Annotated in this window: 50 protein-coding genes and 3 rRNA genes (2 of these 53 running past the window's edge); 33 read left to right on the forward strand and 20 right to left on the reverse strand. The window is 66.3% G+C overall.

Going from position 1 to position 56,494, the window contains the following annotated elements; genetic code table 11:
- The 3 genes from AC3ITW_RS01585 to rrf (AC3ITW_RS01595) form a co-directional block, all read left to right on the forward strand.
- Positions 1–422, forward strand: a 23S ribosomal RNA gene (locus tag AC3ITW_RS01585); it begins 2,458 nt to the left of the window's first position.
- A gap of 125 nt (positions 423–547) precedes the next feature.
- Positions 548–662, forward strand: a 5S ribosomal RNA gene (gene rrf / locus AC3ITW_RS01590).
- Positions 663–794: 132 nt separating this feature from the next.
- Positions 795–909: ribosomal RNA gene (gene rrf, locus AC3ITW_RS01595) — 5S ribosomal RNA — on the forward strand.
- A 499-nt stretch (positions 910–1,408) separates the two neighbouring features.
- On the opposite strand, the gene AC3ITW_RS01600 is transcribed toward rrf (AC3ITW_RS01595), so the two are convergent.
- Positions 1,409–3,124 (reverse strand): M28 family metallopeptidase, encoded by a 1,716-nt coding sequence (locus AC3ITW_RS01600; protein ID WP_489389987.1) that lies wholly within the window; start codon positions 3,122–3,124, stop codon positions 1,409–1,411.
- A gap of 86 nt (positions 3,125–3,210) precedes the next feature.
- Positions 3,211–3,873 (reverse strand): DUF4097 family beta strand repeat-containing protein, encoded by a 663-nt coding sequence (locus tag AC3ITW_RS01605; RefSeq protein WP_489389988.1) that lies wholly within the window; start codon positions 3,871–3,873, stop codon positions 3,211–3,213.
- A 95-nt stretch (positions 3,874–3,968) separates the two neighbouring features.
- Between AC3ITW_RS01605 and AC3ITW_RS01610 the strand changes: the two genes are divergently transcribed.
- Positions 3,969–5,267 (forward strand): murein hydrolase activator EnvC family protein, encoded by a 1,299-nt coding sequence (locus AC3ITW_RS01610; RefSeq protein ID WP_100435690.1) that lies wholly within the window; start codon positions 3,969–3,971, stop codon positions 5,265–5,267.
- Between the two features lie 108 nt (positions 5,268–5,375).
- Positions 5,376–6,860 carry a S41 family peptidase gene (locus AC3ITW_RS01615; protein WP_489389989.1) on the forward strand — a complete coding sequence of 495 codons (1,485 nt, stop codon included), beginning with the start codon at positions 5,376–5,378 and terminating at the stop codon, positions 6,858–6,860.
- 109 nt (positions 6,861–6,969) lie between these two features.
- Here AC3ITW_RS01615 and AC3ITW_RS01620 read toward each other — a convergent pair whose 3' ends face one another.
- Positions 6,970–7,662: a rhomboid family intramembrane serine protease gene (locus AC3ITW_RS01620; RefSeq protein WP_004138280.1), complete on the reverse strand. Its 693-nt coding sequence runs from the start codon at positions 7,660–7,662 to the stop codon at positions 6,970–6,972.
- Positions 7,663–7,888: 226 nt separating this feature from the next.
- On the opposite strand from AC3ITW_RS01620, the gene AC3ITW_RS01625 reads away from it, so the two are divergent.
- Both AC3ITW_RS01625 and pnuC read left to right on the forward strand, forming a co-directional pair.
- The gene (locus AC3ITW_RS01625) at positions 7,889–9,238 is read left to right on the forward strand and encodes an outer membrane protein transport protein (protein ID WP_489389990.1); all 1,350 of its coding nucleotides are present in this window, start codon (positions 7,889–7,891) and stop codon (positions 9,236–9,238) included.
- Between the two features lie 111 nt (positions 9,239–9,349).
- On the forward strand, positions 9,350–9,922 hold the full coding sequence (gene pnuC / locus AC3ITW_RS01630) for a nicotinamide riboside transporter PnuC (RefSeq protein ID WP_489389991.1): 573 nt from the start codon (positions 9,350–9,352) through the stop codon (positions 9,920–9,922).
- Between the two features lie 88 nt (positions 9,923–10,010).
- On the opposite strand, the gene putA is transcribed toward pnuC, so the two are convergent.
- On the reverse strand, positions 10,011–13,229 hold the full coding sequence (putA, locus tag AC3ITW_RS01635; RefSeq protein ID WP_489389992.1) for a bifunctional proline dehydrogenase/L-glutamate gamma-semialdehyde dehydrogenase PutA: 3,219 nt from the start codon (positions 13,227–13,229) through the stop codon (positions 10,011–10,013).
- Positions 13,230–13,503: 274 nt separating this feature from the next.
- Between putA and AC3ITW_RS01640 the strand changes: the two genes are divergently transcribed.
- The 6 genes from AC3ITW_RS01640 to AC3ITW_RS01665 are packed head-to-tail and all read left to right on the forward strand — an operon-like array spanning position 13,504 to position 18,331.
- Positions 13,504–13,980 carry a DUF2244 domain-containing protein gene (locus AC3ITW_RS01640; RefSeq protein WP_012509832.1) on the forward strand — a complete coding sequence of 159 codons (477 nt, stop codon included), beginning with the start codon at positions 13,504–13,506 and terminating at the stop codon, positions 13,978–13,980.
- Between the two features lie 11 nt (positions 13,981–13,991).
- Entirely contained in the window at positions 13,992–14,945 is a 954-nt protein-coding gene (gene coxB, locus AC3ITW_RS01645; protein WP_004138437.1) for a cytochrome c oxidase subunit II, read from the forward strand.
- A gap of 59 nt (positions 14,946–15,004) precedes the next feature.
- On the forward strand, positions 15,005–16,612 hold the full coding sequence (ctaD, locus tag AC3ITW_RS01650) for a cytochrome c oxidase subunit I (RefSeq protein ID WP_012509834.1): 1,608 nt from the start codon (positions 15,005–15,007) through the stop codon (positions 16,610–16,612).
- A gap of 8 nt (positions 16,613–16,620) precedes the next feature.
- A complete protein-coding gene (locus tag AC3ITW_RS01655; RefSeq protein WP_065724850.1) occupies positions 16,621–16,854 on the forward strand; it encodes a hypothetical protein in 234 nt (77 codons plus the stop codon).
- Positions 16,851–17,441, forward strand: a complete 591-nt coding sequence (locus AC3ITW_RS01660; protein ID WP_489389993.1) for a cytochrome c oxidase assembly protein — start codon at positions 16,851–16,853, stop codon at positions 17,439–17,441. The genes AC3ITW_RS01655 and AC3ITW_RS01660 overlap by 4 nt, the downstream gene beginning before the upstream one ends.
- 14 nt (positions 17,442–17,455) lie before the next feature.
- On the forward strand, positions 17,456–18,331 hold the full coding sequence (locus AC3ITW_RS01665; protein ID WP_005412024.1) for a cytochrome c oxidase subunit 3: 876 nt from the start codon (positions 17,456–17,458) through the stop codon (positions 18,329–18,331).
- 20 nt (positions 18,332–18,351) lie between these two features.
- On the opposite strand, the gene AC3ITW_RS01670 is transcribed toward AC3ITW_RS01665, so the two are convergent.
- Positions 18,352–18,570 carry a twin transmembrane helix small protein gene (locus AC3ITW_RS01670; RefSeq protein WP_032968325.1) on the reverse strand — a complete coding sequence of 73 codons (219 nt, stop codon included), beginning with the start codon at positions 18,568–18,570 and terminating at the stop codon, positions 18,352–18,354.
- A 57-nt stretch (positions 18,571–18,627) separates the two neighbouring features.
- On the opposite strand from AC3ITW_RS01670, the gene AC3ITW_RS01675 reads away from it, so the two are divergent.
- The 5 genes from AC3ITW_RS01675 (at position 18,628) to AC3ITW_RS01695 (ending at position 23,135) form a co-directional block, all read left to right on the forward strand.
- Positions 18,628–19,335: an SURF1 family protein gene (locus AC3ITW_RS01675; protein WP_489389994.1), complete on the forward strand. Its 708-nt coding sequence runs from the start codon at positions 18,628–18,630 to the stop codon at positions 19,333–19,335.
- 148 nt (positions 19,336–19,483) lie between these two features.
- Entirely contained in the window at positions 19,484–20,053 is a 570-nt protein-coding gene (locus tag AC3ITW_RS01680; RefSeq protein ID WP_012509837.1) for a hypothetical protein, read from the forward strand.
- 10 nt (positions 20,054–20,063) lie between these two features.
- Positions 20,064–21,227, forward strand: coding sequence for a COX15/CtaA family protein (locus AC3ITW_RS01685; protein ID WP_004138484.1), 1,164 nt, complete (start codon positions 20,064–20,066; stop codon positions 21,225–21,227).
- 4 nt (positions 21,228–21,231) lie between these two features.
- Positions 21,232–22,125 (forward strand): heme o synthase, encoded by an 894-nt coding sequence (gene cyoE / locus AC3ITW_RS01690; protein WP_004138490.1) that lies wholly within the window; start codon positions 21,232–21,234, stop codon positions 22,123–22,125.
- A 188-nt stretch (positions 22,126–22,313) separates the two neighbouring features.
- Positions 22,314–23,135, forward strand: a complete 822-nt coding sequence (locus tag AC3ITW_RS01695; protein WP_489389995.1) for a TraB/GumN family protein — start codon at positions 22,314–22,316, stop codon at positions 23,133–23,135.
- A 119-nt stretch (positions 23,136–23,254) separates the two neighbouring features.
- Here the strand turns inward: AC3ITW_RS01695 and AC3ITW_RS01700 are convergent, their stop codons facing one another.
- The 6 genes from AC3ITW_RS01700 to rpsU form a co-directional block, all read right to left on the reverse strand.
- Positions 23,255–24,226, reverse strand: coding sequence for a bile acid:sodium symporter family protein (locus tag AC3ITW_RS01700; protein WP_004138540.1), 972 nt, complete (start codon positions 24,224–24,226; stop codon positions 23,255–23,257).
- A 28-nt stretch (positions 24,227–24,254) separates the two neighbouring features.
- Positions 24,255–24,755 (reverse strand): protein tyrosine phosphatase family protein, encoded by a 501-nt coding sequence (locus AC3ITW_RS01705; protein ID WP_489389996.1) that lies wholly within the window; start codon positions 24,753–24,755, stop codon positions 24,255–24,257.
- A gap of 28 nt (positions 24,756–24,783) precedes the next feature.
- Positions 24,784–26,523 carry a DNA primase gene (dnaG, locus tag AC3ITW_RS01710; protein WP_004138581.1) on the reverse strand — a complete coding sequence of 580 codons (1,740 nt, stop codon included), beginning with the start codon at positions 26,521–26,523 and terminating at the stop codon, positions 24,784–24,786.
- 60 nt (positions 26,524–26,583) lie between these two features.
- Positions 26,584–27,528 (reverse strand): YihY/virulence factor BrkB family protein, encoded by a 945-nt coding sequence (locus tag AC3ITW_RS01715; RefSeq protein WP_489389997.1) that lies wholly within the window; start codon positions 27,526–27,528, stop codon positions 26,584–26,586.
- A gap of 103 nt (positions 27,529–27,631) precedes the next feature.
- Positions 27,632–28,075, reverse strand: a complete 444-nt coding sequence (locus AC3ITW_RS01720; RefSeq protein WP_004138586.1) for a GatB/YqeY domain-containing protein — start codon at positions 28,073–28,075, stop codon at positions 27,632–27,634.
- A gap of 133 nt (positions 28,076–28,208) precedes the next feature.
- Positions 28,209–28,424 carry a 30S ribosomal protein S21 gene (gene rpsU, locus AC3ITW_RS01725; RefSeq protein WP_002808376.1) on the reverse strand — a complete coding sequence of 72 codons (216 nt, stop codon included), beginning with the start codon at positions 28,422–28,424 and terminating at the stop codon, positions 28,209–28,211.
- A 166-nt stretch (positions 28,425–28,590) separates the two neighbouring features.
- Here rpsU and tsaD point away from each other — a divergent pair, with 166 nt between their 5' ends.
- Complete coding sequence (tsaD, locus tag AC3ITW_RS01730) at positions 28,591–29,616, forward strand: tRNA (adenosine(37)-N6)-threonylcarbamoyltransferase complex transferase subunit TsaD (protein ID WP_004138714.1); 1,026 nt, start codon at positions 28,591–28,593, stop codon at positions 29,614–29,616.
- A 138-nt stretch (positions 29,617–29,754) separates the two neighbouring features.
- On the opposite strand, the gene AC3ITW_RS01735 is transcribed toward tsaD, so the two are convergent.
- A complete protein-coding gene (locus tag AC3ITW_RS01735; protein WP_004138746.1) occupies positions 29,755–30,420 on the reverse strand; it encodes a hypothetical protein in 666 nt (221 codons plus the stop codon).
- A 516-nt stretch (positions 30,421–30,936) separates the two neighbouring features.
- On the opposite strand from AC3ITW_RS01735, the gene folB reads away from it, so the two are divergent.
- The 4 genes from folB to AC3ITW_RS01755 all read left to right on the forward strand — a co-directional run bounded on the left by folB (position 30,937) and on the right by AC3ITW_RS01755 (position 35,570).
- Positions 30,937–31,290: a dihydroneopterin aldolase gene (folB, locus tag AC3ITW_RS01740; protein WP_012509846.1), complete on the forward strand. Its 354-nt coding sequence runs from the start codon at positions 30,937–30,939 to the stop codon at positions 31,288–31,290.
- A 58-nt stretch (positions 31,291–31,348) separates the two neighbouring features.
- The gene (locus tag AC3ITW_RS01745) at positions 31,349–32,620 is read left to right on the forward strand and encodes a mechanosensitive ion channel family protein (protein ID WP_004138781.1); all 1,272 of its coding nucleotides are present in this window, start codon (positions 31,349–31,351) and stop codon (positions 32,618–32,620) included.
- A gap of 128 nt (positions 32,621–32,748) precedes the next feature.
- On the forward strand, positions 32,749–34,923 hold the full coding sequence (locus tag AC3ITW_RS01750) for a glycoside hydrolase family 3 N-terminal domain-containing protein (RefSeq protein WP_100467699.1): 2,175 nt from the start codon (positions 32,749–32,751) through the stop codon (positions 34,921–34,923).
- Positions 34,924–35,054: 131 nt separating this feature from the next.
- Positions 35,055–35,570: a hypothetical protein gene (locus AC3ITW_RS01755; protein ID WP_489389998.1), complete on the forward strand. Its 516-nt coding sequence runs from the start codon at positions 35,055–35,057 to the stop codon at positions 35,568–35,570.
- 117 nt (positions 35,571–35,687) lie between these two features.
- On the opposite strand, the gene AC3ITW_RS01760 is transcribed toward AC3ITW_RS01755, so the two are convergent.
- Positions 35,688–36,851: a PQQ-dependent sugar dehydrogenase gene (locus tag AC3ITW_RS01760; protein WP_100433917.1), complete on the reverse strand. Its 1,164-nt coding sequence runs from the start codon at positions 36,849–36,851 to the stop codon at positions 35,688–35,690.
- 171 nt (positions 36,852–37,022) lie between these two features.
- Here AC3ITW_RS01760 and yiaA point away from each other — a divergent pair, with 171 nt between their 5' ends.
- Entirely contained in the window at positions 37,023–37,475 is a 453-nt protein-coding gene (gene yiaA / locus AC3ITW_RS01765) for an inner membrane protein YiaA (protein ID WP_012509851.1), read from the forward strand.
- 52 nt (positions 37,476–37,527) lie between these two features.
- Here yiaA and AC3ITW_RS01770 read toward each other — a convergent pair whose 3' ends face one another.
- From AC3ITW_RS01770 to AC3ITW_RS01795, 6 genes are all read right to left on the reverse strand, one after another.
- Positions 37,528–37,857, reverse strand: coding sequence for a hypothetical protein (locus AC3ITW_RS01770; RefSeq protein ID WP_012509852.1), 330 nt, complete (start codon positions 37,855–37,857; stop codon positions 37,528–37,530).
- Positions 37,858–37,965: 108 nt separating this feature from the next.
- Positions 37,966–39,267: an APC family permease gene (locus tag AC3ITW_RS01775; RefSeq protein ID WP_012509853.1), complete on the reverse strand. Its 1,302-nt coding sequence runs from the start codon at positions 39,265–39,267 to the stop codon at positions 37,966–37,968.
- Entirely contained in the window at positions 39,264–40,025 is a 762-nt protein-coding gene (locus AC3ITW_RS01780; protein WP_489389999.1) for a L,D-transpeptidase family protein, read from the reverse strand. The genes AC3ITW_RS01775 and AC3ITW_RS01780 overlap by 4 nt, the downstream gene beginning before the upstream one ends.
- 15 nt (positions 40,026–40,040) lie before the next feature.
- Positions 40,041–40,889, reverse strand: a complete 849-nt coding sequence (locus tag AC3ITW_RS01785) for a MurR/RpiR family transcriptional regulator (protein ID WP_100467701.1) — start codon at positions 40,887–40,889, stop codon at positions 40,041–40,043.
- A 517-nt stretch (positions 40,890–41,406) separates the two neighbouring features.
- Complete coding sequence (locus AC3ITW_RS01790) at positions 41,407–42,501, reverse strand: dipeptide epimerase (protein WP_004139139.1); 1,095 nt, start codon at positions 42,499–42,501, stop codon at positions 41,407–41,409.
- Positions 42,498–43,937, reverse strand: a complete 1,440-nt coding sequence (locus tag AC3ITW_RS01795; RefSeq protein ID WP_100467743.1) for a C40 family peptidase — start codon at positions 43,935–43,937, stop codon at positions 42,498–42,500. The genes AC3ITW_RS01790 and AC3ITW_RS01795 overlap by 4 nt, the downstream gene beginning before the upstream one ends.
- A gap of 132 nt (positions 43,938–44,069) precedes the next feature.
- Here AC3ITW_RS01795 and AC3ITW_RS01800 point away from each other — a divergent pair, with 132 nt between their 5' ends.
- The 9 genes from AC3ITW_RS01800 (at position 44,070) to hglS (ending at position 55,429) form a co-directional block, all read left to right on the forward strand.
- Entirely contained in the window at positions 44,070–45,560 is a 1,491-nt protein-coding gene (locus AC3ITW_RS01800; RefSeq protein WP_100467702.1) for a transglutaminase-like domain-containing protein, read from the forward strand.
- A gap of 51 nt (positions 45,561–45,611) precedes the next feature.
- On the forward strand, positions 45,612–48,635 hold the full coding sequence (locus tag AC3ITW_RS01805; RefSeq protein ID WP_012509858.1) for a TonB-dependent receptor: 3,024 nt from the start codon (positions 45,612–45,614) through the stop codon (positions 48,633–48,635).
- Positions 48,636–48,690: 55 nt separating this feature from the next.
- Positions 48,691–50,244 (forward strand): serine hydrolase domain-containing protein, encoded by a 1,554-nt coding sequence (locus AC3ITW_RS01810; RefSeq protein ID WP_489390000.1) that lies wholly within the window; start codon positions 48,691–48,693, stop codon positions 50,242–50,244.
- Positions 50,177–50,890 carry a M15 family metallopeptidase gene (locus tag AC3ITW_RS01815; protein ID WP_100467703.1) on the forward strand — a complete coding sequence of 238 codons (714 nt, stop codon included), beginning with the start codon at positions 50,177–50,179 and terminating at the stop codon, positions 50,888–50,890. Before AC3ITW_RS01810 ends, AC3ITW_RS01815 begins: the two co-directional genes overlap by 68 nt.
- Positions 50,891–51,516: 626 nt before the next feature.
- Entirely contained in the window at positions 51,517–51,888 is a 372-nt protein-coding gene (locus AC3ITW_RS01820) for a hypothetical protein (protein ID WP_032968343.1), read from the forward strand.
- 232 nt (positions 51,889–52,120) lie between these two features.
- Positions 52,121–52,531: an EF-hand domain-containing protein gene (locus AC3ITW_RS01825; RefSeq protein WP_004139214.1), complete on the forward strand. Its 411-nt coding sequence runs from the start codon at positions 52,121–52,123 to the stop codon at positions 52,529–52,531.
- Positions 52,532–52,626: 95 nt separating this feature from the next.
- On the forward strand, positions 52,627–53,379 hold the full coding sequence (locus AC3ITW_RS01830) for an HAD family hydrolase (RefSeq protein WP_004139358.1): 753 nt from the start codon (positions 52,627–52,629) through the stop codon (positions 53,377–53,379).
- 31 nt (positions 53,380–53,410) lie between these two features.
- A complete protein-coding gene (locus AC3ITW_RS01835) occupies positions 53,411–53,899 on the forward strand; it encodes a hypothetical protein (RefSeq protein ID WP_489390001.1) in 489 nt (162 codons plus the stop codon).
- A gap of 165 nt (positions 53,900–54,064) precedes the next feature.
- Positions 54,065–55,429 (forward strand): 2-oxoadipate dioxygenase/decarboxylase HglS, encoded by a 1,365-nt coding sequence (gene hglS, locus AC3ITW_RS01840; protein ID WP_489390002.1) that lies wholly within the window; start codon positions 54,065–54,067, stop codon positions 55,427–55,429.
- A 119-nt stretch (positions 55,430–55,548) separates the two neighbouring features.
- Here the strand turns inward: hglS and scpC are convergent, their stop codons facing one another.
- On the reverse strand, positions 55,549–56,494 hold the 3' portion of the coding sequence (scpC, locus tag AC3ITW_RS01845; RefSeq protein ID WP_099551328.1) for a succinyl-CoA:acetate CoA-transferase ScpC. 569 nt of this gene lie beyond the right edge of the window; only the last 946 of its 1,515 coding nucleotides appear in the window; its start codon lies off the right edge, out of view; its stop codon occupies positions 55,549–55,551.

Genomic DNA, 56,494 nt, shown 5'->3' on the forward strand with positions numbered 1-56,494 from the left:
GACGGCGGTGTTTGGCACCTCGATGTCGGCTCATCACATCCTGGGGCTGTAGTCGGTCCCAAGGGTATGGCTGTTCGCCATTTAAAGTGGTACGCGAGCTGGGTTCAGAACGTCGTGAGACAGTTCGGTCCCTATCTGCCATGGGCGTTGGAGATTTGAGAGGGGCTGCTCCTAGTACGAGAGGACCGGAGTGGACGAACCTCTGGTGTTCCGGTTGTCACGCCAGTGGCATTGCCGGGTAGCTATGTTCGGAAGCGATAACCGCTGAAAGCATCTAAGCGGGAAGCGCGCCTCAAGATGAGATCTCCCGGGGCACAAGCCCCCTGAAGGAACCATATAGACTATGTGGTTGATAGGTCAGGTGTGTAAGTACAGCAATGTATTGAGCTAACTGATACTAATGATCCGTGTGGCTTGACCATATAACCTCAAGTTGCCTTGGCTTTACGACAACGTCGTAAGAGCATCCAAGTGCACGCTACGTCACAAGAACTATGCGAGGCTGGCGCCTTGTCCTCCGGGACGAGTGCGACTCTCCAAAAGCCTCCCTGGTGAAATTAGCGCTATGGAACCACCCGATCCCATCCCGAACTCGGAAGTGAAACGTAGCTGCGCCGATGGTAGTGTGGCCTAAGCCATGCGAGAGTAGGTCATCGCCAGGGTTTATACCCAAAAACCCCGCTGCTCACGCAGCGGGGTTTTTCTTATTAAGTGAAGGCACTGCTTTTTGAGTGGCTTCCGCCCCAAGGGCAAGATCGCAATGCTGGCGCTGCAAGCGCTGCTGCAACCGTCTCCCTGGTGAAATTAGCGCTATGGAACCACCCGATCCCATCCCGAACTCGGAAGTGAAACGTAGCTGCGCCGATGGTAGTGTGGCCTAAGCCATGCGAGAGTAGGTCATCGCCAGGGTTTACACCCAAAACCCCGCTGCTCACGCAGCGGGGTTTTTCTTTGTGTGCCGGAAATACGGGTAGTGCCGGCCGCTGGCCGGCAACCCGATGGCGTTACATCGCCCGGTACATCCGCGCCACGCGTGGATGCCCTCTGCGAGGAGGCATGGCGCCAACCAAGGTTGGCGGCTACCAACAGCAGGCCCACACAGCGATCGCTTGCCGGCCAGCAGCCGGCACTACAAGTAGAACCACGCCACGCGTGGATGCCCTCTGCGAGGAGGCATGGCGCCAACCAAGGTTGGCGGCTACCAACAGCAGGCCCACACAGCGATCGCTTGCCGGCCAGCGGCCGGCACTACAAGTAGAACCACGTCATGCGTGGATGCTCTCTGCACGGAACCACGGCGCCAACCAAGGTTGGCATCTACAACTGCAGGGCGATCACACACAAAAAAAGCGGCGCCCTTGCGGGCGCCGCTTTGACCTCAACGATGCTCAGTCGAGCAAGCTCGACGCTACTTCGCCGCAGCCGGGGCCTTGTCCTTCATCATTGCATCGCGGGCTGCCTTGAACGGGTTGCCTGCATACCAGTTCGGCCAGCGATCGCCGCCGGCCAGTTCCTTGCCGACGCCGTACATCAGCTGCAGGTCTTCGACAGTACCGTCCAGCTTCCAGGTGGCCGCGTCGAACTCATCCTTCGGGCCGTGGTAGCGGTTGGCGCCGTAGTCCGCTGCGGCCTTGCGACCCGCGTCCACGCCACCGTCGCGCAGGTCCTCGCCGCCATCGGCGTACAGAGCCGGCACGCCGGCCTTGGCGAAGTTGAAGTGGTCGGAACGGAAGTAGAAGCCGCTCTGCACCGAGGTCTCACCGTGCAGGGTACGGTCCTGGGCCGCGGCCAGCGGCTTGAGGATGTCTTCCAGCTCCGAGCTGCCGAAGCCGGTGACGGTCACGTCCTTGGCACGGCCAGCCACCGACATCGCATCGATGTTGATCACGCCGGCGATCTTGTCCAGCGGGAAGGTGGGATGCGCGACGTAGTACTTCGAACCCAGCAGGCCGGATTCTTCCAGGGTCACCGCCAGGAACACCACCGAACGCTCCGGCTTCGGCTCCTGGTGGGCCATTGCTTCGGCCACTTCGAGAATGCCGGCCACGCCGGTCGCGTTGTCGACCGCGCCGTTGTAGATGTTGTCGCCGGTCTCGCCCTCGTGCTTGCCCAGGTGATCCCAGTGCGCCATGTACAGCACGGCCTCGTCGGCACGCTTGCTGCCCGGCAGTACGCCCACCACGTTGCGCGATTGCTTCTGCGCGATCTGGCTCTTCAGATCGACCGCAGCGGTGGCCTTCAGCGGCACCGGCTTGAAGCCGCGCTTGCTGGCGTCCTTGTACGCCTGCGCCAGGTCCAGGCCGGCACCGGCGAACAGTGTCTTGGCGGCGTCGGCACTCAGCCAGCCCTGCACCGGGATGCGGGCTTCCGGGTCATCCTTGGCCGGCAGGTCGTACTGCGGGCCCGCCCAGGAGTTCTTCACCACGTCCCAGCCATAGGAGGCGCCGGCGGAGTCGTGCACGATCAGCGCGGCGGCGGCGCCCTTGCGAGCGGCCTCCTCGAACTTGTAGGTCCAGCGGCCGTAGTAGGTCATGCGCTTGCCGTCGAACAGCTTCGCGTCATCGACGTGGAAGCCCGGGTCATTGACGAACATGACGACCGTCTTGCCCTTCCAGTCCTGGCCGGCGTAGTCGTTCCACTTCTGCTCCGGCGCATCTACGCCGTAGCCGACGAACACCAGGTCGCTGGCATCGACCTTCACTTCGGCCTGGCCGGTACGGGTGCCCACCACCATGTCGGTGCCGAACTTCAGCTCGGTGGTCTTGCCGCCCTGGGTGATCTTCAGCACGGTCGATTCGTTGGCCGTGGTCTCGGTCATCGGCACGTCCTGGAACCAGCTGTCGCCGTTGCCGGGCTGCAGGCCGATGCGCTGCATCTGGTCGCGGATGTAGTTGACCGTCAGTTCTTCGCCCTTGCTGCCCGGGGCGCGGCCTTCGAATTCATCCGAGGCCAGGGTCTTGACCATTTCGGCGAAGTCGCCGGCGTTGATTTCCGGCGAGAACGAATGGGCGGCCGGCTTCGCAGCGGCGGTGTCGGTGGCCGGCGCGGGCGCCGGAGTATCTTCGCCTTTGCAGGCACTGAGCGCGGCCGCAGCGGCCAGGCACAGGAGGAGTTTGCGGGGCATCGTCGATTCCTGGAAAACAAAGGGCGGCCACACCTCGTGCGTGGCCGGTAACAGCGAGTATCACCGAACCGAACGGCCCGGTGCGCTCAATCCGCCGGAGCGGTTTCGGCGTCGAACGAGATCGGCTCGGCGCCGGTGACCGGCCCGATACGAGCGGTGCGATGCACGTACAGCACCACCTCGCGTTCGAACTGCAGTGGGCCGCTGACCACGGCGTTCGGGCCAATGATCACGCGCGGCTTGCGGCTGGCGGTGAGCGAGACGCTGAAGTTCGGCTTGCGCACATGCACGCCACCGTTCACCTGCGAACCGATGCCGACGGTGATATCGCCGTTGACGGTCTCCACGTCCTTGCCGACGCGGCTTTCGACCAGGCCGATGCCACCGTTCACGGTTTCGACGCCGCCTTCGATCTGGCTGCCGCGATCGCTGAAGATGCTGCCGTTGACCGTGCTGACGTCGCCACGGGCGATCACCTCGCGGCCCAGGCGCACGCCGCCGTTGACCGTCTCGATCTGGCCGGTGCGTGCGCGGTCGGCGACCTTCACCCCGCCGTTGACGGTGTCGATACTGCCGGTCTCGACACCTTCGCCGACACGGATGCCGCCGTTGACGGTATCCAGTTTGCCGTAGCGCTGGCCGACGTCGGCGCTGATGCTGCCGTTGACCTTGCTGATGTCTTCCTGGGCCGCAACCGGCCCGGTGGCCAGCAGCACGCCGAACAGCAGCGGAATGGAAAGAGTTTTCATGGGGACCTCGATGGATGTGCGGCTGGCAGGCCGCGTGCGGAGATGTCACCATTCCCCGGTACCCCCTGCAACTGCCTGAAGTCACTGGAAAGCCCTTGCGCAACAACGCCTTCCCATCACGCCGACATCACATCGCCGCCATCCGCGGCGGGCGCTGCCTGCTGCTGGGGCTGGCGTTGGCCCTTGCCCTGCCCTTGCCCGGTGCTGCGCAGACCACCCGCGAGACTGAGCGCAAGCTGCAGAAGCTGCGCACCGAACTGAAGGGCGTGGCGCAGGAGCGCCGGCAGATCGAAGGGCAGCGCGGCCAGGCATCACAGCAGCTGCGCGAGGCGGATGAGAAGGTGGCCCGCACCGGTCGAGCGCTTGCGCAGACGGAAACCGCGCTGCGCGAGCAGGGAAGGGCCCTGGCCGAGGCCGAACAACGCCGCAGCACGCTGCAGGCCAACCTCGCCCAGCAGCATCGCGAGCTGGCCGGCCTGCTCCGTGCGGCTTACCAGCTGGGCAACCACGCACCGTTGAAGCTGCTGCTGTCGCAGGACACGGTGGCCGATGCCAATCGCGCCCTGGCCTACCACCGCTACCTGCAGCGCGAGCGCGCAAAGCGCATCACCACGCTGACTGCCGACCTCAAGGAACTGGAGGCGCTGCAGGCGCAGATCGCTGAGCGCAAGCAGAAGCTGCAGGGCGCGCAGCAGAACCAGAAGCAGCAGGCAGCGGCCCTGGAAGTCGACCGCCGCGATCGCGCAAAGACTGTTGCCTCGCTGGACGAGCGCTTCAAGGACCAGCGCGAGAAGGAACAGGCGCTGGGCCAGGACGCCAAGGCGCTGGAAACACTGCTGGCCAATCTGCGTGCGGCCGCCGCCCGTGCCGAGGCCGAGCGTCGCGCGGCTGCGCGCCGTGCGGCAGCGGAGAAGGCCGCCGCAGAACGTGCGGCACGCCAGGCCGCCGCGCAGGGCCGGCCGCCGCCGCCCACCAAGGTGCCGCCTGCCGTGGCCTCGGCGCCCGCCCCGAAGGTTGGAGGCCTGGGCTGGCCGTTGTCCGGCAATCTGCTGGCGCGCTATGGCGGCAAGTTGCCTGACGGCCGCACCAGCAGCGGTGTGCTGATCGGCGCCCCGGCCGGCAGTACCGTTACTGCCGTGGCCGATGGCACCGTGGTGTTCTCCGATTGGATGACCGGCTACGGCATGATCCTGATCGTCGACCACGGCAATGGCTACATGAGCCTCTACGCGCACAACGACACCCTGCTCAAGGACGCCGGCGCCCGGGTCAGCCGCGGCGACGCGGTGGCCAAGGTCGGCAATTCCGGCGGCCAGGGCGTGACCGCGCTGTACTTCGAGCTGCGGCGTGGCGGGCAGCCGGTCAATCCGGACAGCTGGCTGCAGCGGCGCTGAATCCAGCGCTACTGCGGGCATGGCCGATTCAACGGGAATTTAGCTGTGCTTCGCGCATAATCGGTGCATGTGCCTTGGGCACGATGCCATCGTCGACAGGAGTGATCCATGCGCGCAGCCCGTACCGCCACCCTCTTGCTGGCTCTGTTGCCAGCGCTGTCCTGGGCGCAGCAGACCGCGCCCGCCCCGAGCCAGGAAACCAGCGGGCAGGCGGCGAACAGCGAGGAGGCGGTGACCTCGAAGGTGCCGCTGGAAGACATCCGCCGTTTCGTGGCGGTCTACAACGCGGTTCGCGCCGCCTACGTCGATCCGGTCGATGACAAGAAGTTGATGCAGTCGGCGGTGCGCGGCCTGCTGCTCGACCTTGATCCGCACAGCACCTATTTCAACAAGGAAGACGCGCAGGCCTTCGACGAGCAGGCCAGCGGCGCCTATGAAGGCATCGGCGTGGAGCTGCAGCAGCAGCCGGACAACGCCAGCATGAAGGTGATCTCGCCGATCGACGACACACCGGCGGCGAAGGCCGGCATCCTTGCCGGTGATCTGATCATCGCCATCGACGGCAAGCCGATAAGCAAGATCGACGCCAGCGAACCGCTGCGGGGCGCCGCCGGCAGCAAGGTGGTGCTGACCATCGTGCGCGAGGGCAAGCCGAAGCCGTTCGATGTCAGCCTCACCCGCCAGACCATCCGTGTGACCAGCGTGCGCAGCCGCCTGCTGGAACCGGGCTATGGCTACATCCGCCTGAGTACCTTCCAGGCCGACACCGGTTCTGATTTCCAGAAGCATGTGCAGCAGCTGCAGAAGCAGTCCGGCGGCCAGCTCAAGGGCCTGGTGCTGGATCTGCGCAGCAACCCGGGTGGCCTGCTGACCGCCGCCGTGCAGGTGGCCGACGACCTGCTCGACAAGGGCAACATCGTCAGCACCCGCGGCCGCATCAGCATCAGCGATGCACGTTTCGATGCAACGCCGGGCGATCTGTTGAAGGGCGCACCGGTGGTGGTGCTGGTCGACGCCGGATCGGCCAGCGCATCGGAAGTGCTGGCCGGCGCGCTGCGCGACAACAAGCGTGCCCGCGTGGTCGGCAGCCGCACCTTCGGCAAGGGCTCGGTGCAGACCGTGCTGCCGCTGGACAACGGCGATTCGGTGAAGCTGACTACCGCGCGTTACTACACGCCCAGCGGCAAGTCGATCCAGGCCACCGGCATCGTGCCGGAGGTCGAACTGAAGCCGGCCGCTACGCCGGTCGAGGATGCACTACCGGCCAGCCTGAGCGACTACAGCGAAGCGACCCTGCCGGGCCATCTGCGCGGTGACGACGAAGGCACCGAGGGCTACCACGCCGGTGCGGTACTGCCGGGCGATGGCCCGATCAACGACGCGCTGGCCGAGCTGAAGAACCCGGGTTCGGTGGCTGCACGTCTGAAGGCCGAGGCAGCGAAGGCCGCTGCGGCCAAGGGTGCGAAGTCGGCGGCCGCGAAGCCGGAGGCCACGCCGGATGCGAAGGCCGAGCCGAAGGCGGAGAGCAAGCCGGAAGCAAAGCCGGAAGCAAAGCCGGAAGCAAAGCCCGCTCCGGCCCCTGCCAAGCCCTGACGGTAGCGCCGGGCCATGCCCGGCGACGAAACCTGCAGTCGAGCGAGCTCGACGCTACGAACGAACGAGCGGGTGCATGGAGCCGGCCAGCGGCCGGCACTACCAGGGGTCAGAAACCGTGGCGCTTGCGCAGCTTGCGGGCGATCGCGGCGCGCACGTAGACCCCGTACACCAGGCCGAACATGAAGCCGCCGATGTGCGCCCACCAGGCGACCATGCCGAAGCTCGGGCCGATGTGAGCGAACACCACCTGCAGTGCGGCCCAGACGCCGATCAGCAGGTAGGCCGGCGCGCGCACGAACTCCAGGAACAGGCCGAGCGGGATCACCACGCCCAGCCGGGCGCCCGGGAACAGGGCCAGATAGGCGCCGATCAGTGCGGACACCGCGCCGCTGGCGCCGATGATGATCTGGTCCGGGCTGCCCATGGTGTAGATCGCCACCAGGTTGGAGACCGCACCGCCGACCAGGAACAGCAGCAGCAACCGCCACGGCCCCAGCACCCGCTCGGCGGGCAGGCCGAAGATCAGCAGGAACACCAGGTTGCCCAGCAGGTGCGACCAGTCGGCGTGCAGGAACAGGGCCGTGAACAGCCGCAGCACGCTGCCGTCCTGCAGGGTCGCCCACCAGTCCAGCGGGTGGGTCAGGCCGGTGGACAGGGCGCCCCAGTCCAGCCAGAGGCTGCCCCGGGCGTCGTCCGGACGCGAGATCGACCACAGGAACGCCAGCCACAGTGCCGCAAACAGCACGGGCGTGGCCCAGCGCAGGGCCGCCTTCTTGCGCGACGGGAGGGAGACGAACATGGGCAATAGCCTAGCGTGCGGGCGCCTGCGGCGGGATTTGTCCTGTTCAGCTTTTGAGACGAAAAAAGCGCCTGCGCCGTTATTGTTTCATTAACAGCTCTGGGTAATACTCGCATACGGCGTCGTATGTCGGGAGGGGAATCCGGCGCGCTCCGAAGGGCCCCAGGGCCTGCCGGGCGCAGGCGCACTCAGAGCACCATCACCGCTTACCGGAGAGAGAACTACGATGCAAACCGCTTCCACCATTGCCCGACTGACCCTGCTGGCCGTCGGCGTTGCCGGTGCGCTGGCCGCCGCCGATGCCAACGCTGCCGCCTTCCAGCTGAAGGAAAACAGCGCCAAGGGCCTCGGCCGCGCGTTCGCCGGTTCCGGCAGCGCCGAGGGCGACGCCTCCATCATCGCCGTCAACCCGGCCGGCATGCGCCAGCTGGAAGGCACGATGGTCCAGGGCGACCTGAGCGCCATCAGCTTCAAGGCCGAGTTCAAGGGCCAGGGCCGCAATGCGGCAGGCCGCCCGCAGACCGGTGGTGACGGCGGCGACGCCGGCATGATCGCTCCGGTCCCGGCTGCGTACTTCCACATGCCGATCGGCGAGAAGGCCCACTTCGGTGTGTCGCTGACCGCACCGTTCGGCTTCAAGACCGAATACGACAACGGTTGGGTCGGTCGTTACAGCGGCCTGAAGACCGATCTGAAGGCCATCGACCTCGGCTTCGCCGCGTCGTATGACGTCAACCCGTACGTGTCGTTCGGCGCGTCGGTGTTCGTCGAGCACCTGACCATCGAGCTGAGCAACGCCGTTGACTACGGCAGCATCCTGGCCGGCGCCGGCGCTCCGGGCTTCGCCCCGGGCAGCTCGGATGGCACCCTGAAGATCGAGGGTGACAACAATGCCGTGGGCTGGACCGTCGGTGGCCTGTTCTCGATCGACGAGAACACCCACATCGGCCTGAGCTACCGTTCGAAGGTCGAGCACAAGATCACCGGTGGTGATGCGACCTTCAGCGGCGCCGACCGCGCCCGTTCGCTGCTGACCAACTCGCCGCGTACCCGTGGCTGGTTCATGGACACCAGCGGCAAGGCCACGGTGACCATGCCGGCCTCGGCCACCCTGAGCGTGACCCACAAGGTCAACGACCGCTGGACCGTGATGGGCGACGTGACCCGCACCGCCTGGTCGACCGCGTTTGACAGCGTGACCGTTGACTACGCTTCGCCGCAGCCCGATTCGGTTCTGGAGTTCGGCTACCGCGACACCACCTTCGTGTCGCTGGGCGCCGACTACAAGCTGAGCGACACCGTCACCCTGCGCGGTGGTGTTGCACTGGACCAGACCCCGACCACCGACGCCCACCGCGACGTGCGCGTGCCGGATACCAGCCGCAAGTGGCTGTCGCTGGGCGTGGGCTGGACCCCGTCGGCAAACACCGAGTACAACTTTGGCTACACCCACCTGTTCACCAGCGATCCGAACGTGAACGTGCGTGCCACCACTGCCAACCAGGGCAACTCGCTGTCGGGCAAGTACAAGGTCCGTGGCGACGTGCTGGCGGCTTCGTTCCAGTACAAGTTCTGATTCGGGCCTCGGCCTGACGCAGTACACGGAAGGCCCCGCGCAAGCGGGGCCTTCTTTTTGTGGGGCGGTTTGGGGCATCCACGCATGGCGTGGATCCACGACAATAGCGCCATGAACCTGTCCGATCCGAACTTCCAGCTGGAGCTGGCTGCCAACATCGCCGTCGCCGGCTCGATCCTGCTGGCCGGGCGCAACAACGTGCACACCTGGTGGCTGGGCATCGTCGGCTGCACATTGTTCGCCGCCGTGTTCGAGCGTTCGCACCTGTACGCAGACATGGTGCTGCAGTTCTTCTTCATCGCCATCAGCGTGCTGGGCTGGTGGCAGTGGCTGCGCGGTGATCACGGTGCGCCGCTGCCGATCACCTCATTGCGACCACGCGCTTGGGCATGGCTGGCGCCGCTGGCGGTGGTGGCCACGTTCGGCTACGGCTGGATGCTGACCCGCCTGACCAATGCCTATGCGCCGTACATCGATTCGGCGGTGCTGGTGTTGAGCGTGATCGCGCAGATCCTGATGATGCGACGCAAGCTGGAATCGTGGTGGGTGTGGCTGCTGGTGAATACCGTTGCGGTGCCGCTGTACTACAGTCGTGGCCTGCACCTGACCTCGATCCTGTACGTGGGTTTCTGGATCAACGCGCTGGTGGCGTTGCGTCATTGGCGCAGCCTGATGCGGGTGTAGAGCCGGGCCCATGCTCGGCGCTACAGGAAACAAGGCACGAAAAACCCCGCTTTCGCGGGGTTTTTCGTTTACCGCATGACGCCTGGAATCAGTCGCCCAGGGTCAGCAGCGAGGCGTTGCCGCCGGCAGCGGTGGTGTTCACCGTTACCGTCTTTTCGGTGGCAAAGCGCAGCAGGTAGTGCGGGCCGCCGGCCTTCGGGCCGGTGCCGGACAGGCCCTGGCCGCCGAACGGCTGTACGCCGACCACTGCACCGATCTGGTTGCGGTTGACGTAGACGTTGCCGACGTGGACGCCGTTGCTGATGCGGTCGACGGTCTCGTCAATGCGCGAATGCACGCCCAGGGTCAGGCCGTAGCCGGTGGCGTTGATCTGGTCGATCACCGCGTCGAGCTGGTCGCCCTTCCAGCGGATCACGTGCAGGACCGGACCGAACACTTCCTTCTGCAGCTGGCCCAGGTCCTTCAGTTCGTACGCACGCGGTGCGAAGAAGGTGCCGTTGGCTGCTTCGACAGACAGCTCGGCGGCAGCAATCAGGCGCGCTTCGCGGTCCATGCGTTCGGCGTGGTCCTGCAGGATCTTCAGCGCGTCGGCGTCGATCACCGGGCCGACGTCGGTGGACAGCAGGCCGGGATTGCCGACCTTCAGTTCCTTCATCGCACCGGCCAGCATGGTCATCACCTTGTCGGCGATGTCGTCCTGCACGAACAGCACGCGCGCAGCCGAGCAGCGCTGGCCGGCCGAGGTGAAGGCTGAGCCGATCGCATCCTTGACCAGCTGTTCCGGCAGCGCCGAGGAGTCGGCGATGAAGGCATTCTGGCCACCGGTCTCGGCAATCAGCACACCGATGGCGGCGTCACGTGCAGCCATCGCGCGGTTGATCGCACGGGCGGTGTCGGTGGAGCCGGTGAAGGCCACGCCAGCCACGCGTGGGTCGGCGGTCAGCGCGGCACCGACGGTCGCGCCGTCGCCAGGCAGGTACTGCACCACGTCGGCCGGCACGCCGGCGTCATGCAGCAGCTTCACCGCGTAGTAGCCGATCAGATTGGTCTGCTCGGCTGGCTTGGCGATGACGCTGTTGCCGGCGGCCAGTGCAGCGGCCACCTGGCCGAGGAAGATCGCCAGCGGGAAGTTCCACGGGCTGATGCAGACGAACACGCCGCGGCCATGCAGCTGCAGCTCGTTGGATTCGCCGGTCGGGCTCGGCAGCTTCTCGGCGTGGCTGAACTGCTCGCGTGCCTGCTTGGCGTAGTAACGCAGGAAGTCCACCGCTTCGCGCACTTCGGCGATGCCGTCGGGCAGGCTCTTGCCGGCTTCCTTCACGCACAGTGCCATGAACTCCGGCATGCGCGCTTCCAGCTGGTCGGCGGCGTGCTCGAGGATGGCGGCGCGGCTGGCGGCCGGGGTGCGGTTCCAGGCCGGCTGCGCGGCCACGGCATTGGCCAGTGCCTTCTGCACGGTGGCGGCATCGGCGGCCTGCCACTGGCCGACCACTTCGCGGGTGTCGGCCGGATTGGTCACCGGCTGCGTGGCGCCGGCTGGGTTGGCACCCGGCACCAGCGGCGCGGCCGACCACGGCTTGACGGCGGTGTTGAGCTGCTCGGCCAGGGCGCGCAGTTCGTTGTCGTTGGCGAGGTTGGCGCCCATGGAGTTCTTCCTGTCGTGGTTCTGGCTGCGCAGCAGGTCAACCGGCAGCGGGATCTTGGGATGCGGAATCGATTCGAACGAAGCAACCATCTCGACCGGATCGCGGATCAGGTCGGCGATCGGTACGCGCTCGTCGGTGATGCGGTTGACGAAGCTGGAGTTGGCGCCGTTTTCCAGCAGGCGGCGCACCAGGTACGGCAGCAGGTCTTCATGCGAACCCACCGGCGCGTACACGCGGCACGGCAGGTTCAAGCGGTCGGCCGGCACCACTTCGGCGTACAGGTCGTCGCCCATGCCGTGCAGCTTCTGGTGCTCGTACACGCCGCCATTGGCGATGCTGCGCACGGCCGCGATGGTGTGTGCGTTGTGCGTGGCGAACATCGGGTAGATCGCGTCGGCATGGGTGAACAGGCGCTTGGCGCAGGCCAGGTAGGAGACATCGGTGTTCTGCTTGCGGGTGAACACCGGGTAGCCCGGATAGCCTTCGATCTGCGCGCGCTTGATCTCGGCGTCCCAGTAGGCGCCCTTGACCAGGCGCACCTGCAGGCGGCGACCGGCGCGGCGCGCCATGTCGGCCAGGTGGTCGATCGTGTACGGCGTGCGCTTCTGGTAGGCCTGCACGACCACGCCGAAGCCGTCCCAGCCGGCCAGCGACGCATCGGAGAACACCTGCTCGATGATGTCCAGCGACAGTTCCAGGCGGTCGGACTCTTCGGCGTCGACGGTGCAGCCGATGCCGTAGCTCTTGGCCAGCTGTGCCAGTTCCAGCACGCCTGGTACCAGGTCCTTCAGCACGCGCGCGCGCTTGGCGTGCTCGTAGCGCGGGTACAGCGCCGACAGCTTGATGGAGATGCCCGGGGCGTTGTTGACGTCGCCGTCCGGGCGGCCACCGCGTGCCTTGTGATCGCCACCGATGGCGTGGATCGCACGTCGGTAGTCTTCCAGGTAGCGCAGCGCGTCCTTCATGGTCAGCGCGCCTTCGCCCAGCATGTCGAACGAGTAGCGGTAGCTGGCGTTGTCGCCCTTGTGCGAGCGCGACAGCGCTTCGCTGATGGTGCGGCCCATGACGAACTGGTGGCCCATGATCTTCATCGCCTGGCGCACGGCCAGGCGCACCACCGGCTCACCGACGCGGCCGACCAGGCGCTTGAACGCGCTGGGCGCATCGGCGCGGGTAGCGTCGTTCATCTGCACCAGCTTGCCGGTCAGCATCAGGCCCCAGGTGGAGGCGTTGACCAGCACCGAGTCGCTGCCGCCCAGGTGCTTTTCCCAGTCGGCATCGGCCAGCTTGTCGCGGATCAGCTTGTCGGCGGTGTCCTGGTCCGGAATGCGCAGCAGCGCTTCGGCCACGCACATCAGCAGCACGCCCTCCTCGCTGCCTAGGTCGTACTGGCGCATGAAGGCTTCGATTGCGCCCTGGTCCTTGGCGCGCACGCGCACGCGGCCGACCAGGTCGGCGGCCAGCGCCTGCACCTTGGCCTGTTCCTCGGCGGGAAGGCGCGCCTGTGCCAGCAGTTCACGCACGTGGCTGGCCTCGTCCTTCAACCAGCCATCGGTGATGGCCTGGCGGAACGGGTTGGGGGACGCCGGCAGTTCCGGCGACAGCAGCGCGCCGGGACGCGAAGCGTCGCTGGCGGCAGGGGAGGAGAAGGGTGCGTTCATGCCGGTCCGGCCAATGGAAAACTTGGCGATTTTAATCATTTTTACGCCTTGGGGAAGTGCCCCGCAGCCACCTTCGTGAAGGGCTGATAGCCCCTAACCGTGGTGGGTTCAGCGTGTTCAGAAAGTCCTGCGGAATTTGTGCCGAATTCGTCATTCACGTTGCCGGGGTCATGCTGTGTTGCAGCATCGGAAAAAGTGTGAATGCACCCTTGCTACTGGCGAGAGGGCGGGGCTACCATCGAGACGTTTCCCGCGGCAGGAACGCGGTTGCGACATGATCGAGGTGCTTACAGCTCCAGATGGATCAGGTACGCAGCTGCGACTGCGTCCCCCACGGGCGCTCGATGCCCGGCAGTTCGTCCTGTTGTTTGCTGTGTTGTCGGGAGCGATGTGGCTGGTGTCCGCCTTCGGGTGGTTGGCCGGCAATGCATTCGCTCCCCTGTTCGCGCTGCTGTACAGCCTGCTGCTGGCAGCCGCGTTGCGCGCGTTGTGGCGCAGCGGTGAACGGCAGGAGGAGATCCGGGTAGTACCGGCGTGCGTGGAGGTCATCCCCGTACCCGGTGGATCGCCGGTGTTCCGGGCCCACCCGCACTGGGTGCGCCTGCTCACCGACGACGAGAAGGTCCGGCTGGCATCCAGCGGCCGGCAGGTGGAGGTGGGGAGTTTCCTCGCGCCGGCCGAACGTCAAACGCTTGTTGAAACGCTTGAAGATTTGCTCGCCGCCAGCGATGGCGGCAACCGACGACGCTAAGGGTCTAGGCAATGAAGCAAAGCAGAGGGTGGGGCACGAAGTGCGTTGCAATGGTCGCCACGATGGCGGCTCTGCTGTCGATGCCGGGGACGGCACTGGCCCAGGCGGCCGATCCAAAACCGTGGCAGCTGAACATGGGCAAGGGGGTGACCCAGACCTCACGCCTGGCCTGGGAATCGAACAATCTCTCGCTGATCGTCTGTACGGTGATCGGCGTGATCGTGTTCGGCGCCATGGCCTACGCCATGTTCAAGTTCCGCAAGTCGAAGGGCGCGGTGGCCGCCACCTTCAGCCACAACACCAAGGCCGAAATCATCTGGACAGTGATCCCGGTGATCATCCTGGTGGTGATGGCGTGGCCGGCCACGGCCAACCTGATCAAGATGTACGACACCCGCGATGCCGAGATGACGGTGAAGGTCACCGGCTACCAGTGGATGTGGAAGTACGAGTATCTCGGTGAGAACGTCACCTTCACCAGCCGCCTGGACCGCGAGTCCGACCGCGTGCGGCAGAGCGGGGTCGTGCCGACCCGTGAGAGCCATCCGCATTACCTGCTGGATGTCGACAACCGGCTGGTGCTGCCGGTCGATACCAAGGTGCGCTTCGTCATCACCTCCGACGACGTGATCCACGCCTGGTGGGTACCGGCACTGGGCTGGAAGCAGGACGCCATCCCCGGCTTCATCAATGAAGCCTGGACCAGCATCGAGCAGCCCGGCGTCTACCGCGGCCAGTGCGCCGAGCTGTGCGGCAAGGACCATGGCTTCATGCCGATCGTGGTCGAGGCGGTGTCCAAGGAGGAGTTCAAACAGTGGCTGGCGCAGCGCAAGCCGGCGCCGCCCGCTGGGCCGGCAACGCCGGCGGCACCTGCCGAACCGGCTGCACCGGCGAGCGAGGCACCGGCTGCGCCTGCTGCTGCAGAAGCGGGCAGCGCACCTGCCACCGCTGCCAGCGGCGCGTGATGTAAAGCCCGCGGCCGTTCGCGGCCGTGGAGACAACCGATTCTGAGAGGTGTTTTGCAATGGCGCACTCGGCAGTTGGGCACGACGATCACCATCACCAGCAGAGTTTCTTCGAGCGTTGGTTCTTCTCGACCAACCACAAGGACATCGGCACGCTGTACCTGGGTTTCAGCTTCATCATGTTCATCATCGGTGCGGCGATGAGCGTGGTGATTCGCGCCGAGCTGGCGCAGCCGGGCCTGCAGTTCGTCAAGCCCGAGTTCTTCAACCAGATGACCACCGTGCATGCGCTGGTGATGATCTTTGGCGGCGTGATGCCGGCCTTCGTCGGCCTCGCCAACTGGATGATCCCGCTGCAGATCGGCGCGCCGGACATGGCGCTGCCGCGCATGAACAACTGGTCGTTCTGGCTGCTGCCGGTGGCTTTCAGCCTGCTGCTGCTGACCCTGTTCCTGCCCGGCGGCGCGCCGGCCGGTGGCTGGACGCTGTACCCGCCGCTGTCGCTGCAGGGCGGCTACAACGTCGCCTTCAGCGTGTTCGCCATCCATGTGGCCGGCATCAGTTCGATCATGGGCGCGATCAACATCATCGCCACCGTGCTGAACATGCGTGCGCCGGGCATCGATCTGCTGAAGATGCCGATCTTCTGCTGGGCCTGGCTGATCACCGCGTTCCTGCTGATCGCGGTGATGCCGGTGCTGGCTGGTGCGGTGACCATGCTGTTGACCGACAAGTTCTTCGGCACCAGCTTCTTCAACGCCGCCGGTGGCGGTGACCCGGTGATGTACCAGCACATCTTCTGGTTCTTCGGGCACCCCGAGGTCTACATCATGATCCTGCCCGCCTTCGGCGTGGTCAGCGAGATCATCCCGACCTTCAGCCGCAAGCCGCTGTTCGGCTACCAGGCGATGGTGTACGCCACCGCCGCCATCGCGTTCCTGTCGTTCATCGTCTGGGCCCACCACATGTTCACCGTGGGCATGCCGCTGGGCGGCGAGATCTACTTCATGTTCGCCACCATGCTGATTTCGATCCCGACCGGCGTGAAGGTGTTCAACTGGGTCAGCACCATGTGGCGTGGCTCGCTGACGTTCGAGGCACCGATGCTGTGGTCGGTGGCCTTCGTCATCCTGTTCACCATTGGTGGCTTCTCCGGCCTGATGCTGGCGATCGTCGCCGCCGACTTCCAGTACCACGATACCTACTTCGTGGTCGCGCACTTCCACTACGTGCTGGTGACCGGCGCGGTGTTCGCGCTGATCGCCGCGGTGTACTACTGGTGGCCGAAGTGGACCGGGCGGATGTATAGCGAGAAGTGGGCCAAGGTGCACTTCTGGTGGTCGATCGTGTTCGTCAACCTGTTGTTCTTCCCGCAGCACTTCCTCGGCCTGGCCGGCATGCCGCGGCGTATTCCCGACTACAGCGTGGCCTTCGCCGACTGGAACCTGATCAGCTCGATCGGTGCGTTCGGCATGTTCGCCACGCCGTTCATGATGGCCGCGATCCTGCTGTCCTCGCTGCGCAACGGTGAGAAGGCCGAGGCCCGTTCCTGGGAAGGTGCGCGCGGCCTGGAATGGACGCTGCCGTCGCCGGCGCCGGCGCATACCTTCACCACGCCGCCGACGATCCGCCCGGGCGACCTGGCACACGACGACATCAGTCATTGAGGTGCGCGATGCACAACGAAGGCCCGCTGCAGACCTGTAGAGCCGAGCCATGCTCGGCTGATGCCCTGGGTAGAGTCGAGCCATGCTCGACTGACGAAAAGCAGCCGACCAGCGGTCGGCTCTACCAGGGTGGAAGCATCGAGCAGCAACGCCAGCGCGCCAGGCGCACGGCGATGTGGGTCGGCGCCATCGCCGTGCTGGTCTACGTCGGCTTCATCCTCAGCGGCGTGATCGGCCGATGAGCGAGGCGCCGGCCAGCACACCGTCACCCAGCGCCGGGCTGCCGCGCCTGATCGGCGTGGCGGTGGCGGTGTTCCTGCTCACGTTCTCGCTGGTACCGCTGTACCGCATCGCCTGCGAAAAGGTGTTCGGCGTGCGCCTGGAACGCGGTCCCGGTGGCGAAGAGAGTGCCGGCGCGGCGGCCGGCAAGCGCACCGTGCGCGTGGAATTCGATGGCGGGGTCAACTCACGGCTGCCATGGTCGTTCCATCCCGAGCAGCTGACCATGGACGTGGTGCCCGGCGAACTCAACGAAGCGCTGTACTTCGCCCGCAACGACAGCCAGCAGGCAGTGGTCGGCAGCGCGGTGCCTTCGGTGGCGCCGGCGCGCGCGTCGGGTTTCTTCAGCAAGACCGAGTGCTTCTGCTTCACCGCGCAGACGCTGCAGGCCGGCGAGAAGCGCGACATGCCGGTGCGCTTCATCGTCGATCCGGACCTGCCGCCGGAGATCAAGACGATCACCCTGTCCTACACCTTCTACCGCAATGACGCGCTGTCCGATCGGCTGGCTCCGGCCGCCACCTCGGAAGGCGCGCACGCCGCACCCTGACCCCGGATACCGACATGGCCCAGACACCGACCGACGCCAACGTGTACTTCGTCCCGGCCCAGAGCAAATGGCCGTTCGTGGGTTCCATCGCGATGATGGTGACCATGGTAGGCGTGGCCAGCTGGCTCAACGATGCCAGCTGGGGACGCTGGACGTTCTACATCGGCATCGCGATGCTGGTGCTGACCCTGTTCTGGTGGTTCAGCGACGTGGTGCGCGAATCGCAGGCCGGCAACTACAACCATCAGGTCGATGGCTCGTTCCGGATGGGGATGATCTGGTTCATCTTCTCCGAAGTGATGTTCTTCGGTGCGTTCTTCGGCGCGCTGTTCTACACCCGCAACCTGGGCCTGTCGTGGCTCAGCGGTGAAGGCCGCGGGGTGATGACCAACGAGCTGCTCTGGCAGGGCTACTCGGCGGGTTGGCCCACCAATGGCCCGGCGGCGATCGGTGGTGCGTTCCAGACCATTCCGGCCTGGGGCCTGCCGCTGATCAACACGCTGATCCTGCTCACCTCCGGCGTGACCCTGACCATCGCCCATCACGCGCTGAAGGCCGGTAACCGCCGCCAGCTGCTGATCTGGCTGGGCCTGACCGTGGTGCTCGGCCTCGGCTTCCTGACCCTGCAGGCGGAGGAGTACATCCACGCCTACAAGGAACTGAACCTGACGCTCGGTTCGGGCATCTACGGTTCGACGTTCTTCATGCTGACCGGCTTCCACGGCGCGCACGTGCTGCTGGGCACGATCATGCTGATCGTGATGTGGCTGCGTTCGGCGAAGGGGCACTTCACCCGCGACAACCATTTCGGTTTCGAAGCCGCCGCGTGGTACTGGCACTTCGTCGACGTGGTGTGGCTGATGCTCTTCATGTTCGTCTACGTGCTTTGACCGCGCACGTATCGGTGGCCTCAGCCGCCGATACCGTGCGGTTTGATCCAGCCCATGTAGATGCTCACGATCACCAGTACGATCAAGGCCACCGACATCCCGATGCGGCGTGTCAGTGCGTTGACCGTGCGCTTGGTCTGGCCGCGGTCGACCAGCAGGTAATACAGGCCGGCGCCCAGATTCCAGACGATGACGATCAGAAACGCGATTACCAGCAGGGTCTTCAGCGAATCACTCATGCGCGGCTCGAGGGCAGGGTGGATGGGCCTATCTGACCGCGTTTGCGCGGACTTGTCATGATGCGCCAGCACACGCGCCTGATCGGCTGGCTGTTGGCGCTGCTGGCGATGGCCGCTTTCACCGCATTGGGGCTGTGGCAGCTGCAGCGCATGCATGCCAAACAGGCAATGTTGGATGCGCAGGGTCCAGCTGTGGCACAGGCGTTGCCGCTGTCGCAGGCACTCGCGGCCCCCGGCGCGTTGCACGGTGTGGCCGACCATGGCCGTTTCCTGCCCGGCGTGGTGCTGCTGGACAACCAGACTCGGCATGGTCGCGCCGGGGTGAAGATCTATCGTCCGTTCCGCAGTGACGGATGCAGCGTGCTGCTGGTCGATCTCGGCTGGCGCGCGCTGCCGCCGGATCGCACGCTGCCGGATGTGCCGGCGCCGCCTTCGCCAGTGGCCGTGCGCGGGCTGCTGGCGCCGCCGCCGTCGGCGGGACTGGCACTGGGTCCCGCATTCTCCGCAACCGATGAGGCCGGGCGTTGGCTGGCCAGCCGCTTGCCCGCCGAGGGTCTCGCGCAGGCGCTTGGCCTGCCGGCATTACCCGACCGCGTGCTGCGGCTGGATCCGGCGCTGCCGTTCGGCGACGAACGCGATCTGGACCTGCTGCCGAACACGCTGCCGCCACAGCGCCACCTGGGCTACGCCGTGCAGTGGTTCGGGCTGGCCCTGACCGTGCTGGTCGTTGCGCTGGTGCTGGAGCGGCGCAGGAGACGTCATTGATCAGGGTCCCGGTAGTTGCCGACCTTGGTCGGCGCTGTTCCCCGACCAAGGTCGGGCGCTACCAGTGCAAGGGAGCCACCCGGAACCGTTCGGGAGTTACGCCCGGCGCAGTCAGCATCCTCTACCCAACCATGAGAAAATGCCCCGCATGAACACTGCTACGTCCCCGCAGGCGCGCGGCTCCGGCCGCCGGACCCTGGTGCTGCTGTTTGCCGTGTTCTTCGGGGCGATGGCGCTGGCCGCCGTGCTGCGCTTCACCGGCTGGCAGCCGACCGGGCACCGCAATGCCGGCCAGCTGCTGAAGCCGCCGGTCGACCTGCGGCAGCAGGCTCCGGCCCTGGCCAATGGCCAACCCTACCCTTGGAACCCCGAGGCGCGTACCTGGCGTCTGCTGGTGGCACCGGCCGGGGCCTGTGATGCGCAGTGCGTCACTTTGTCGCAGGGACTGGGCAAGGTGTGGCAGCTGTTCGGCCATAACGCCGATAATGTCGAGATTCTGTGGCTGGGAACGCCACCGGCGTCGATCGCCTCGCTGCCCGCGTTGCGGCCGCTGGCTCCGTCGCCAGCCCTGCGCGCGGCGTTGCCGGGCGTCGATGATCCGGCGGGCCTGCCGGTCTACGTGATCGATCCGAACGGCTTCGTGATCATGCGTCATGCCCCGGGCAGCGACCTCGGTGGCCTGCGCAAGGACATGGCCACGTTGCTGAAACTGAAGTGAGTCCTGTTTGATGAGCCTTTCCGCGCGTCCGGCGCTGCACCGCAATTTCCACCGCCTGGCGTGGTTCGCCATGATCATGACTGCGAGCACGATCATGTTCGGTGCGTTCGTGCGTCTGTCCGATGCCGGCCTGAGCTGCCCGGACTGGCCGACCTGCTATGGGCAGGCCACCTGGCCGCAGCATGTGGAAGAGACCCTGGGCCACCCGGCGACGGAGATCCGTCCGCTGGAAACGCACAAGGCCTGGCGTGAGCAGGTGCACCGCTTCCTGGCCGGCGCGCTGGGCATCGAGATCCTGACCCTGGCGCTGCTGGCCACGCGCAAGCGGCGATTCGGAAGCACGGCGGTGGTGACCGCCTGCGTGCTGGTGGCCGCCGGCATACCGCTGTACATGATGGGCTGGCATGGCACGGCCAGCGCCCTGGCGCTGATCGGCGAGGCGATCCTGCTGATCGCCGCGCTGCGCTGGAGCAACATCGACCTCGCCCGCGCTGCGTTGCTGACCTTGGCGGTGGTGATCTTCCAGGCCCTGCTGGGCATGTGGACGGTGACCCTGCTGCTGAAGCCGGTGGTGGTGATGGGCCATCTGCTGGGCGGCATGCTGATGTTCGGCCTGCTGGTGTGGATGGCGTGGCGCGCCACGCACATGCCGATCACCCTGGCCGAAGCACCGAAGCTGAAGTGGCTGCTGCGCATCGGCGTGGCGGTGCTGGTCACCCAGATCGCACTGGGCGGTTGGGTCAGCGCCAACTACGCGGCGCTGGCCTGCGGCGGCGGCAGTGCCTCGCTGGACAACTTCCCGCGCTGCGCCAACCAGTGGTGGCCGCAGCACAATTTCGTCGAGGGCTTCACCCTGTGGCGCGGCATCGGCGTGGACTACGAAGGGGGCGTGCTGGATGGCGCCTCGCGTATCGCCATCCAGATGGCGCACCGCATGTTCGCGGTGGTGGTGGCCGTTTACCTGCTGTGGCTGGGCGTGCGCCTGTTCCGGTTGCCGAGCATGCGTGGCTGGGCCAGCGCGCTGATCGCGCTGCTGGTGCTGCAGGTCACCCTCGGCATCCTCAATGTAAAGCTGGCGCTGCCGCTGGAAGTGGCGGTGGCCCACAACGGCGTGGCCGTTGCCCTGTTGTTCGTGCTGGTCAGCCTGCTGGCCCGCCTGCGTGCCCCGGACTGATTCCATGTTTTCCAATTACCGCCAGTACTGGGACCTGACCAAGCCCAAGGTCGTCGCCCTCATTGTTTTCACTGCCCTGGTCGGCATGGTCCTGGCCATCCCCGGCGTGCCCAGCTGGGAGCAGGTGCGCGCCGGCGTGCTCGGCTTCCTCGGCATCTGGCTGGCGGCGTCGGCCGCGGCCGCGATCAACCAGCTGCTGGATGCGCACATCGATGCGCAGATGGCACGTACCTCGTGGCGGCCGCTGGTGGTGGGCAAGGTCAAGCCGTGGCAGGTGCTGGTGTTCGCCAGCGTGCTGATCGTGCTGTCGATGGTGATCCTGGTGCTGTGGGTGAACCTGATCACCGCAGTGCTGACCTTCGCCTCGCTGATCGGTTACGCGGTCATCTACACCGTGTACCTGAAGCGTGCGACCTCGCAGAACATCGTCATCGGTGGCCTGGCCGGCGCGATGCCGCCGATGCTGGGCTGGGCCGCGGTGACCGGCATGCAGGGCTCGTCGGACTGGGCGTACTCGTCGCTGCTGGTGCTGATCATCTTCATCTGGACGCCGCCGCACTTCTGGGCGCTGGCGATCTTCCGCCGCGAGGATTACGCCAAGGCGGAAATTCCGATGCTGCCGGTGACCCACGGCGTGGTGCACACCCGCAAGCAGATCATGGTGTATTCGGTGGTGCTGGCGCTGGTCTGCCTGCTGCCTTACCTGGTGGGCATGAGCGGTGCGTTCTACCTGGGCGGCGCGATCGTGCTCAACGCCGTGTTCCTCTGGTACGCCTGGCGCATGCTGGACCCGCCGGACGAACTGTTCTCGATGAAGATGTTCTATTACTCCATCGTCTACCTGATGGCGCTGTTTGCGTTCCTGCTGGTCGACCACTGGATCCTGCCCTGGTTGTGACCTCGGGGTCGGATCCCCGAAGGGGCTCTGACCCCGTCTGATCCATGGCGCCAATCCACTGTAGAGCCGAGCCCATGCTCGGCTGAGGGGGGGGAAGAACAGCCGAGCGTGGGCTCGGCTCTACACTTGATCTCTTCCAGTGGCGTCGCCATTGCTGTTCCTGACCCCAAGGAAAGGAGGGAGCAGGGATGCATTCGATCTTCCGCTGGACCACTGCGTTGCTGCTGGCGCTCGGCATGGCCCTTAATGCGCATGCCGATGACACCGCCGCGCAGATCCGCCAGCACGCCGGTGACCATCGCCTGCTGGTACTGGGCGAATTCCACGGTACCCGCGAGACTCCGCTGCTGATTCGGGAGCTGGTGGAGGCCTACGCGGCCGACGGCGCACCGGTGCGGTTGGCTTTGGAGCTGCCGACTGACGAGAACGCCGCGCTGGCGACCTATATGGCGTCTGCCGGCACGGCCCAAGCGCGCGCTGCATTGCGTGGCACGACGTACTGGAACGTCCGCAGCCGGATGCACGATGGCCGTCGCAGCGAAGACATGCTCGACCTGATCGAAGCGGTACGCGTGCTGCGCACCCAAGGGCGCGACGTGCAGGTGTTCGGCTTCGACCGCGTGCTTCCCGCCGAAATGGCCGGCACCGGCGCGCGTGACCGGGCGATGGCCGAAGAAGTACGGGCGCGAGCGCAGGTGCTGCCGAAGAACGGGCGGCTGCTGGTGCTGACCGGCAACGTGCATGGCATGCGCACGCAGCCGAAGGCGATTGCGTACCCGCCGATGACCGCGCTGCTGAAGGATCTGGATCTTTACAACGTGCGTATCGAGGCGCGTGGTGGGGAAGGCTGGGGATGTACCGCCGTTCAGCGCTGCGGAGCACGTCAGCTGGGCAGCCATGAAGGTGCATCGCCCAGGCTGGATACCGACGCCGGCCGCAGTTACGACCTGTGGGTGTGGCTGCCGCGCTTCAGTGTGGCGCGGCTGCTGGACAGCGATTCGAACTGGTGATCATCCACGCATGGCGTGGATCTACTCCGGATCACGGGCATCAGCCGAGCATGGGCTCGGCTCTACAGTAGATCCACGCCGCGCGTGGATGTTTCTCCCGCAGCAACCCGCGCGTCGGGTCAGGGCTTGCGCCGCGCATACCGCTGCGCGATCACGCCGCAGACGATCAGCTGGATCTGGTGGTAGATCATCACCGGCAACACGATGGCGCCGAGGCTGCCACCCGCAAACAACACCTTGGCGATCGGCACACCCGTGGCCAGGCTCTTCTTCGAGCCGCAGAACACAATGGCGATCTCGTCCTCGCGGTTGAAGTGCAGGCGGCGGGCGAGGAAGGTGATCAGCGGCATGGCGATGCCGAGCAGCACGGCGGCGACCACTGCTACCGCGAACAGCGACAGCAGCGGTGTCTTGCTCCACAGCCCTTCGGTCACCGCTTCGCCGAACGCGGAGTACACCACCAGCAGGATGGTGGCCTGGTCGGTGTAGCGCAGCAGCGCGCGCTGCTTCTCCACCCAGCCGGCGATCCACGGCCGCAGCAGGTGGCCGGCCACGAACGGCACCAGCAGCTGCAGCATGATGCCGCCGATCGCATGCAGCGGGTCATGCACGCCGCCGGAGGTGCCGGCCAGCGCGGTCAGCAGCAGCGGGGTCAGGAACACACCGAGGATGCTCGACAGCGAGGCGCTGCACACCGCGGCAGGCACGTTGCCGCGTGCCATCGAGGTGAACGCGATGGACGACTGCACGGTGGAGGGCAGGGTGCACAGGAACAGCACGCCCAGGTACAGCTCTGGGGTCAGCAGCCAGCCCGACAGCGGCTTGAACAGCAGCCCCAGCAGCGGGAACAGGATGAAGGTGCAGGCCAGGATGGTCAGGTGCAGCCGCCAGTGCAGCATACCGCCGATGATCGACTCGCGCGGCAGGCGTGCGCCATGCAGGAAGAACAGCGCAGCGATGGCGACGGTGGTGACATCGTCGAGGACGATGGCGGCGGCGCCCTTCATCGGCAGCAGCGAGGCCAGGCCGACGGTGCACAGCAGGGCGAGGGTGAAGTTGTCCGGTCGCAGGCGCGACCACCAGCGGGTCATGGTGGGCAGGGTCCTTGGTGCGGAGGGTTCAGGGCGAGGTGACCGGCGTGGCCAGGCGCTGGCGGGTGGCGGCTTCCAGCGACTTCAGGCCGGCGCGCTGGCCGAGCTGCAGGGCCTGTTCCGGGCTGGCGTGTTCATAGCGTGCATTGACCAGGCCGAGCACGGCACCGGCGCGGTTGCCGGAGGCGCAGTGCAGCAGCACCGGTCCCTGGCTCTGCTGCAGGGCCTGGTGCACGGCACGGATGTTGGCCGCATCCAGGTCGTCGGCGCCGGCCACCGGAATGCGTACGTAGCGCAGGCCCAGTGATTCGGCCACGCGCGTTTCGTCGAAGCCGCGGTCTTCGCCGGGCTGGCGCAGGTCGATCACGGTGCGCACGCCCTGCGCGGCCAAGCCCTGCAGCTGCGCGGCACTGGGCTGGCCGCCGGCATACAGGCCGGGGCGGACTTCGTTCAGGGGCGCGTCTTCGGCCAGGGCCGTCAGCGGCAGGCAGAGCGACAACAACAGCAGGCAGGTCAGGCGCAGCAGCATGGTCCTCTCCGTGAAAACGTGCTGCCCGCTACAGGCGCAGTCCGGCGCGCGCCTTCAGCAGCTCGCGCAGTTCGTATTTGTCAGTATCGTCCAGACCCTGTTGACGCTGCTTTGCCAACAACTCCTCCAGACGTTGCACCAGCAGCTGTTTCTCCAGCTGGGCCACGGCATCGTGCAGTTCCTGGGTCCACATCGCGTCGTCGCCGGGCATCGTCTGCGCAGCCAGTGTGTGCAGTGATGCCTGCTCCTCACGCCCGTCGAAGTGCTCCAGCAGGGCGCCAGTGCTGATGTCCGGTCGCTGCTCGACCAGGTCCAGCAGCTCCAGCAGCAGCTCCACGCCGGGCAGGCGCAGGCCCTGGAAGTGGTGCTTGCCGCCCAGCGTCAGCGCCAGCGAGGGCTGCTGAAGCAGCACGGCGATCGCGCCGCGCACCAGGCTGCGCTTGGCCACCGGCTGGATCGTTCGCGAGGGCTGGCGCTGCGGCATCGGCGCGCGTGCGGCCTGGGCGTTGCCGCCGAGCCCGGTCAGCTGCGCCAGCTGCTGTTTCATCAGGTCGCCGAACGCACCATCGGGAATCTGCGCCAGCATCGGCTTGGCACGCTCGGCCAGGCGCGCCTTGCCATCGAGCGTACCCAGGTTGACCTCGCGGCTGAGCTCGTCGAAGAAGAACTGCGACAGCGGCGTGGCCTGCTTCAGGCGTTCGTCGAACGCGTCGGCGCCTTCCTTGCGCACGATGCTGTCCGGATCCTCACCATCGGGCAGGAACAGGAAGAAGGCCTGGCGGCCATCCTTCATGCGCGGCAGCACCGACTCCAGCGCCTTCCAGCCGGCGCGGCGGCCGGCGGCGTCGCCATCGAAGCAGAAGAACACATCCGGTGCGTTGCGGAATAGCAGCTCGGCATGGTCCGGCGTGGTTGCGGTACCCAGCGTCGCCACCGCCTGGGTGACCCCGAACTGGAACAGCGAGACCACGTCCATGTAGCCCTCGACCACGATCAGCCGCTCGATCTTCTGGTTGGCCTGGCGCACCTGCCACAGGCCGTACAGCTCGCGGCCCTTGTGGAACAGCGCGGTCTCGGGTGAGTTGAGGTACTTGGGGCCGTCGTCCTTCTCGAACACGCGGCCACCGAAGGCGATCACCCGGCCACGGCGGTCGAAGATCGGGAACATCACCCGGTCGCGGAACTTGTCGTAGACGTGGCCGCGGTCGTTCTTGGAGAACAGGCCGGCGCGGTCGAGCAGCTTCATCCGCCGCTCGTCCTTGCCCAGCGCATCGCGCAGGCCGCTGTAACCATCCGGCGCGTAGCCGATCTGGAAGCGCGCGCGGTTCTCTTCATCCACACCGCGGCCATCCAGGTAGCTGCGTGCCTTGTCGCTGCCTTCCAGGTTGTTCTGGAAGAACTTCGTGGCGGCCTCAAGTGCCGAATACAGCTCGCGGCTGTCGTCCTGTTGCTGCGGGCTGCGCGGGTTCTCGCTGCGCGGCACTTCCATGCCTGCGCGCTTGGCCAGTTCATCCACCGCGTCGAGGAATTCGAGGCGGTCGTAGTTCATCAGGAAGCTGATCGCGGTGCCGTGCGCGCCACAGCCGAAGCAGTGATAGAACTGCTTGGTGGGCGAGACCGTGAACGACGCCGAGCGCTCGTCGTGGAACGGGCAGCGCGCTGCGTATTCCTTGCCCTGGCGTTTCAGCGGCACGCGACTGCCCACCACCTCGACGATGTCGGAGCGGGCGAGCAGGTCGTCGATGAAAGCGTCGGGGATACGGGCCATGGGCAACAGAACGGGGCGCGGCCGCCAGGGCGCGCAGCAGGGGCGGCGGATTCCCCTAGTTTACTCGCTGGCGACGTCGGGACTGGCCTGTTCGGCCTCGACCCCGGCCCTGGCCAGTTGCGCCCGTGCATGCTGGCGTTCGTCAATCACCGCAGTCATCAACGCACCCACGAAGAACACCGCGGTGGCGTAGTAGATCCAGACCAGCGAGATCACCAGCGCGCCCATCGAACCGTAGGCACTGCCCGGGGCCACGGTGGCGATGTAGACGCCGATGCCATAGCGGCCGAGGGTGAACAGCACCGAGGTGATGGCACCGCCGATGAAGGCCTGCCGCCAGGCCACGCGGCGGTCCGGCAGGTAGTGGTAGAGGAAGGCGAAGGCCAGCGTGTACAGCAGCAGCGAGGTCAGGTAGCCGATCGCCGGCAGTACCGAGGGCAGCTGCGCGAACACCACCTGCAGTGCGGTGGTGGCGGTCATCGACAGGATCAGCAGGAAGCCCAGCGCCAGCACCACGCCGAACGAGAACACGCGCTTGCGCAGCCAGGCCTTGACCCCTTCCAGGCGCTGGCCACTGGTATGGAAGATGCGGTTCAGCGCGTTCTGCAGCTGGGCGAACACCGCAGTGGCGCCGACGAACAGCAGCAGCGTGCTCCACAGCCCGGCCAATGAACCGACGCTGGGCTGGCTGTTGGCGTTGTGCAGCACGGTGTCGGCGACGCTGGCCACGCTGCTGCCGGCCACCGAACCGATCTGGCTGATCAGCGTCTGTTGCGCAGGCGGGTACAGCGAGGCGGTCAGCCACAGCAGCAGCACCAGCAGCGGTGCCATCGACAGCAGGGCATAGAAAGAGACCGAGGCGGCCTGGGTCAGCACGTCGATTTCGACGAAGCGCTTGGCCACTGCCATCGGGAAACTGTCCTGCAGGCGGTCAGCGTAGTGGCGAAGCCGTGCGGGGATGCCGTGGGGACGCGTGTCGGCGGGGGAGTGCGATTGCTCGACCATGGGGATGTTGTAGCAGCCGGGGGTCGAAGGTGTGGTGAAGCGGGTGCATCAATGGGGTCAGAGCCCTTCCGCGATGCGAAAGGGATCCGACCCCGGCAATGGCTTACGCCAGCTGCTGCTTGACCAGCTTGGAGACCAGACCCATGTCGGCCTGGCCAGCGAGCTTGGGCTTCAGTGCGCCCATCAGCTTGCCGATGTCGGCCGGGCTGGAGGCACCGGTCTCGGCGATGGCGGCCTGGATCGCGGCGACGATCTCGGCTTCGCCCATCTTGGCCGGCAGGTAGGCTTCGATGACCACGATCTCGGCGCGCTCGATCTCGGCGAGGTCTTCGCGCTTGGCGGCTTCGAACTGGCTGACCGAGTCCTTGCGCTGCTTGACCATCTTGTCGAGCACGGCGATCACGGCGGTGTCATCCAGTTCGATGCGCTCGTCCACTTCACGCTGCTTGATGGCGGCGTTGATCAGGCGGATCACGCCCAGCTTGTGCTTCTCGCCCGCCTTCATGGCGGCCTTCATGTCTTCGGTGAGCTGCAGCTTCATGCTCATGAGGAACCTCGTGGTGGTGGGGGGGGCGGGGCGGATGCCCGAACCCGGAAACGCAAAAAGCCGGCGACGCTCGCGCGTGCCGGCTTCGGCTCCATCGCGACAGGCAAGCCCATCGCAATGAAGATGCGTCCGATCAGTACAGGCGCTGACGCTTGGTGACGTCGCGCGACGAGCGGCGCAGCTGACGCTTCACAGCAGCGGCGGCCTTGCGCTTGCGCTCCTGGGTCGGCTTTTCGTAGAACTCGCGCTTGCGGGTTTCGGCCAGCACACCGGCCTTTTCGCAAGTGCGCTTGAAGCGGCGAAGAGCAAACTCGAAGGGCTCGTTCTCGCGGACTTTGACGCTGGGCATGGAATCTCCGGGACACAGTAGAACCGGGTCACGCCCGGCGAGCCGCACATTATAGCGGCGAATAGACAAACTGCAAGCGGCCAACCCTGAATACGGGCCAGAGGTTCGAAAGCAGTGAGACCTGCGCGTCCCCCGAGGGGGCGGCAGGGGCGTCATAATAGCAGGCATGCGAGTCCTTGGCATCGAATCTTCCTGTGATGAGACCGGCGTGGCGGTGTATGACACCGACCTGGCCGGCAGCGCGGCCCTGCGCGCCCATGCGGTCTACAGCCAGATCGCCCTGCACGCCGAATACGGTGGTGTGGTGCCCGAGCTGGCCAGCCGCGACCACGTCCGCAAGTTGCTGCCGCTGGTGCGCCAGACCCTGGCCGAAGCCGGCCTGGGTGTAGGTGATATCGACGGCGTGGCCTATACGGCCGGTCCCGGCCTGGTCGGCGCACTGCTGGTCGGCGCCGGCGTGGCCCGCTCGCTGGCCTGGGCGCTGGAGGTACCGGCGGTGGGCGTACACCATATGGAAGGCCACCTGCTGGCCCCGCTGATGGAAGACGACCCGCCGCAGGCGCCGTTCGTGGCGCTGCTGGTGTCCGGTGGCCATACCCAGCTGGTGGCGGTGGATGCGATCGGCCAGTACCGCCTTCTGGGCGAGACCCTGGACGATGCGGCCGGCGAGGCCTTCGACAAGACCGCCAAGATGATGGGCCTGCCCTATCCGGGCGGTCCGCAGCTGGCCAGGCTGGCCGAGCAGGGTACGCCGGGCGCCTACCGCTTCGCGCGGCCGATGACCGACCGCCCGGGGTTGGATTTCAGCTTCTCCGGCCTGAAGACCCAGGTCCTGATGGCCTGGCGCGACAGCGATCAGAGCGAACAGACCCGTGCCGACATCGCCCGTGGCTTTGAAGATGCCGTGGTCGAGACTCTGTCGATCAAATGCGAGCGCGCGCTGGAAGCGGCCGGGACCAACGTGATCGTGGTGGCTGGCGGCGTCGGCGCCAACAAGCGCCTGCGCGCCCGCCTGCAGCAGATGGCCGAGCGCCTTGGCGGCCGTGCCTGCTTCCCGCGGCCGGCGTTGTGCACCGACAACGGCGCGATGATCGCCTTCGCCGGCGCGCTGCGCCTGCAGGCCGGCCAGCACAGCCCGCCAAAGGTCGAGGTTACCCCGCGCTGGGACATGGCGACCCTGCCGGCGGTCTGAGCCCCCGGCCGCGCGAACCGCTCGATCGGCGTTTGTAGAGTCGAGCTTGCTCGACTGGGCGCAATGACCAACACAGAGCAGTCGAGCAAGCTCGACTCTACAGGCCTCCGTAGCGCCGGGCCATGCCCGGCGAACGTATTACCGGCGCACTGCCAACGGCGACGCCGCCAACACCGTCGTCGCCCGCTCATGGCGCTGCAACCACCCCAGCGTATGTGGGCAGCGGGCGTGGATCAGCCGCCCGATGGCGGCGAGGTCGGCACCGATGTCGCGCTCGAGGATGGGCTCGTGGTGCGCGATGCGGTTGCGCAGGTGGCGGATGCGCCCGATATCCGCGTGGATGGCTTTCCTGATGGCACTGGGATGGGCAGAGGGAGCATGCTGCAGAACCCTGCTGAGTGCGGGTATCCACAGCGTGGAGTCGAAGCGACATGTAAAGAGCTGCTGCCAGAACACCATTGGCAGGTTGGCGACGATCCCAGGCGTATCGGTTACGCGGCTGGCAAGTTGTTCCAGTGCCGTGCGTGGAGAAGTACTGGATGAGGTTGGTAGCCTGCGTCGGAAGGCATCATTCCAAGGCCAACGCGGGCCATGCTGCCGGGCGAGTACGGTAGCAGCGGCGTTGCGGGTGACCACTTCGCACAGATGGACCGGCATCATCAGCGCACCGCACATCCGCATGTTCCAGAGGTACAGGGATTCGGCTGTGACGTTGGGGCTGCAGGTCGATGCGATTCTCTCGTAAGTAGACAGACGCTCCGCTGACAACGCGCGCCGCAGTACATCGTGTGGAGCCATCGTCATGTGCGGTGGTGAAGGAGGGATCGATGTTCGCGAGAGTGGGCGGCGGCCACCATCAGGGAACGTCGTTGTCTGCGCGGCTGATTCTCTGCGTTTGACCTCGGACGACTACCTGACCTGCCCTGTCGGAATTGGCCTTGACCGGTGATCTCGTCTTTACCTAATCTGCGTGCCTGCGCCACCGGGACCCGCGGCTGTTCAACAGCTCCCCCCGGGGACAAACGGTAGTACCAAAGGGCCCTGCTAGCGGGGCCCTTTGTTTTTTCCATCGTCGGGAGTTGCCGCAATTGCCTCTCGAACCAAGTAGCACCGATGGGATACCTTCGGTAGCGTGTGCTCAGGGACTCGCGGCTGGTTTCCAGCTTCCCCTGGGGACGTTGAGAGGTGCCAAAGGGCCCCGCTAGCAGGGCCCTTTGTCTTTTCTGGAGCCGCGTTCCTGCCGGCCACCCACCGCCCGTTCCGGGCAGGCTCACCGCCGTGCCGTTACCATGGCCCCCTGTACTCGGGCTGGTAAGCGCAATGGACAAGGTTTTCATCGAGGGGCTGACGATCGACGCCCTGATCGGTATCTACGATTGGGAACGACGGATCCGCCAGGACCTGGTGTTCGACCTGGAAATGGGCTTCGACAACCGTCGTCCTGCGGCCTCCGACGACATTGCTCACACCCTGAACTACAAGGCGGTGAGCAAGCGCCTGGAGCAGTTCGTGCGCGAGTCGGAATTCGGCCTGGTCGAAACCCTGGCCGAGCGCTGCGCGCAGATCGTGCTGAGCGAATTCGACGTGAAGTGGCTGCGCCTGAAGCTGAGCAAGCCGGGCGCGGTGCGCGGCGCGCGCGCGGTGGGCGTGATCATCGAACGCACGCGGGACTGACCCGGACGTGCCGGCCGCTGGCCGGCAACCTCAACGGCAATGACGAAGGAGACAACTGATGGTGGACGCGGTGGTGGCGGTACAGTGGCTGGAACGGCTGCAGAACACACTGGAACCCTATCCTGGCGCCTACCTGGCGTTGATGATCACGGCGCTGCTGGTCGCAGCCGGCCTGGCCAACTGGGTGACCAAGCGCATCCTGGTGCGTGGCCTGCGGCGCCTGCTGCAGCGCCTGCCCGGTGCCGAGTCCGGGCGCGGCAGCCATCTGATGCGGGTCATCTCGCGCCTGTCCAACGTGGTGCCCAGCCAGGTGATCGCCTCGGGCATCACCCTCATTCCCGACCTGCCGCCTGGCCTGGTCAACGTCATCATCAAGCTGTGCATTGTGTGGGCCGTACTGACGGTGTCGATGGCGTTCTCGCATGCGCTGGACGCGGCCAACAGCCTGTACGAGCGCAAGCCCGATGCGCGCAACAAGCCGATCAAGGGCTACCTGCAGGTGGTCAAGATCGTGGTGTTCGTGGCCGCCGGCTTGTCCATCATTGCGACCCTGCTGGGGGTGAAGCTGGGCCCGCTGGTGACCGGCCTGGGCGCGGCCACCGCAGTGCTGATGCTGATTTTCCAGGACACCATCCTGTCGCTGGTGGCCAGTGTGCAGATCAGTGGCGATGGCCGTGTGCGCATCGGCGACTGGATCGAAATGCCCAGCCAGAACGCCGACGGTGACGTCATCGATATCGCGCTGCACACCGTCACCGTGCAGAACTTCGACAAGACCATCACCACCATCCCGACCAAGAAGCTGGTGACCGAGTCGTTCAAGAACTGGCGCGGCATGCAGGAGGCCGGTGGCCGCCGCATCAAGCGCGCGCTGTACCTGGACCAGCACAGCGTCGGTTTCCTGGACGAGGGTGATCTGGCCTTCCTCGGCGAATTCGCGCTGCTGCGCGACTACCTGCAGGCCAAGGAGCAGGAGCTGGGCCAGTGGAACGGGCGCCTGCGCGAGCAGGGCGTGGCCGAGGTCAACAGCCGCCGGGTGACCAACCTGGGCACCTTCCGTGCGTACGTGGAGCGCTACCTGCGCAGTCACCCGGGCATCCATACCGACATGACCCTGCTGGTGCGGCAGCTGCAGCCGACCACCGAGGGCCTGCCGCTGGAGCTGTACTGCTTCACCCGCAGCACCGCCTGGGGTGAATACGAGGCGGTGCAGTCGGACATCTTCGACCACCTGCTGGCGATCCTGCCGGCCTTCGGCCTGCGCGTGTTCCAGGCCTCCAGCGACGCCATGTTGATGGCCGGGCAGCGCCAGTTGGCCGGCTCGGAGTAAGCTGCGATGCCTCCGGCGGGGCCATACGGACCCCGCTGGTGGCTGAAACTGAATGAAGAAACCTCTCGCCAAATCGCCCGGGATCGCTAGAATGCCGGGCTTGTAAACGTTTTCATCAAGGACTGCCGGTGGCCTCCGATCGCATCGAATCCCTCATTGCCCAGATGACCGTCGAGGAAAAGGTCGGCCAGCTGGGTGTCTTCGCGGACATGGTCCGCCCGTTCGCCCCGGACGTGAACCCGGAAGCCAACGTGCGCAATGCCGACCAGGTGCTGCAGCAGGTGCGCGAGGGCAAGGTCGGCTCGCTGTTCAATGGTGTGGGCGCCGAGCTGGGCCGCCGCATCCAGCAGGTCGCCACCGAAGAGAGCCGCCTGGGCATTCCGGTGATCCTGGCCGCCGACGTCATCCACGGCATGCGTACCGTGTTCCCGATTCCGCTGGGCGAGGCCGCCAGCTTCGAACCGGAGCTGGCCGAGCGCACCGCACGCGCCACCGCCATCGAAGCCACCGCTGCCGGCCTGCACTGGACCTATGCGCCGGCGGTGGACATCGCCCGCGACCAGCGTTGGGGCCGTGGTGCCGAGGGTGCCGGTGAGGACGTGGTGCTGGGCTGTGCATTCGCCGCCGCCCGCGTGCGCGGCTTCCAGGGCAGCGACCTGCGCGCCGACGATTCGCTGCTGGCCACGCCGAAGCACTTCGCCGCCTATGGCGCGGTGATGGCCGGCATGGAATACAACATGGTGGACATCTCGCCGCAGACCCTGCGCGACGTGCACCTGCCGCCGTTCAAGGCTGCGTTCGACGCCGGCGCGATCACCGTGATGTCCTCGTTCAACGACATCAACGGCGTGCCGGCCAGCGCCAACGCCGAACTGCTGACCGACATCCTGCGCGGTGAGTGGAAGTTCCCGGGCGTGGTGATCTCCGATTACACCGCCGACATGGAACTGGTCGCGCACGGTTATGCCGCCGACGACCGCGATGCCACCGCCAAGGCGTTCACCGCCGGCCTCGACCTGAGCATGCAGAGCGGCTTCTACGCCGAGCACCTGCCGGGCCTGGTCGAGAGCGGCGAGGTGCCGATGGCGGTGCTGGATGAAGGCGTGCGCCGCATCCTGTGGCTGAAGGAAACCATCGGCCTGTTCGACGACCCGTACCGTTCGCTGGACCCGGCGCGCGAAGCCGATACCTCGCACATTGCCGCACATGACGCGCTGTCGCGCGATGCCGCGCGCCGTTCGATCGTGCTGCTGAACAACCGTGACAACGTGCTGCCGCTGCAGAAGACCGGGCAGAAGATCGCACTGATCGGCCCGTTCGTGCAGGACCGCGAGAACATCGAAGGCTGCTGGACGCTGTTTGGCGACAAGCAGCGCTACGTGGACCTGGAAACCGGCGTGCGCGCCGCCATCGGCGATGAAGCGCTGCTGGAAATCGTGCCGGGCTGCGAACTGGAAGTGGCCATTCCCGGTGGCACCGAAGCGGCCGTGGCCGCTGCGCTGCGCGCCGACGTGGTGGTGCTGGCGCTGGGCGAGCCGCAGCGTTACAGCGGCGAAGCGCAGTCGCGCGTCGAGATCACCCTGCCGCCGGCACAGCAGGCGCTGGCCGAAGCGGTGGCGATGACCGGCAAGCCGCTGGTGGTGCTGCTGCGCAATGGTCGCGCGCTGGCCCTGCAGGGCGCCGTGCGTAATGCGCAGGCGGTGGCGGTGACCTGGTACCTGGGCACGCAGACCGGCCATGCCGTGGCTGATGTGCTGTTCGGCGATTACAGCCCGTCGGGCCGCCTGCCGGTCAGCTTCCCGCAGGTGTCCGGCCAGCAGCCGTACTTCTACAATCACCCGCGCACCGGCCGCCCGGAACTGCCGACCATGTCGGAGTTCAAGGCCCGCTGGCGCGAGATTCCGAACGAGCCGCTGTACCCGTTCGGGCATGGCATCGGCTACACCACCTTCGCCTACGGCGTGCCGCAGCTGAGTGCGGCGCAGCTTGGCTGGGACGACAGCCTGACCATCACCACCACGCTGACCAACAGCGGCGACGTGGCCGGCGAGGAAGTGGTGCAGCTGTACATCCACGACCGCGTGGCCAGCCGCGTGCGTCCGGTGCGCGAACTGAAGGACTTCCGCAAGGTGGCGCTGCAGCCGGGCGAGTCGACCGAAGTGGTGTTCACCCTGACCCGCGAGCAGTTGGCGTTCACCGGCCGCGACGGCGTGCTGCGTGCTGAGCCGGGCCAGTTCGATGTGTGGGTGTGCGCGTCTTCGGCCGCCGGTGAGGCGGTGCAGTTCGAGCTGCTGAAGGCCTGATCGAGAAAAAGGGGACGGAGGGGATTAAGTCGTTTGTGCCATAAACGACTTAATCCCCTCCGTCCCCTTTTTTGTTGTCCTCACTGGGGCGGCGCTACCATCGGTGTTCTTGAACCGATGGATGCCCGCGCATGCGCACGATCGCTGTGTTGATTCCCGCCCTGTTGCTGGCGGCCTGTTCGCAGCAGGCACCGCCGCCGATGGAGGCCAGTGCTGCGGCGACGCCTGCGGCTGAACCGGCGAAGGCTGCTGCCGAGCCGGCCGGCGCCGCACCGACGGATGCGCCCGCGGAAGACGCGCGTGCGCGCATTGAAAGCCTGCTCGGCGATGCCGCGCAGTACGAAAAGGTGTTCAACGCCTTCAGGACTGCGGTGGTCGGTGGTGATCGCGCTGCGGTGGTGGAAGAGGTGCGCTTCCCGCTGAATATCGCTAACGGAAAGAAGATCACCGGCCCCGGTGAGTTCCAGCGCAGCTACGAGAAGATCATCACGCCGGCGGTGGTCAAGGCGGTGTCCGAACAGGACTTCGGCAAGGTGTTCGTCAACCAGCAGGGCGTGATGATCGGCGATGGCCAGGTGTGGCTGAACGGGGAGTGCCTGGACCAGGCTTGCACGAAGACCGAGGTGAAGGTCATCACCATCCAGTGAATGCGAACGGCCCCGCATACGGGGCCGTTTCGTATGGGTAGTGCCGGCCGCTGGCCGGCAACCGCAGGATGCCGGAAGAACCCAGGGTGCCGGCCAGCGGCCGGCACTACCAGGACATCAGGTCTTCGGGGTGAGCTTCAGCAGGCGCGCCTTGTTGCCGTCTTCCAGCAGCCACAGTGCGCCATCCGGGCCCTGTTCCACTTCACGGATGCGTTCGCCCATGTTGAAGCGTTCGGCTTCGCGCGCGCTGTCGCCATCGAAGGCCACACGCACCAGCGAGGTGGATGACAGGCCGCCGATGAAGCCGCTGCCCTTCCACTGCGGGAACAGGTTACCGCTGTAGATGACGAAGCCGGCCGGCGAGATCACCGGCGTCCAGGTCACCTTCGGGGCGGCGAATTCCGGGCGGGTGCTGTGGTCGGGAATCGGGCGGCCGTCGTAATGGTCACCATTGGAGACGATCGGGTAGCCGTAGTTGGCGCCGCGCACGATCAGGTTCAGTTCGTCGCCACCGGCCGGGCCCATCTCGTGGGCCCACAGCTTGCCGTTGGCGTCGAAGGCCATGCCGAGGATGTTGCGGTGGCCCAGCGACCACACCTGCGCGGCAACACCACCCTGCGAGGCGAACGGGTTGTCGGTGGGCAGGCTGCCATCATCGTTGAGGCGGATGATCTTGCCGAGGTTGCCGCCCATGTCCTGTGCCGGATCGAACTTCTGCCGTTCACTGGAACTGATCCACAGCTTGCCGTCCGGGCCGAAGACGAGGCGGTGGCCGTAGTGGCCCTCGCCGCTGACCTTGGGCGTCTGTCGCCAGATCACCTTCAGGTCCTTCAGCTCACCGCCACCCTTGGCATCCAGCGCCAGCGTGGCACGCGCGACGGCAGCGCCTCGGGTGTCCAGCGTGCCTTCCTCTGCATAGCTGAGGTAGATCACGTGGTTGCTTGCGAACTGCGGGTGCAGGATCACATCGCCGAAACCACCCTGGCCACCGTAGGCGACCTTGGGCACACCGGTGATTTCATGCTTCTGGCCACTGGCCAGGTCCAGATGCTGCAGCTTGCCGCGCTTCTCGGTCACCAGCAGGCTGCCATCGGGCAGGAAGGTCATTGCCCACGGTTGGTCGAAGCGGCTGACCTCGGTGGCGGTGAATGGGCGTTGGTCTGCAGCGGCGCTGGTGGCGGCAGCCTTCTGCCCACTGGCATCGGGGCCGGCGGCACTGCAGGCCGTGGTGGCGAGGATCGGCAACAGGCCGAGGGCGAGCAGCAGGGGCGTGCGGGTCATGGGTATCTCCAGCGGAAGGGGATGCGGATGGCCAGGCTCTCCCTTGTATACCACCGGGGCGGTGACGGTCCTGGCCCGAAGGTCCTGTTTCCCCCCTGTGCGGCGGCGGCGGGATCGTCTAGGGTGGGTTCGCCCGGGCAAAGCATGCCCGCCTGACTGCAAGGAACCGCAATGAACGCACCGATCATCCATCGACCCTCGCCGGCCTTCATTGCCGCCTCCTGGGTGGCCCTGCTGCTCGGCGCGGTGGCCTACCTGGTAGGCCTGTTCAATGCGGAGATGCCGCTGAACGAGAAGGGCTATTACCTCACCCTGCTGCTGTTTGGCCTGTTCGCAGCGGTGTCGCTGCAGAAGAGCGTGCGCGACCGTGTCGAGGGCATTCCGGTGAGTGGCCTGTATTACGCGCTGTGCTGGTTCGCCTTGCTGTCTGCGCTGTTGTTGCTGCTGGTTGGCCTGTGGAACGCCACCCTGGTGCTGAGCGAGAAGGGCTTCTACGGCATGGCCTATGCGCTGTCGCTGTTCGGCGCGGTGGCGGTGCAGAAGAACACCCGTGACCTGATCGCCGCCGGTGGCGGTGAAAGCAAGCGCAGTGCGGGCGTCCCGCCGCTGCCGGAACAGGAGTGATGCAGCAACGGTAGCGCCGGGCCATGCCCGGCGCTGCCGCATATCGGGTCCGTCAGGGGCCGCGTGCCAGGCGCGGTTCCACCTGCTGCGCTTCCTCCCAGCCACGGCGCACGGCATTGCGCGCCTGCGCCCACTCCAGCCGGCTCTTGCCACGTTCGCTGGCCCAGCGTGATTCCAGTTCGCCCTCCATTTCCTCGTAGGCGCGGATCATGTCCTGCGCGCGGGCCGAGTGGCCGATGCGGTAGGCCGGTTCGTAGTCGTCGAAGAACAGCTGGTCGTCATAGTACGGTTCAGAGGTATAGCGCTCGCGCCAGTAGTTGCTGACCGCGTCGCGCGGCGTGCTGTCGTCCGGCACGCGGCCGGGGATCTGGTATTCGGCCATGGAAGGGCTCCGTTGTTGACGAAGCCTGATCGTGCCTGCGTGGCGGTTAACGGCCGGGGCCGGCAGCGTGATCGTCAGATCAATCTGCCGGTCAGGGCGCGCCACCGTTCACCCGGCGTCGGCATCCTTGCGCGGCAGTTTGTAGATCACTGCGCCGATGGCGAAGGCGACCAGCGCGGCGGCGATGTTCTGCCAGCTGGCACTGGCGAACAGGGCCAGGCACAGCAACAGCGCCAGTACCGGAATCAGCGGGCCACCGGGCAGCTTCAGCGCACCGGGGCGGTCGGCGTAGCGCTTGGCCAGTACCAGGACTGCGGCGGCAGTACCGATGTAGGCGAACAGGCGCGTGGTCATCGACAGCAGCGCCAGCTGCACGAACGAACCCGACAGCGCCAGCCCGAGCGCGATCAGGCCCTGGCACAGGATCGATGCGGCCGGTGTATGGAAGCGCGGATGCACCTGCGCCAGGATCTTCGGCCCGTAGCCATCGCGCGCGAGCGCGAACAGGAAGCGCGGGCCCATCATCATCGTGTTGCTGTTGGTGCCGAGGATGGAAATGGTCGCGCCCACGGTGAGGATCAGCGCGAGTGCCTCACCACCGAAGCCTGCGGCGGCGTCGGCCAGCGGCGTGGCCGAGCTGGACAGCCCGGCCAGCGTGCCCTGCGCCACCACCTGCACCGCTCCATAGATGACGGTGACGGTGATGATCATGGTGATCAGTGCGAACGGAATATCGCGGCGTGGGTTGCGGTACTCGCCGGCCGCAGCCGGGATGTTCTCGAAGCCCGCGTAGGCGTACAGCAGCAGCAAGGCGGCTTCACCCATGCGCTGCAGGTCGTGCGGGTCCGGGCGCTGGCCGGAGAACACCAGCTGCGGATCGATGTAGAACGCGCCGATGGCCACGAACAGCAGCAGCGGCAGCATCTTGCCGATCACCAGCACCACGCCGGTCCGCGCGGCCGAGCGCACGCCGATGATGTTGACGCCGGTGAGGAAGCCCAGCGACACCACGATCACCGCGATGCGGCCCATGCCGGCGCCGGCCCAGGGCCAGAAGCGTGCCACCGCATCGGCCAGCGCATTGCTGAGCGCGGCCGCCGAGCTGATGCGGGTCAGCCAGATCATCCAGCCGATCTCGAACCCGGCAAAACGGCCGAACGCCTCGCGGGCATACAGGTAGCTGCCGCCGGGCTCATCGAAGTAGCTGGCGGCCTGTGCGTAGCACAGCACCAGCAGCGCGACGACGATGCCGGCGGCGACCACGCCCCACAGGCTGAAGGGGCCGAGCAGGGCGACGGTGGCGGCCGGCAGCAGGTAGATGCCGCTGCCGATCACGTCGTTGATCGACAGGCCGACGATCTGCCAGCGGCTGACCGCGCGCTGCAGCTGCGGTTCGTCCTGCGCGCTCAACGGGCGTCTCCGCTCAGTGCGGGCAGCTGCCACTGTGCCTGCAGGCGCGTGTACTCGGCGCGCGGCAGCAGCACGAAGCGCGGCGTATCCTGCGGCCGCAGCCAGTCCAGCAGCGCCTGCATGCGTGCCTGCGGCATGGCGGTGCAGCCGGCCGTGGCCTCACCGGGCGCGCGCCACAGATGGGCGAAGATGCAGCTGCCCTTGCCGGGCTGGTTGTCCGGGTTGTGGGCAATCACGAAGCCTTCCTGGTAACGCACGTCGCCCTTGTTGTGCAGGTCCAGCCGCATCGGCTCGGTGGAGCCCTTGATCGCGGCGCTGCCGACCTTCTTCGCATCGACGATGCGGTTGTAGAACGGTGAACCGGGCACATCCATGCAGTAGCTGCTTTCAAGCATGGGCTGGTAGGCCATCGCAGTTCGGGGGCGGGTGATGGCATAGCCGAAGGCGCTGCCGAGCGCGAACACGCCGGCCGGGCTGCGGCCATCGCCTTCCTGCTTCTGCGGGCCTTCGCCCTGTGCCGGATGCAGGCCCAGGCCCCACGCGCTGCCGGTACGGCCGAGCGCGACCGGGAAGGCCTGCCCGTGCGCGCGCCAGCCCTTGCCGTCGCGTACAAAGGCCTGCAGCTGCCCCTGGGTGCTGTTCCAGTTGTCGCTGGTGACCACGATCAACTGGCGTGCACCATCGAGCGGCGCAGCGTAGGCGGACATCGCAGCGGCAAGCAGCAGCGCAGTGGTGGCGAGACGGGCCAGCGAATTCATCAACGTGCGCTCCGGTCAGGAATCCAGCAGGTGGTCGATCCGCTCCAGGTTCACCGCCAGTTGCTGCTGGCGGTCCGGATTGGCGTGGCAGAGCAGCACGAACAGGAAATCGAGCAGCGCGTGCATGGCGCTACGGTACAGCAGCTGCGCGACCTGCGGCGTGCGGTCGTGCGCGCACACCGCCAGCGCGGCATCAGCATGCGCGCGCAGCGGGTTGGCGGTGTGGCGGGTAATGGAAATCACCTTGCCGCCCATATCCTGGAACTGCCGCGACAGCTGCGACAGCTGGGGCAGGTTGCCGAACTCGGAGAACGTCAACAGCACGTCACCCGGGCGTGCCGCTGACAGGTTGGCCAGCATCAGGATCGGGTCGGTATGCGGCACCACCAGCAGCCCGAGCAGCGACAGCCGCATGGCGAACTCACGCGCGTACAGGCCGTCATCACCCAGTCCGTACACGAACAGCTTCGGTGCCCCATCGAGCAGCTGCACGATGCGCTCGATCTCCTCGCGCGGATTGGCCTGGCGGGTTTCCTCCTCGGCCAGTGCCTTGCTGCGGCGCAGGGCCTCGCCGAGGCGCAGGTAGTCGTCACCGCTGTCCGGTTCACTCGGCGCCTGTTGCGGATCGGCACCCGCGCGGGCCACGTCCTGACCGATGGAGTATTTCAGGTCCGGGTAGCCCTTGAAGCCGAGCTTCTGGCTGAACTTCACCACGCTGGACTGGCTGATGCCCAACGCGCTGGCCAGCTGCTGGGACGAGTAGTCGCGCAGCAGGTGGGCGTTGTCGAGAATGAAATCGGCGATGCGGCGTTCAATGGCCGACATCTGCCCGCGCTCGGAACGGATCTTCAGCAGGGGCGGCATGCGGGGAGTCCGGGTATGTGTAGGCGCGTTGCGGTTGGCAGCGTAGAGCAGATTATGTGGTGGGTCGGGCGGGCGGGGTTTGCGGGGGACGCCGCAAGTACGTCCGTGTAGGCTTGGCCGCCGCATCCATGCGGCGGACACCCCCGCAAGCCCCACCCGCCCGACCTCGGACAGATCGCGCGCGTGCCAGCCGCGAGGGGGGTACGGGGTAGAGCAGAAGCAGGAGCATTCACGCATGGCGTGGATCTACGGGGTGCAGTTGTTGCCTTTGACGTTGAGTCCGCCTTCAAGCGAGCCGAGCACCGCAGGTCCGGCGAGGGCGAAGAGGCGCGGGTGTCTGAGCGCAGCGAGTTCCGCGCCGTCCCTCGCCGGACCGAGGAGCACAGGGCACCGACGTGCGCAGCACGTCGGCTCGCGGCCGGCGGAGCGTTTCTTTTGGTTACTTTTCTTTGCGCGCAAAGAAAAGTAACGCGCGACCCAGGATCAGTTGAAGACCAAGCCAGCCGCAAGGCGCAAATCAACCCAGCATCTCCAGCCCGCGCACTTCGGTGATGCCCAGCCCCGGCACGTCGCTGATGCTGATCTCCGATTCGTTGAAGTGCACGCCGCCACTGACCGGGTCGAACTGGCCCAGCGAGGGGCCGTCGAGGTCGACCTTGGTGATCACATCGCTCTTGGCCACCGCCAGGTGCACCGCCGCGGCCACGCTGATGCTCGATTCGATCATGCAGCCGATCATGCAGGGCACGCCGTAGATACCGGCGATGTCGGCGATGCGGATCGCGTTGGACAGGCCGCCGGTCTTCATCAGCTTGATGTTGATGATGTCGGCCGCGCGCTGCTGGATCAGGTCCATCACCTGGCTCGGGCTGAACACGCTTTCGTCGGCCATCACCGGTGTGTTGACGCGGTCGGTCACGTACTTCAGGCCACTGATGTCGGCCGCCTTCACCGGCTGCTCCAGCAGTTCCAGCACCACGCCGGCCTCTTCCAGTGTGCGCATCGCATGCACCGCCTGCTTGGCGGTCCAGCCCTGGTTGGCGTCCAGGCGAAGCAGGGCACGGCCTTCCACGGCGGCGTGGATTGCCTTGACCCGTTCGATGTCCAGACCGATGTCCTTGCCGACCTTGATCTTCAGCGACTCGAAGCCGCGCTCGATCGCTGACAGCGAGTCGGCCACCATCTTGTCGATGTAGTCCACGCTGATGGTGATGTCGGTGGTGATCACCGGGTCGCCGCCGCCCAGCATCTGGTACAGCGGCGCGCCATGCAGCTGTGCCCACAGGTCGTACAGCGCGATCTCCACCGCCGCCTTGGCACTGCTGTTGCGCTCCATCGCGGTCTGCACCAGCGTGCACAGATGGTTGAGGTTGACCACGTCCTGGCCGATCAGGCGCGGCGCGATGAAGTGGCGGATCGCCTCGATGATCGAGCCGTGGGTATCACCGGTGATCACCGCGGTGGCCGGTGCTTCGCCATAGCCGGTGTGGCCGGTATCGGTGCGGATCAGCACCACCACGTCTTCCACGGTTTCCACCGTGCGCAGGGCGGTCTTGAACGGTGTTTTCAGCGGCACGCGCAGCATGCCCAGTTCGATGGCAGTGATCTTCATTCAGGAGTCTTGGCACGCAGGCGTTGGATGTTGGTGATGCGATCGATGTAGCGGACGCTGTCGCTGGCCATCATCGGCTCCAGCGGGGTGACCGAAACACCATTGAGATGGGCCTGCACGCGTTTGCCGTCTGCACCGTACCAGCTGCCGCCCGCCGTATCGTGGATGACCCAGGTGCGGCCGTCGACATGGCCGATGGCCATCATCACGTGGCCGGGGATGTAGACCAGATCGCCCACCTGCAGATCGGTGACGGCGCTGTCGCGCACGGCCTTGCCGTCCTTGCCGGTGAACGGCACGCGGTCCAGCGCCGGACTGACCGCCTGCGCGCTGGTATTGCGCGGTAGGAGCACGCCGAAGCTGCGGTAGATCTCGGAAACGAAACCGCTGCAGTCGCGGGTGTCGTAGTCGTGGCCCCAGCCGTAGCGTTCACCGAGGAATTTGAAGGCCTGCTGCAGCAGCAGGCGTGGAGTCAGCGGTAGGTAGTCGGCGGCGGTGTCCTGCGAACGCGGCAGCAGCGCCGGTACCAACTTCAACCGGCCATCGCTTTCGCGTACCGGCAGCTGCACCACCCACGCGGCGTGCGCCTGCTGGCCGTTCACCGGTTCGGCGGCCGGCCAGTCAGCCAGCACCGGCAGGCGCACGCCCATGTCCAGCTGCAGGCGCGAGACGCGTGGTTCTTCCGGTGTGTAGGCGGTCTGTGCGGTGGCGCCGGTGACGATGCGGTACGGCCCCTTCGCGCCGTAGCCGAGCACCGTGGCCTTGTCGCCGCTGGCGATGGCGTCGGCCTCGACCCACGCGCTGTAGCGTTCGCTGTGCACGAACAGCCAGCGGCCATCGGCGCTGCGATGGACCACGGCGACCTTGTCGCCGGGGAACAGAGCCGATTCCTGGAAGCGGTCGATGTCGGTGTCGCCGACGGTGCTGAAGACGCGCTCGCGGGTGGGGAAGGTGCGCAGTGCGGCGCGCTTCACCACCAGCCCGTATTGCGGTGTCGTCTGCGCGGGAATGGCATCAAGACCGAGATTGGCTTCGATCGCGCTGCGCAGTGCCGGGGTGATGGCCTGGCCCTCGTCGTTGTACAGCGTGCGGGTGGGCCAGCTCGACAGTGCGGTGATGCTGCCGCGCACTGCCGCTGCATCAAGCTGTGCGGGCAGCACGGCGATGTCCTGGATGTGTCTGTCCTGCGCCCGCATGCGTGCGTTCTGCGCGTCGATCTGCATGCGGTCGAGGATCGGGGTGTCGGCGTTTTCGAGCCGTGCTGCCCAGTAGCCCGGCGTGAGGTAGGCCTCGTGCAGGCCGATCACATACGGCAGCGGTGCGCCGGGATCGGGCGCCGGGGTGGCCTGTGCAAAGGCCGGTGCGGCCAGCAGGCACAGGGCCAGGGTCAACCGGCGCGGCCAGTGCCGGCGCGGTTCGCGGGAAGCCAGGATCATGCGCTGCACACCCTCCTCGAATGCCTGTAGGAATATTTATTCCTTTCTGTGTCGAAATCAAGAATAAATTATTGACCGCCCCCCCGGCCCGTGTTACACAGCCGTTACCACCCGCGCTTGGGAAGTGTCGCTGTGGATCCTGCCGTTCGCAAACTGCGTCTGCCTGCTGCTGCCGGCCTGAGTGCCGCGCTGCTGCTGTGCGCGTGGTCGGCGGGAGCGCAGCCACCGCCGTCGGCCACGCAGTTCGCGCAGGTGGTGCAGATGATCGATGCGGGACGGTTCTTCGAAGCGGGAAGTGCGCTGAACACGTGGTCGGCAGCGGATGCGGCGGAACCTGGCGTCAGCGAACAGGACATCGGCTTCCAGCAGGAGCGCATGCGGCGGATCCGCCTGGATTTCTCCCTGGACCAAGCCGCTGCCAAGGCGGCCGTACGCCGCTGGATTCCCGACCTGACTGACGAAGAATTCGCGCGCTGGGACCAGCTCGGCCTGATCGAACATCTCGATATCGACGGCGCGCGCTGGTACTTCAAGCGCGCACCGTCGAACCTGTTCCTGCTCAGCGACGAAGCGCGCGCACGCCGCCGCGCGGATGCGCCGCTGCCGGCGCCCGGCCCGAACGAAGTGCTCAATGCACACCATGCGCGCGTGATCGCGGTGGCAGAACAGAGCGGCCAGGCCTCGGTGCTGCCGCAGCGCATCGAATTCATCCAGTCGCTCACGGTCAAGGCCGATGCGGTACCGGCGGGGGAAACGGTTCGTGCCTGGATTCCATACCCGCGCGAAATTCCTGGCCAACAGGAACGCGTGCAGTGGCTGGGCGGCACCCCCGGCAGGGCGCGCGTGGCACCGGCCAGCGCTCAGCAGCGCACCGCTTATCTGGAAGCAAAGGCGGTGGCTGGGCAGCCGACGCGCTTCGAGATCCGCTACGCAGTATCGATCTTCGCCCACCACACTGCGATCGATCCGGCCAAGGTGCAGGCCACGCCGGCCGATGCGGCACTGAAACCCTACCTGGCCGAACAATTGCCGCATGTGCGCTTCACTCCGGCACTGAAGCTGTTCTCCGACCAGGTGCTGCAGGGGGAAACCCGCCCGTATGAAGTGGTGCGAAAGCTGTTCACCGCCGTTGATCGCATTCCGTGGGCCGGCGCGCGCGAATACTCCACGATCAGCAACATCAGTGATTACGCATTGCGCGCCGGCCATGCCGACTGCGGGCAGCAGACCCTGTTGCTGATCGCGCTGCTGCGCATGAACGGCATTCCCGCGCGCTGGCAGTCGGGCATGGTGTTCTCCGACGATGGCAGCGGCTACAACAACCTGCATGACTGGGGGCAGGTCTACCTGGCGCCGTATGGCTGGCTGCCGATGGACGTGACCACCGGGGCGCTGGCCAGCGATACGCCCGCGCTGCGTGATTTCTACCTCGGTGGCCTCGACGGCTACCGCATCGCCTTCAACGACGATTTCGGCCAGGCCCTGGTGCCGGCCAAACAGCACCACCGCTCGGAAACGGTCGACTCGCAGCGCGGCGAGGCCGAGTGGGCAGGCGGCAACCTGTACTTCGACCAATGGAACTACGACTTCCAGTGGCGGGTACTGCCAGCCGGGCAACGCTAGCGCGATACACCACCCACACCACCATTCAATTCTTGCAGGAGAGAGCAGGGGATGAAGGCTTACACCATCAAGCGGGCGGCGTTGTGCGTCGCCCTCGGGGCGTGCCTGGGCGCGATGCTGCCCAGCATCGCGTTGGCACAGAATGTCAGTGGCGCCGTGGCCGGCCGTGCCACCGCCGGCGACCAGGTCACCGTGGTCAGCAGCAGTACCGGCCTGACCCGCACCGTCACCGTCGGTGCCGATGGCAGTTACCGCCTGGGTCAATTGCCGGTAGGCGACTACCAGCTGCAGCTCAGCCGTGAGGGCCAGGCGCTGGGCGATCAGGTCGCGGTCAGCGTCGCCGTCGGTGGCACCACCACGGTCAACCTGGCAAGTGGTGGCGGTGTCACCAATCTCGATGCACTGCAGGTGCGCGGCACCCGCGTGATCAACCGCGTGGATGTCTACTCCACCGAAACCTCGTTCAACATCAACCGCCAGGAGATCTCACGGCTGCCGGTAGCGCAGGACCTGTCCGCGGTCGCGCTGATGGCACCGGGCGTGGTGGGGGGCAATTCGTCGTTTGGTGGCCTGTCGTTCGCCGGCTCCTCGGTGGCCGAGAACGCTGTCTTCATCAACGGCCTCAATGTCACCGACATGTACACCCGGCGCGGCTTCAGTACCGCGCCATTCGCCTTCTTCAACGAGTTCCAGGTCAAGACCGGTGGCTACTCGGTCGAGTTCGGCCGCTCCACCGGCGGCGTGATCAATGCGGTGACCCGTTCGGGCAGCAACGTGTTCGAAGGCGGCGTGGAAGTGACCGCTGAACCGAGCGCGTGGCGTTCCAGTGGCGGCGATCATTTCCACCGTGACGGTACGCCGCATTCCTACGGAAGCCGCGACAACAATTCGTTCCTGAAGACCAACGTCTGGGGTTCCGGCCCGATCATCAAGGACAAGCTGTTCCTGTTCGCCATGTACGAGGACCGCAGTGACAAGGGACACAACACATCGTCCGATGGCAGTACCTGGTTCAAGAATGATTCCGGCAACGGCTTCTGGGGCACAAAGCTGGACTGGAACATCAACGACAACCACAGCCTGGCACTGCTGGCGTTCTCCGACGAGGGTGACGTCACCAATGCCTCGTATGGCTACAACTGGAACAACGACCGGCTTGGCGCCTGGGGGGGGGACTCGATCACCGAGACCGGCGGCCGCAACTGGTCGGCGACCTACACCGGTCATTTCGGGCAGAACTTCACTGCCCGCGCCATGGTCGGCCAGAACAAGCAGCGTGCGTTCACCAACTCGTCGCTGGACCAGGCCTGCAGCCCGGTGTTCACCGACAGCACCTACGGTCCGCGCCTGGGCAAGCTGCAGGGCCTGCGCGCCGGCTGCCATCCCACCGGCACGGCGGTGGCCGAGCGCGATGACACCCGCGACGTGGCCCGCCTGGACTTCGAGTGGCAGCTGGGCGACCACCTGCTGCGCTTCGGCGTGGACCGCGAGCTGATGACCACCGACCAGTCCACCCGCTACCCGGGACCGACCGCGCTGAGCTATACCGCCTACGTCGCGCGGCCCGGCGATGAAGTGTGGGACGGCGCCAACGCCTATGTTCCGGCCGGCGTCACCGAGATGCTGCGCGCACGCAACCGCCAGTCCGGCGGCAAGTTCGAGACCGAGGCCAACGCGTTCTACCTGGAAGACATCTGGAACATCACCCCGAACCTGATGCTCAACCTCGGTGTGCGCTGGGACCGTTTCGAGAACCGCACCGCCGCCGGCAAGGCGTTCATCAAGATGGACGACCTGATCGCACCGCGCGTCGGCTTCTCGTGGGACATGCGCGGTGATGGCAGCACCAAGCTGTTCGGCAACGCAGGCCGCTACTACCTGCCGGTGACCAACAACATCAACGTGAACTTCGCCGGTGGCCTGACCGACGAGTACAGCTACTACGTGCTCAACGGCTGGGAGCAGAAGACCTCGCCGACCGGCTCGCCGTACATGGCACCGATCGTCGGCCAGCAGATCGGGCCGACCGACACCCGCATGAACACCGGTGGCGCCGATCTGCGCCAGAGCGTGGACCGCGACCTGAAGGCGGTCTACCAGGATGAGTACATCCTCGGCTTCCAGAACATGATCAACCAGGCCTGGTCGTGGGGCGTCAATGCTACCTATCGGCGCATGACCCGCGCGCTGGATGACATCCGCATCAACTACACCCCCTGTGGCCCGACCCCGAGCACGCTGTGGCCGATCGCCAACCCGGGCGAGAGCCTGACGATATGGGGCGACAAGAGCATCGGCTGCGCCAATGAAGGCTGGATCACCATCGATACCGCCAACAGCGGCTACCGCAAGGGCGGCAGTGGCGAGGTGATCGGTTACTCCAAGCCCAAGCGCACCTACAAGGCGCTGGAGTTCCAGATCGACCGTGCATGGGACGAGAAGTGGATGCTCAACGCGTCCTACCTGTGGTCGAAGAGCGAGGGCAACTTCGAGGGCCCGGTCAACTCCGATACCAACTACGGCGACACCGGCATGGTCCAGTTCTGGGATCATCCGGCCACCAACGAGCGCTACGGCGTGCTGTTCAACGACTTCCGCCATCAGTTCAAGCTGCGTGCCGCCTACGCACTGAACAAGCAATGGTCGTTCGGCACCACGCTGCAGGTGCAGTCCGGTGGCCCGATCACTGCGTACGGCGTGATGTGGCCGAACGATTCCATCGCCGGTGGTAGTACCTCCAGCGAAGGCAGCGGCGGTGGCACCGGCTGGCTGTGCGTGGCCAACTGCTCGGGCCCGTACGACAAGCGCCAGTTCGAGTACAGCCCGCGCGGCGCGTTCGGTCGCCTGCCGTGGACCTGGACCATGGGTGCCAATGTGACCTGGCGCCTGCCAGTGGAGGGCATCGACCTCAGCGCGCGGCTGTCGGTGTACAACCTGTTCAACAACCAGAAGACCATCAACGTGCACCAGCGCTATGAAGCACAGCCGGGACAGTACCGCGAAGCCACCTTCGCAACCGGCACGCGTTGGCAGGCACCGCGCTACACCCAGCTGGTGGTGACCTGGAACTTCTGAGGCCGTGATCCGCGCCGTCCACCGTGACGGCGCGGGCAATGGAGGCGCTGCCCGCATGCACCATCTGCTGATCCTCGCAGCGGCACTGACCGCTCCTTCCGCTTCGGCGGCCGATACCGCATCCATCGATGCGGATGTCGCCGCCGTGGTCCGCGTCGAGCATCTGCCCGGGTTGGCCATGGCGGTGGTCGAGAACGGTCAGGTGGTCCATCGCCATGTGGAAGGTACGCGTGGTGATGGAGGCCGCATCGATGAGGACACGCTGTTCAAGATTGCCTCCAACAGCAAGGCGATGACCGCCGCGCTGCTGGCACGGCTGGTGCAACAGGGCAAGTTGCGCTGGGACGATCCAGTGCAGCGGCATCTGCCCGGCTTCCGCATGCATGACGCGTGGGTCGGCCGGCAGATGCAGGTGCGCGACCTGCTGATCCACAACAGTGGGCTCGGCCTGGGTGCCGGTGATCTGATGCTGTGGCCGGAACCGAATGCGTTCACCCGCGCCGACATCATTGCCGGACTGGCGCACCTGAAGCCGGTCAGCAGCTTCCGCAGCTACTATGCCTACGACAACCTGATGTACGTGGTGGCCGGTGAAGTGGCTGCTGCGGCCGGTGGCAAACCGTACGACCAACTGATGCGCGAGCAGGTGTTTGAACCACTCGGCATGACGCGCTGCCAGGTGGGGGCGTGGTCGGTGAAGCGCGTGGGCAACGTGGCGCAGCCGCATGCCTGGCGCGGAGATCGCAATGAGGTGGTGAACGCCGACGGTGAGACCAGCCCTGACCTGCCGTCGATGGCAGCCGGCGGCATCCGCTGTTCGCTGCGTGACATGACGCGTTGGATGCAGGTGCTGCTGGATCCTGCGCTGGTACCGGATTGGCTGGGCAGAGAGCAGCGGCGCACGCTGTGGACCCTGCACATGCCGATGCCATTGGGTGAGCGCCAGCGGCGCTGGGACAACGCGCACTTCTACGGCTACGGCTATGGCTGGCGCGTGTCTGACATGGATGGGCAGTGGAAGGTGGCGCACACCGGCACGCTGTCGGGCATGTACTCGTCGCTGGCGCTGCTGCCCGACCGCAAGGTGGGCGTGGTGATGCTGATCAATGGCGAAGGCGAGGATGCGCGTGTCGCGTTGATGCAGGCCGCGCTGAAGCGCTTCACCGCGCCAGATGAAGCGCGGCCTGCGATGGAGTACCTGGCCGAATTGAAGGCGGACCAGGCAACGCGGGCGGCGACCGGCCATTCGCGGCCGTCCACCGTTGCGGCGCAGGAGACGAGCCGCACGGATCTGCCACGCTGGCAGGGCCGTTACCGCGATCCGTGGCTGGGTCCGGCCTCACTGTGCCCGGGCGCGGACGGCCTGCGCTTCATCGTGGACAAGTCGCCAAAGCTGCGGGCCACGGTGCTGCAGTTGCAGGGGCGTTGGCTGCTGCGCTGGGATACGCTGGGCGAAGACGCACAGGCCTGGCTGCAGCCCGGTGCCGGTGCGCCGCCCACGCTGGACCTGCGTGCCATCGACCCGGACATCGACTTCAGCTATGACTTCCAGGATCTGCATTTCACTCGTACTGGCGACTGCGCTGGCAGCGACCACCAGCGCCGCTGAGCCACCGCGCGTTTCACCGGCCACTGATGCCGCCAGCGCCGGATTAGTGGAGATCCGCACGTTGTCGCCAGGCATCGACATGGACATCCGCTACGCCGGCGCCAACAACTTCACCGGTGCGCGCGTGCCGGGCTACGAGGCGCCGTCCTGCTATCTGCTGGCGCCGGTGGCGAAGGCGCTGGCGCAGGTGGAACAGGACCTGCGCGCGGATGGCTTTGGCCTGCGCATCTACGACTGCTATCGGCCGGTACGTTCGGTGCAGGCCTTCATGGCCTGGGTGAACGACCCCAGCGAGCTTTCGCGGAAGGCTTTGCAGTACCCGGATCTGGACAAGCCAAGGTTGCTGGCCGACGGCTACGTCGCCGAGCGCTCCGGCCATAGCCGCGGCGCCACGGTCGATCTCGGTCTGCTGGACTGCCGCAACGGCCGCTGCAAGCCGATCGACATGGGTACCGACTTCGATTTCTTCGGCCCACGTGCGCATACGCAGGCGAGCGGACTGAGCGATGCACAGCAGGCCAATCGGCAGCAGCTGGTAAGCGCGATGGCCCGGCGAGGCTTCGCCAACTACCCGAAGGAGTGGTGGCACTACACCCTGCAGCCCGAACCGGACCCCGGCACCGCGTACGACGTTCCAGTGCTTTAGGGGTTATCGGCAGGGCTGCGCCCTGCACTTGCAGAGGCAACGGCCGAATCAACAGCAACAGCGTGCGTTCCGTGGGTTGGCGGGGCGGTGCCGGAGTGCGGGGACGCCGTAAATCCGTCCATGGAGGCTTGGCAGCCGCTTGCTCGTGTGCGCAGTCCTGCGCACACGGCAAGACCGGGGTTGGGCGTCCTGCCCAATCCGCCCGAGGCATGCCTCGGGCCCATGCGGCTGACACCCCGCACTCCGGCACCACCCCGCCTTCGACAATTCCCCGCGCGGTCCATTGTAGAGCCGAGCCCATGCTCGGCTGCTCTTTGTTCAATCGTCGAACTATTCGATTTCGATGGAGATTCATCCACGCATGGCGTGGATCTACTGCTAACCGTCATCAGGAATTTGTCGGGGGTGGGGCGGTGTGGGTGGGCAGGACCGTTGGCGCCATGGATGGCGCCATCGAGCCCCCATGGACGGGTTTACGGCGTGTCCTGCCTACCCATGCCGCCCCGCTCAACTCGGATAAAGTCAGAGTCGCTTTGGCTTTGGCTGTTGCTTGAAGCCTCGGCAGGTGCAGGGTGCAACCATGCCGATACCCTTACACTGGCCGCCATCCCACCGTTGCCCACCCGATGAACCTTCCCCTGCACTTCGGCCTGCTCGGTACCCTCGAAGCGGGCGCCATCGCCCTGCTGGTCGGGCTGCTGGTGTACTTCCTGTGGTCGCAGCTGTGCCGGCTCCTGCACTGGACGGTCGGCCACGCGATCGGCTGGTCCTGCGTCATCGCCGTGATCATCTCCGCCGGCATCGATGCCTGGAAGCTGTTCTACATGGGCATCGTGCGTCTGGAGTCGCCGCTGTATGCGCGTCTTTTCCTCGCCACCATCCACGATCCGAACGAACTCGGCAGCCGCGTGGTGCTGGAAATCGCCGGCGCGCTCGCTGGTGTTGCCCTCGGCTGGGTGGTGTTCAGTTCGCGGTCATCGGCTCAGAACGTCGACTGACGCAGGTTTTTCGTTCGCTGCCGGTTAAATCAGGCAGCGCTGAATGCGCAGCTTATGAGCCACTCACTTCGTGCTAACCACCGCGCTAAAGCATGCGCGTAGGCCAGTGGTTAATCGTGCGTGTTGACGCCGGTCGCGAGGCAAAATCGATTCAGAAACGCGGTGGCAGGGTAGGTGCCGTGCGGAGACAACACGCCGCGCAACACCACCCAATTGGTAGGAGACACCCCTGATGACTATTCGCAACCGCAAGCCCCTGATCGCCCTGATCGTCGCCGCCGGCAGCGTGCTGGCCATTCCGGCGATGGCCCAGTCGGCCAAGCAGCAGGCCGCGCAGGCACAGAACGAGGCTGCACAGGCGCAGCAGTCGGCGGCACAGGCAGGGCAGGCGGCTGACCAGGCGACCAATGCGGCCGCAGCGGCTTCGGCACAGGCCAATGGCGGTGGCCAGACCTGGGCCAGCATCGATACCGATGGCAACGGCACCATCAGCAAGACCGAGGCGCAGGTGAACGCCGGCCTCGCCCAGGTGTTCGACCAGGCCGATACCAACAAGGACGGCGAGCTGAGCGCCGATGAGTACAAGGCCTACGTGGCCGCCCAGCAGGCCGGTGCAGGTGCCGGCGCGGCGCAGGGCCGCTGATCCACGCCTGATTCGGGAAGACCGGTGCATGGGGACCCGGGCGGCTGCGGCCGCCCGGGTTTTTCTCGTCAACGCCGCCCCTGTATCCTTGGCCGATGAATACCCCCACGCCTGCGCCGTCGCGCGCCATCGGCCTGGTCGGTTTTGACGGTGACGATACGCTGTGGAAGAGCGAGGACTACTACCGCAAGGCCGAGCAGGATTATCTTGACCTGCTGTCGCGCTATGTCGACGTGCATGACACCCAGACCGCGCGTCACCTGCTGGAAGTGCAGCAGCGCCATCTGGGTACCTTCGGCTACGGCGTGAAGAGCATGACGCTGTCGATGATCGAAGCGGCCATCGACATCACCGGCCAGCGCATCGAGGCCAAGGACATCCAGCGCATCCTGGAGATCGGCCACGACACCCTGCGCCACCCGGTCGAGCTGATCGACGGCGTGCGTGAAGCAGTGGCTGCGATCGCCGAAGATTATCCGGTGGTGCTGATCACCAAGGGCGACCTGTTCCACCAGGAAGCCAAGATCAAGGTCGCCAATCTCGCCGAGCTGTTCCCGCGCATCGAGATCGTCTCGGAGAAGGACCCGGAAACCTACGCCCGCGTGCTGGCCGAATTCGACCTGCCGATGCAGCGCTTCGTGATGGTCGGCAACTCGCTGCGTTCGGACATCGAACCAGTGGTGACCCTGGGCGGCTGGGGCGTGCATACCCCGTACGCAGTGACCTGGGCCCACGAGACCCAGCACGGCGTGGCCGACGACGAACCGCGCATGGTCACCGCCGACACCGCCCACGATTGGCCGGCCGCACTGGCGGCGATCGAGGCCAAGGCCTCGGCGGCGGCCTGACAGGGCGCGGCGGCTGCGGCAGAATCGGGGCATGAACGTCCGACTGCGCGCACTGTTGTTGTCCCTGCTGCTGGCGCCGGCCACCGTGCTGGCCCAGCAGACCGCCGAGCGTTCGGCCGTCTACGAGGTGGAAACCGGTGACCGCTGGGTCGATGCCCAGCTGCAGGACATCAATCACTACGCCGAACGCTACCCGGACGCCTTCCTCGATGAAGTGTCGCGCTATGCCGGCGTGCCGCGCGGCTACATCAGCGCGCTGTTCACCACCCATGGCTGGCAGGCCGGGGACATCTACTTCGCCTGCTTCTGGGCCAAGGCCAGCGGCCAGACCTGCCGCGACAGCGTGCGCGCCTTCAGCCAGGACCCGGAGGGCGGCTGGGAGACGGTGGTGAAGCGCATGCCGACCAAGCCGGACAACCTGCATTACCGCGCCGTGCGCCATGCCATCGTGGCCAGCTACCAGCACTGGGACCGGCCGATCACCCTGGATGCCACCCTGAGGCACCAGCTCAAGCGGTAGTGCCGGCCGCTGGCCGGCAACTGCACCCTTCCAGGCATCCCGAGGTTGCCGGCCAGCGGCCGGCACTACCGATTTCCTTCATGTTGCTCTGCATATCGCCGCGGCCCCGCGCTCCGGCGACAATACGGGTTCTCGCTGTTCCCCGTTCCCGTAATCGAGTGACTGATGAGCGCCTCTTTCGTTTCGCCTGATGTGATCCGCCGCCTGTTCGCGCAGGCCATGTCCCGCATGTACCGCACCGAAGTGCCGCTGTACGGCACGCTGGTGGAACTGGTGGAGCGGATCAACGCTCAGGTGCTGGAGCGGGACCCGGCGCTGGCCGCGCAGCTGCAGCGCAACGACGAGCGTGCGCGCCTGGACGAAGAGCGTCACGGCGCGATCCGCGTTGGCACCGTGCAGGAACTGGCCACGCTGCGCCGCCTGTTCGCGGTGATGGGCATGTACCCGGTCGGCTACTACGACCTGTCCGTGGCCGGCGTGCCGGTGCACTCCACCGCGTTCCGCCCGCTCACCGGCGCGGCGCTGGCGCAGAACCCGTTCCGCGTGTTCACCTCGCTGCTGCGCCTGGAGCTGATCGAAGACGAAGCGCTGCGCGCCGAATCGGCGAAGATCCTTGCGCGCCGCCGCATCTTCACCGAGGACGCACTGGCGCTGATCGACCAGGCCGAGCGTGATGGTGGCCTGTCGCAGGTCGATGCCGAGCGCTTTGTCGATGAAGCTCTGGAAACCTTCCGCTGGCACGGCGATGCCACGGTCGATCTGCCGACCTACCACGCGCTGCACAACGCGCACCGCCTGGTGGCAGACGTGGTCAGTTTCCGCGGCCCGCACATCAACCACCTGACCCCGCGCACGCTGGATATCGACGCTGCGCAGGCGGCAATGATCGAGCACGGCATGGCGGCCAAGGCGGTGATCGAAGGCCCGCCGCGCCGTGCCTGTCCGATCCTGCTGCGCCAGACCAGCTTCAAGGCACTGGAAGAAGCCGTGCATTTCCCGGACAACGAAGGTGGCGATGCCGGCACCCATACCGCGCGCTTCGGCGAGATCGAACAACGTGGCCTTGCGCTGACCCCGAAGGGCCGCGCGCTGTACGACCAGCTGCTGTCGCAGGCACGCGATGCCGGTGGCGAAGGCAGCACCGGCGGCGACTACGGCCAGCGTCTGCAGGCGGTGTTCGCCAGCTTCCCGGATGACCACGACACGCTCCGCCAGGAAGGCCTGGGCTACTACCGCTACCAGCTGACCGACGCCGGCCGCGCCGCGCCGGAGCGCGTGGCTGATCTGCCGGCTGAAGTGCTGGTGGCCGCGGGCCTGGCCACCGCCGACCCGATCGTCTACGAGGATTTCCTGCCGGTCAGTGCCGCGGGCATCTTCCAATCGAACCTGGGCGGTGAAGAACAGCGCGCCTATGCCGCACATGCCAACCGCGAAGCCTTCGAGCAGGCGCTGGGCGTGGCGGTGAATGACGAGTTCGAGATCTACGAGCGGCTGCAGGCCGAATCGCTGGCGGCGCTGCGCACCGCGTGAAGGTAGAGCCGGCCGCTGGCCGGCTGTTCTGGGGAGCCGGCCAGCGGCCGGCTCTACCCGATTTCCGTACCTGGGGTCAGAGCCCTTTCCAATGGAAAGGGATCCGACCCCGACGGCGATCAGCCCTTCATCGTGCCGGTATCCAGCCAACGCTGGTGCCACGACAACGCTTCCGGCAGCAGGTGCGGGGTGTGCTTGCCGTAGCTCTCGCGGCTGGCACGATCGAAGTAGTCCTGCAGCTGCGGGCGGAAATCCGGGTGCGCGCAGTTGTCGATCAGCACCTGCGCGCGCTTGCGCGGGGTCAGGCCACGCAGGTCGGCCAGGCCCTGTTCGGTGACGATCACCGACACATCGTGCTCGGTGTGGTCGACATGGCTGGCCATCGGCACGATCGCCGAGATGGTGCCGTTCTTCGCGGTGGACGGGCTCAGGAACGCCGACAGGAAACCGTTGCGCGCAAAGTCACCGGAACCGCCGATGCCGTTCATGATCCGCGTGCCCATCACGTGCGTCGAATTGACGTTGCCGTAGATGTCCACCTCGATCATGCCGTTCATGCCGATGCAGCCGAGGCGGCGCACCAGTTCCGGATGGTTGGAGATTTCCTGCGTGCGCATGATGATGCGCTCGCGGTAGAAATCGATGTTCTCCTTGAACGTCTCGTTGGCCTGCGGGCTCAGCGCGAAGCCGGTGCACGAGGCGTAGCTCAGCACGCCGTCGCGCAGCAGGTCGAGCATGCCGTCCTGGATCACTTCGGTGAACGCGGCCAGGTCGCGGAAACCGCTCTTGGCCAGGCCGGCCAGCACGGCGTTGGGGATGTTGCCCACGCCCGATTGCAGCGGCAGCAGGTTCGGCGGCAGGCGGCCCTTCTTCACTTCGTGCTGCAGGAACTCGATCAGGTGCGATGCGATCTGCTCGCTGGTCGCATCAATCGGGCTGAACGGGCTGTTGCGGTCCGGGCCGTTGGTGCGCACCACGGCCACGATCTTGTCCGGGTCGCAGCGCAGCGCGGTGTCGCCGATGCGGTCGTTGGCGTTCACCAGCGGAATCGGCTTGCGGTGCGGC

This window comes from Stenotrophomonas sp. KH_052, from assembly GCF_057838755.1.

Coding starts and splice junctions, on each gene's coding strand:
- pnuC (WP_489389991.1), top strand. CDS start 9,350: ATGAACCTGTCCGATCCGAACTTCCAGCTGGAGCTGGCTGCCAACATC.
- AC3ITW_RS01705 (WP_489389996.1), bottom strand. CDS start 24,755: ATGCTGCTGCGCCTGACCTGCCTGCTGTTGTTGTCGCTCTGCCTGCCG.
- AC3ITW_RS01675 (WP_489389994.1), top strand. CDS start 18,628: ATGATGCGCCAGCACACGCGCCTGATCGGCTGGCTGTTGGCGCTGCTG.
- AC3ITW_RS01825 (WP_004139214.1), top strand. CDS start 52,121: ATGACTATTCGCAACCGCAAGCCCCTGATCGCCCTGATCGTCGCCGCC.
- AC3ITW_RS01680 (WP_012509837.1), top strand. CDS start 19,484: ATGAACACTGCTACGTCCCCGCAGGCGCGCGGCTCCGGCCGCCGGACC.
- AC3ITW_RS01605 (WP_489389988.1), bottom strand. CDS start 3,873: ATGAAAACTCTTTCCATTCCGCTGCTGTTCGGCGTGCTGCTGGCCACC.
- AC3ITW_RS01670 (WP_032968325.1), bottom strand. CDS start 18,570: ATGAGTGATTCGCTGAAGACCCTGCTGGTAATCGCGTTTCTGATCGTC.
- AC3ITW_RS01620 (WP_004138280.1), bottom strand. CDS start 7,662: ATGTTCGTCTCCCTCCCGTCGCGCAAGAAGGCGGCCCTGCGCTGGGCC.
- AC3ITW_RS01600 (WP_489389987.1), bottom strand. CDS start 3,124: ATGCCCCGCAAACTCCTCCTGTGCCTGGCCGCTGCGGCCGCGCTCAGT.
- ctaD (WP_012509834.1), top strand. CDS start 15,005: ATGGCGCACTCGGCAGTTGGGCACGACGATCACCATCACCAGCAGAGT.
- yiaA (WP_012509851.1), top strand. CDS start 37,023: ATGAACGCACCGATCATCCATCGACCCTCGCCGGCCTTCATTGCCGCC.
- AC3ITW_RS01835 (WP_489390001.1), top strand. CDS start 53,411: ATGAACGTCCGACTGCGCGCACTGTTGTTGTCCCTGCTGCTGGCGCCG.
- AC3ITW_RS01615 (WP_489389989.1), top strand. CDS start 5,376: ATGCGCGCAGCCCGTACCGCCACCCTCTTGCTGGCTCTGTTGCCAGCG.
- AC3ITW_RS01640 (WP_012509832.1), top strand. CDS start 13,504: ATGATCGAGGTGCTTACAGCTCCAGATGGATCAGGTACGCAGCTGCGA.
- AC3ITW_RS01660 (WP_489389993.1), top strand. CDS start 16,851: ATGAGCGAGGCGCCGGCCAGCACACCGTCACCCAGCGCCGGGCTGCCG.
- AC3ITW_RS01760 (WP_100433917.1), bottom strand. CDS start 36,851: ATGACCCGCACGCCCCTGCTGCTCGCCCTCGGCCTGTTGCCGATCCTC.
- tsaD (WP_004138714.1), top strand. CDS start 28,591: ATGCGAGTCCTTGGCATCGAATCTTCCTGTGATGAGACCGGCGTGGCG.
- AC3ITW_RS01815 (WP_100467703.1), top strand. CDS start 50,177: ATGACTTCCAGGATCTGCATTTCACTCGTACTGGCGACTGCGCTGGCA.
- folB (WP_012509846.1), top strand. CDS start 30,937: ATGGACAAGGTTTTCATCGAGGGGCTGACGATCGACGCCCTGATCGGT.
- AC3ITW_RS01795 (WP_100467743.1), bottom strand. CDS start 43,937: ATGATCCTGGCTTCCCGCGAACCGCGCCGGCACTGGCCGCGCCGGTTG.
- cyoE (WP_004138490.1), top strand. CDS start 21,232: ATGTTTTCCAATTACCGCCAGTACTGGGACCTGACCAAGCCCAAGGTC.
- AC3ITW_RS01830 (WP_004139358.1), top strand. CDS start 52,627: ATGAATACCCCCACGCCTGCGCCGTCGCGCGCCATCGGCCTGGTCGGT.
- dnaG (WP_004138581.1), bottom strand. CDS start 26,523: ATGGCCCGTATCCCCGACGCTTTCATCGACGACCTGCTCGCCCGCTCC.
- AC3ITW_RS01685 (WP_004138484.1), top strand. CDS start 20,064: ATGAGCCTTTCCGCGCGTCCGGCGCTGCACCGCAATTTCCACCGCCTG.
- AC3ITW_RS01715 (WP_489389997.1), bottom strand. CDS start 27,528: ATGGTCGAGCAATCGCACTCCCCCGCCGACACGCGTCCCCACGGCATC.
- AC3ITW_RS01695 (WP_489389995.1), top strand. CDS start 22,314: ATGCATTCGATCTTCCGCTGGACCACTGCGTTGCTGCTGGCGCTCGGC.
- AC3ITW_RS01720 (WP_004138586.1), bottom strand. CDS start 28,075: ATGAGCATGAAGCTGCAGCTCACCGAAGACATGAAGGCCGCCATGAAG.
- AC3ITW_RS01700 (WP_004138540.1), bottom strand. CDS start 24,226: ATGACCCGCTGGTGGTCGCGCCTGCGACCGGACAACTTCACCCTCGCC.
- AC3ITW_RS01790 (WP_004139139.1), bottom strand. CDS start 42,501: ATGAAGATCACTGCCATCGAACTGGGCATGCTGCGCGTGCCGCTGAAA.
- coxB (WP_004138437.1), top strand. CDS start 13,992: ATGAAGCAAAGCAGAGGGTGGGGCACGAAGTGCGTTGCAATGGTCGCC.
- AC3ITW_RS01655 (WP_065724850.1), top strand. CDS start 16,621: ATGCACAACGAAGGCCCGCTGCAGACCTGTAGAGCCGAGCCATGCTCG.
- rpsU (WP_002808376.1), bottom strand. CDS start 28,424: ATGCCCAGCGTCAAAGTCCGCGAGAACGAGCCCTTCGAGTTTGCTCTT.
- AC3ITW_RS01820 (WP_032968343.1), top strand. CDS start 51,517: ATGAACCTTCCCCTGCACTTCGGCCTGCTCGGTACCCTCGAAGCGGGC.
- putA (WP_489389992.1), bottom strand. CDS start 13,229: ATGAACGCACCCTTCTCCTCCCCTGCCGCCAGCGACGCTTCGCGTCCC.
- AC3ITW_RS01755 (WP_489389998.1), top strand. CDS start 35,055: ATGCGCACGATCGCTGTGTTGATTCCCGCCCTGTTGCTGGCGGCCTGT.
- AC3ITW_RS01785 (WP_100467701.1), bottom strand. CDS start 40,889: ATGCCGCCCCTGCTGAAGATCCGTTCCGAGCGCGGGCAGATGTCGGCC.
- AC3ITW_RS01780 (WP_489389999.1), bottom strand. CDS start 40,025: ATGAATTCGCTGGCCCGTCTCGCCACCACTGCGCTGCTGCTTGCCGCT.
- AC3ITW_RS01735 (WP_004138746.1), bottom strand. CDS start 30,420: ATGACGATGGCTCCACACGATGTACTGCGGCGCGCGTTGTCAGCGGAG.
- AC3ITW_RS01805 (WP_012509858.1), top strand. CDS start 45,612: ATGAAGGCTTACACCATCAAGCGGGCGGCGTTGTGCGTCGCCCTCGGG.
- AC3ITW_RS01770 (WP_012509852.1), bottom strand. CDS start 37,857: ATGGCCGAATACCAGATCCCCGGCCGCGTGCCGGACGACAGCACGCCG.
- AC3ITW_RS01810 (WP_489390000.1), top strand. CDS start 48,691: ATGCACCATCTGCTGATCCTCGCAGCGGCACTGACCGCTCCTTCCGCT.
- hglS (WP_489390002.1), top strand. CDS start 54,065: ATGAGCGCCTCTTTCGTTTCGCCTGATGTGATCCGCCGCCTGTTCGCG.
- AC3ITW_RS01745 (WP_004138781.1), top strand. CDS start 31,349: ATGGTGGACGCGGTGGTGGCGGTACAGTGGCTGGAACGGCTGCAGAAC.
- AC3ITW_RS01625 (WP_489389990.1), top strand. CDS start 7,889: ATGCAAACCGCTTCCACCATTGCCCGACTGACCCTGCTGGCCGTCGGC.
- AC3ITW_RS01665 (WP_005412024.1), top strand. CDS start 17,456: ATGGCCCAGACACCGACCGACGCCAACGTGTACTTCGTCCCGGCCCAG.